We start from the raw sequence: 56,361 nt of genomic DNA, 5'->3' as shown, positions 1-56,361 counted from the left end.
CTGATGGCCGGCGTCGTCGAGATGCTGGTCTTCTCGATGGTCGATCCGGCCGACCTGCGCTGGATGGGCGGCCCGGTGGCCGAGGCCGACGCGACGACGATCTACTCGGTCGCCTTCCTGCTGTTCTGGGTGCTGATCGCGCTGGCCAGCGCGATGACGCAGCTGGTGATGGGCGAGGACAGCCCGACGGGCGATCGGCCTCCGGCGCCTTGAGTGCGTTGCCGGGCCGTCTGTGGCCCGGCGCAGCGGTCTCAGCAGTTCGCGGCGTTGACCACCCGCTGCAGCGCGTTCTGATCGAGGATGCGGATGTCGCGCTGCTTGACCTCCAGGATGCCTTCCTCCTGGAACTTCGAGAAGGTGCGGCTGACCGTCTCCAGCTTCAGGCCCAGGTAGCTGCCGATCTCCTCGCGGGTCATGCGCAGCACCAGCGCCGAGGCCGAGAAGCCGCGCGCCTGCAGTCGCTGTGTCAGGTTCAGCAGGAAGGCCGCCAGGCGTTCCTCGGCGCGCATCGACCCCAGCAGCAGCATCACGCCATGGTCGCGCACGATCTCGCGGCTCATGATCTTGTGGAACTGGTGCTGCAGCAGCGTGACTTCCCGCGAGAGCGTCTCGAGCTGGCTGTAGGGAATCATGCAGACCTGCGAGTCCTCCAGGGCGATGGCGTCGCAGGAGTGGTGGTCGGTGCTGATGCCGTCCAGGCCGATCAGCTCGCCGGCCATCTGGAAGCCGGTGACCTGCTCGCGGCCATCCACGGCCGACACGACGGTCTTGAAGAAGCCGGTGCGCACCGCATAGAGCGCGGTGAAGGCCTCGCCGGCATGGAACAGGCTCTCGCCGCGGCGCACGGTCCGGCGGGTGCCGATGATGTCGTCGATCGAGGACAGCTCTTCGTCCGACAGGCCGACCGGCAGGCACAGCTCGCGCAGATTGCAGGCGGAGCAGGCGACCTTGAGCGCGTCAAGGCGGGGGGACGTCGTGGTGTCGTGCATGGCGAAAAAGGCGTTGGGTGTCGATGCGGATCCGGACTCGCTTCCGCTCGAGCCCCATTCTGAGGCCGAAGGCTCTCGATCCGATCAATCGCAGCCGATTCTTGGGGATGTGTCCTGCAGCACGCTTGAGCTGCGTCAAGGTCCGCCGGGCCTCAGGCGGCACAGTGTGCGCCCATGGACCACCCGACTCTCCACCCGACCCGCGGCAGCGGCCTGCAGGCCGAGCCCGTTCTGACTGACGAACTGCTGCACCGGATGGACCGACCCGGTCCGCGCTACACCTCCTATCCGACCGCCGACCGCTTCGTCGAGGCCTTCACCGCCGAGCATTTCCTGCAGGCGCTGGCCCAGCGGCATGACATGGGCGGGGTTGGCGGGGCGGGCGCACCGCTGTCGCTCTACATCCATGTGCCGTTCTGCGAGTCGGTCTGCTACTACTGCGCCTGCAACAAGATCGTCACCCGCGACCACGGCCGGGCTGCAGCCTACCTGGATGCGCTCGAGCACGAGATGGCGCTGGCGGCCGACGCGCTGGGCGAGCGGGTGCAGGTCTCGCAGCTGCATTTCGGTGGCGGCACGCCGACCTTCCTGAGCGACGAGGAGCTGTCGCGGCTGATGGCGGCGATCCGCGTGCGCTTCGAGCTGCTGCCCAAGGGCGAGTTCTCGATCGAGATCGACCCGCGCACCGTCACCCGCCAGCGTCTGGAGCATCTGCGTGCGCTCGGGCTGAACCGCGTCTCCTTCGGCGTGCAGGACTTCGACGCCCAGGTCCAGCAGGCGGTGCACCGCATCCAGCCCTTCGAGCAGGTCGAGGCGCTGATGCGCGATGCGCGCGAGCTCGGCTTCGAATCGATCAATGTCGACCTGATCTACGGCCTGCCGCGCCAGACGCCCGAGAGCTTCGAGCGCACGGTGCGCCAGGTGGCGGGCCTGCGGCCGGATCGCATCGCGATGTACGGCTATGCGCACCTGCCGACCCGCTTCAAGCCGCAGCGCCGCATCGAGCCGGCCGAGCTGCCCAGCGGCGGCCAGCGCGTGGGCATGCTGGCGCAGGCGCTGGCCGGCTTCGTCAGCCACGGCTACCAGTACATCGGCATGGATCACTTCGCGCTGCCGGACGACCCGCTCGCCCAGGCCAAGCGCCAGGGACGGCTGCACCGCAACTTCCAGGGCTACAGCACGCAGCCCGACTGCGACCTGATCGGCCTGGGCGTGTCGGCGATCTCCCGGGTGGGGCCTTGCTACAGCCAGAACGCCAAGACGCTCGACGAGTATTACGATGCGCTGCGTTCCAACCAGCTTCCGGTGGTGCGCGGCCTGGCGCTGACGCGCGACGACCTGGTGCGGCGCGCGGTGATCATGTCGATCATGTGCCATGGCCGGCTCAGCTACGAGTCGGTCGCGCTGGCCCATCTGATCGACGTGCGCTCGTATTTCGCCGCCGAGATCGAGGCGCTCGAGGATCTGGCCCGTGACGGGCTGGTGATGCTGAGCGCGGACGGGCTGGAGGTCACGCCGCTGGGCTGGTACTTCGTCCGCTCGGTCGCGATGGTCTTCGATCGTCACCTGCGGGCCGACCGCAACCGGGAGCGCTTCTCCAAGGTGATCTGAATGACAGGTGCGCTGCTGCTGACGGCGGCACTGATGGGCCTGGCCGGCACGCCGCACTGCGCGGCGATGTGCGCGGCCGGATGTGCGGCGGTGGCACGGCGCTGCACGCCGCAGGCGCCAGTGCGCGGCTCGCTGGGGCTGCTGGCCGGGCGGCTGCTGGCCTATGCGCTGGCGGGTGCGGCGGCGGCCTCGATCGTCGGCGGGCTGCGCTGGCTGGCCGAGGTGGCGGGCTGGCTGCGACCGCTCTGGACCGGGCTGCAGCTGTTCATGGTGATGATCGGCCTGTGGCTGCTGCTGCGCGGGCGCTTGCCCGCCGCGCTGGAGGCCTGGATCGAGCAGCAGGGCGCGGCCCGGCCCGAACTGCCCGAAGGCACGCGGCGCATCGCGATGCCGGGCGAGCTCAAGGCCGCCGGGGTCGGCCTGCTGTGGCCGGCGCTGCCCTGCGGCCTGCTGCATGCGGCGCTGCTGCTGGCGGCGGTGGCGTCCTCGCCGCTGGAGGGCGCGGCGGTCATGGCCGTCTTCGCGCTGGCCAGCAGCGCGGCGCTGCTGCTGGGGCCGGCGCTGTGGCTGCGGCTGCTGCCGGCCGCGCTGCGGCGTTCCGGCGCGGCGAGCGGTCCGGGCGATCTGCGCGCGACCTTGCCGCTGCGCCTGTCCGGGCTGGCGGTCATGCTGCTGTCGGGCTGGTCGCTGTTCGGCCACGGTCCCTGGGCCGAGGCGTTGATCGCCTGGTGCAGCTGAGCATTGCCGCGGATGCGGCGCCGGGCCGGCATGCCTAGAATCACCGGGCGCACCGAGACCCGAAAATCTCACGCTTTCCGCCCCATTCCCTGTTCGAAACAAGCCACGAGACCGGACCCACCATGTACCAGCACATCCAGGTGCCTGCCGAGGGACAGAAGATCAGCGTCAACGAGGATTGCACGCTGAATGTCCCGAACCACCCGATCATCCCGTTCATCGAGGGCGACGGCGTCGGCGTCGATGTCACGCCGGTGATGATCAAGGTGATCGATGCCGCGGTGGCACGCTCCTACGGCGGCGAGCGCCGCATCCACTGGATGGAGATCTTCGCCGGCGAGAAGGCGACCCGCGTCTACGGCCCCGACGTCTGGCTGCCCGACGAGACGCTCGAGGTGGTGCGCGACTATCTGGTGTCGATCAAGGGCCCGCTGACCACGCCAGTCGGCGGCGGCATCCGCTCGCTCAACGTCGCGCTGCGCCAGGAGCTTGACCTCTATGTCTGCCTGCGCCCGGTGCGCTACTTCAAGGGCGTGCCCTCGCCGCTGAAGGAGCCCGAGAAGACCGACATGGTCATCTTCCGCGAGAACTCCGAGGACATCTACGCCGGCATCGAGTACCCGGCGGGCAGCGAGAAGGCCCAGAAGCTCATCCGCTTCCTGCAGGAAGAGATGGGCGTCACCAAGATCCGCTTCCCCGAGACCTCGGGCCTGGGCGTCAAGCCGGTGTCGATCGAAGGCACCGAGCGCCTGGTGCGCAAGGCCATCCAGTACGCGATCGACCATGACAAGCCCAGCGTGACCCTGGTCCACAAGGGCAACATCATGAAGTTCACGGAAGGCGGCTTCCGCGACTGGGGCTACGCGCTGGCGCAGAAGGAGTTCGGCGCCGAGCTGATCGACGGCGGTCCGTGGATGCGCCTGAAGAATCCGAAGACCGGCCGCGACATCCTGATCAAGGATGCGATCACCGACGCCTTCCTGCAGCAGGTGCTGCTGCGCCCGGCCGAGTATTCGGTGATCGCGACGCTGAACCTCAACGGCGACTACATCTCCGACGCGGTGGCGGCGCAGGTGGGCGGCATCGGCATCGCGCCGGGCGCCAACCTGTCGAACTCGGTGGCCATGTTCGAGGCCACCCACGGCACCGCGCCGCGCTATGCCGGCAAGGATTATGTGAATCCGGGTTCGCTGATCCTGTCTGCCGAGATGATGCTGCGCCACATCGGCTGGGCCGAGGCCGCCGATCTGGTGATCGAATCGATGGAGCGCGCCATCCAGACCGGCCGCGTCACCTATGACTTCGCCCGTCTGATGGAGGAGGCGACCCAGGTTTCCTGCTCCGGTTTCGGCCAGGTGATGATCGAGCAGATGTCCTGATGACGCCGCGCGCCCTGCGCGCGTTGCACCGAGAAAGAAGGCCCGCATTCGCGGGCCTTTTTCTGTCTGGCCTGAGGGCTCAGGCGGCGGCTGTGTTTTCCACCGCTGCCGGCTCTTCGGTGCGCGTGCTTGTCTGGCCCCGGCCGGGTGGCGGGTCGATCTGGCAGATGTTGTGGGCCAGGCGACCCTTGGGGCCGTCGACCAGATCGAAGCTGACCTGCGCGCCCTGCTTCAGGGTGCGAAAGCCCTCCATCTGGATGGCGGAAAAGTGCGCGAAGACATCTTCGCCACCTTCGGCGGGCTGGATGAAGCCAAAGCCCTTGACGTCATTGAACCACTTGACGAGTCCGGTAGCCACTAATTTTTCTCCTCTTTCCCAACAAAAAACCCAATAGTTTCAGTCGGATTCTGTAGATAGAGGTCTTATGTGTCAAGAATCTGTCAGCTCTGCCAGATCCGGCTTGCGGTGCGAAGCGTGAACCAATGGCGGTTTTCCCCAGGGGCGATGCCGGCCCGCGCCGGGCGGGCGACGGTGGCGCGGGTCGCAAATCCCGGATCTGCCCGGCAGTGCGAAGATCGGGTTGTCCGGGTCTTCAGCGCACATCCCCGCCGATCTATAGAATGTTTTCCATGGCCAGCAACACGCCTGACGGATCGAATCCCTTTCCCCCCGGCCCGCCCGATGACGGACAGGGCTCAGTTGTCGAGGAGCGCCTGCTCCAGCGCGTGGAGCCGCCACGTTCCTATCAAGTCGTCATGCTGAACGACGATTACACCCCGATGGAATTCGTGGTGATGGTCCTGCAGCAGCATTTCCACCATGACATCGATGCCGCCACCCAGATCATGCTGAAGATCCATCATGAGGGGCGGGCGGTCTGCGGGGTGTATACCCGCGATGTCGCCGCGACGAAGGTCGAATTGGTTCTGGCAGCGGCACGGAGGGCGGGGCACCCGCTCCAGTGCATTTTGGAGGTCGCATGATCGCGCAAGAGTTGGAAGTCAGTCTGCACATGGCGTTCGTCGAGGCGCGGCAGCAGCGGCACGAGTTCATCACGGTCGAGCATCTGCTGCTCGCCCTGCTGGACAACCCCTCGGCATCCGAGGTGCTGCGCGCCTGCGCGGCCAATCTCGATGATCTGCGCAAGAGCCTGACGCAGTTCATCAAGGAAAACACCCCCACGGTCGGCGGCACCGACGAGGTCGACACGCAGCCCACGCTGGGTTTCCAGCGCGTGATCCAGCGCGCGATCATGCATGTGCAGTCGACTGGCAACGGCAAGAAGGAAGTCACCGGCGCCAACGTGCTGGTGGCGATCTTCGGCGAGAAGGACTCGCACGCGGTCTACTACCTGCACCAGCAGGGCGTGACGCGCCTGGATGTCGTCAACTTCATTGCCCACGGCATCAAGAAGTCCGATCCGCCGGAGCCGACCCGCTCGTCGGGTGAATCCTCGTCTTCGTCGTCCTCCTCGTCCGAAGGCGAGAAGGAAGAGAGCGATGGCAAGGGCTCGCCGCTCGACCAGTACACCCAGAACCTGAACCAGCAGGCCCGCGAAGGCCGCATCGATCCGCTGATCGGCCGCGAGCACGAGGTCGAGCGGGTGATCCAGGTGCTGTGCCGCCGGCGCAAGAACAATCCGCTGCTGGTCGGCGAGGCCGGCGTCGGCAAGACCGCCATCGCCGAGGGCCTGGCCTGGCGCATCACCCAGGGCGACGTGCCCGAGGTGCTGTCCGAGGCCACCGTCTATTCGCTCGACATGGGCGCTCTGCTGGCTGGCACCAAGTACCGCGGCGACTTCGAGCAGCGCCTGAAGGCGGTGCTCAAGCAGCTCAAGGAGCAGCCGCATGCGGTGCTGTTCATCGACGAGATCCACACGCTGATCGGTGCCGGCGCAGCCTCGGGCGGCACGCTCGACGCCAGCAACCTGCTCAAGCCGGCGCTCAGCTCGGGCCAGATGAAGTGCATCGGCGCGACCACCTTCACCGAGTACCGCGGCATCTTCGAGAAGGACGCGGCGCTCTCCCGGCGCTTCCAGAAGGTCGACGTGGTCGAGCCGACCGTCGAGCAGACGATCGAGATCCTCAAGGGCCTGAAGTCGCGCTTCGAGGAGCACCACGGCGTCAAGTACGACGTCGGCGCGCTGCAGGCCGCCGCCGAGCTGTCTGCCAAGTACATCAACGACCGCCACCTGCCCGACAAGGCGATCGACGTGATCGACGAGGCCGGTGCTGCCCAGCGTGTGCTGCCGAAGAACAAGCAGCGCAAGAAGATCACCCGCGGCGAGGTCGAGGACATCGTCGCCAAGATCGCGCGCATTCCGCCGGCGAGCGTCTCCAGCGACGACCGCAGCAAGCTCAAGAGCCTGGACCGCGATCTGAAGAGCGTGGTCTATGGCCAGGATGCGGCCATCGACGCGCTCTCGGGCGCGATCAAGATGGCACGCTCGGGTCTGGGCAAGCCGGACAAGCCGATCGGTGCCTTCCTGTTCTCCGGCCCGACCGGGGTGGGCAAGACCGAGGTCGCCAAGCAGCTGGCCTACATCCTGGGCATCGACCTGATCCGCTTCGACATGTCGGAGTACATGGAGCGCCACGCCGTCAGCCGCCTGATCGGTGCGCCCCCGGGCTATGTCGGCTTCGACCAGGGCGGCCTGCTGACCGAGGCGGTCACGAAGAAGCCGCATTGCGTGCTGCTGCTCGACGAGATCGAGAAGGCGCACCCGGATGTCTTCAACGTGCTGCTGCAGGTCATGGACCACGGCACGCTGACCGACAACAACGGGCGCAAGGCCGACTTCCGCAACGCGATCATCATCATGACGACGAACGCGGGCGCGGAGACGATGCAGAAGGCGACGATCGGCTTCACCACGCAGCGCGAGAGCGGTGACGAGATGGGCGATCTCAAGCGCATGTTCACGCCCGAGTTCCGCAACCGCCTCGACTCGATCGTGTCCTTCCGCGCGCTCGACGAGGAGATCATCCTGCGGGTGGTGGACAAGTTCCTGCTGCAGCTCGAAGGCCAGCTCGGCGAGAAGAAGGTCGAGGTCACCTTCACCGATGCGCTGCGCAAGCACCTGGCCAAGCGCGGCTTCGATCCGCTGATGGGCGCGCGCCCGATGCAGCGCCTGATCCAGGACACGATCCGGCGCGCGCTGGCCGACGAGCTGCTGTTCGGCCGCCTGGTCGACGGCGGGCGCCTGACAGTCGATGTCAACGAGGCGGGCGAGGTGCAGCTCGACATCGAGCCGCGCAAGAGCGACAAGCCCAAGGCCGAGCCGGCCACCGCCTGAGTCCAGCGGTCTGGCCCGAACATGAAGAAGGGAGCCCGCGGGCTCCCTTTCTGCTTTCAGGCGTCGGTGCGGCGGAAATCTTCCTTGCTGGCGCCGCACTCCGGGCAGCACCAGTCTTCGGGCACGGCAGCCCAGGGCGTGCCCGGCTCGATGCCGTCCTCGGGGCGGCCGACCTCCTCGTCATAGACGAAATGGCACAGCGTGCAGAGATAGGTCGCGGTGGCGAGGCTGGTGTTCATCGAGGTCTCCGGGCAGACAGGTCGGACAGTGGACAGATCAGCGCGCGATTGTCGGCAGCGTGTCGCCGCGCCGGCTTGACCCATCGCAGTCCGAGGCCGTGACCCCGGGTCGCCGCACAGGTCAGCGTGCGTGAAGTCGCGGATCCTGGTGAAAGAAGTCACGCATCAGCGCGTAGACCTCGGGAAATTCCAGCGCCAGGCCGTGCGGTGCGACGAAGAAGGCCTCGGCCGCGACCGGGAAGAACTCCTCCAGCCCCTGCGCCGCATAAGGGTCGAGCCAGGTCGGCCGGTCGGCGTCGACCTCAGCGGCATGGCGGGCGAAGGCCTCGCCCATGACCGCCTGCCAGCGCTCGCGCTGCGCGCGCGTGGGCAGCGCCGGCATGCCGTCGACCGCGCCGTCGCGCATGTCGATGACATGGACAAACTCGTGGATGACGACGTTGTAGGCGAGATCCGCGTCGGTCCCGTCGTCGTGGCCCTCGCGGCCGCCCAGACGCACGTCCTGCCAGGACAGCATCAGCGGGCCGCCCTCGATCGCCTCGCCGGCCAGCACCTCGTCGCCGCTGTGCACCACGCCGTCCTCGTCGTGCCACTGGCGTGGCACCACCACCTCGGACGGGTGCAGCACGATGCCGACGAAGCCGTCGTACCAGTCGAGCTCGCCGGGCAGGTGCAGCACCGGCACGCAGGCCTGCGCGGCCACCGCGACCGCCATCGCGTCGTCGAGCACCAGGCCGCCGGCGGTGCTGAACTCCTTGCGGTCGAGCAGCAGCGAGGTCATCTCGCGCAGCTTCAGCAGGTCCTCGAGCGGGCGGTGGCGCAGGAAGGGCCAGCCGCGCAGCGTCTCCAGCCAGAGCGCGTCGGGAATCGCGCGCGCCTCGAGCGCGCGGCGGCGCCGCCAGTCGCGCCAGGCCTGCTGCCAGCGCCTCAGCATGGTCGTGCAGCGAGGCCGGACGGCGGTTGGCGGTGCAGGCCGCTGGCGTCCAGCCGCAGCACCTCGGCGCGGGCCGGGCCGTGCTGACCGTCGAGATCCCAGTCCGACAGCACATGGCGGCTCAGGCCGGGCCCGAGCCGCTCGTCGCCAGGGCGATGGGTGTGGCCGTGGATCAGGCGATCGGCGCCGGCGGCGGCCAGCAGCGACAGCATTTCGGCGCGGTCCAGATCGGCATAGCCGGCCAGGCCCTGCTCGCGCTTGCGCTGCTCGCTGCCGTCGCGCAGCGAGCGGGCGACCGCCATGCGCTCGGCCAGTGGCCGAGCCAGGAAGGCCTCGCGCCAGCCGGGCGTGCGCACCTGGGCGCGAAAGCGCTGGTAGTCGCGGTCGTCGAGGCATTCGGCGTCGCCGTGCACCAGCACATGGCGGTGGCCGAAGGCCTGCAGCACGCAGCGCTCGGGCAGCACCGTCCAGCCCAGGCGGCGCGCCGCCTCGGGGCCGAGCAGGAAATCGCGGTTGCCGGTGAGCATCGCCACCGGCCGGCGGCGCGCGGCCTCGGCCAGCGCCTGCAGCGCCTGCGCCATCGGGCGGGCCGGGTCGGCGGGTGCGTCGAGCTGTTCGTCGCCGATCCAGACCTCGAACAGGTCGCCCAGCAGCACGATCAGGTCGGCATCGCTGGCCGCCAGGTGCCCGGCCAGCGCGCACGCGGTGGCGGGCGTGTGCTCGCCCAGGTGCAGGTCGGACAGCAGCTCGATGCCGCGCCAGTGCGGCGCGGCATGGATCTCGCTGGCGGCCCCGAGCGGGCCGTCCAGCAGCGCGATCACTCGACGATCACCGCGCGGGTGATGACGACGTCCTCGACCGGCACGTCGTCGTGGAAGCCGCGCGAGCCGGTGCGGACCTTCTCGATCTGGTCGACGATGGCGGTGCCGTCGACGACGCGGCCGAAGACCGCGTAGCCCCAGCCCTGGGCCGATTCCGAACGGAAGTTCAGGAAGTCGTTGTTGGCGGTGTTGATGAAGAACTGCGCGGTGGCCGAGTGCGGCGCGTTGGTGCGCGCCATCGCCAGCGTGTACTTGTCGTTCTTCAGGCCGTTGTTGGCCTCGTTCTTGATCTCGCCCTTCGTGGGCTTCTGCTTCAGGCCCGGCTCCATGCCGCCGCCCTGGACCATGAAGCCCTTGATGACGCGGTGGAAGACGGTGCCGTCGTAGTGGCCGCTGCGCACGTAGTTGAGGAAGTTCTCGGCCGACAGCGGAGCGCGCTCGGCGTCGAGCTCGATGCGGATGGTGCCGAGGTTGGTCTGCAGTTCGACTTGCGGGGATGCCATGGTGTTCATTTCTCCAGGGAGGCTTTCTTGATCAGGACAGGTTCGGCCGGCACGTCGCGGTGCATGCCTGCCGAGCCGGTGCGCACGGCGCGGATCTTGTCGACCACGTCCATGCCTTCGACGACGCGGCCGAAGACCGCATAGCCGTTGCCATCCGGCGAGTTCGGCTGGTCCAGGAAGGGATTGTCCTTCACGTTGATGAAGAACTGGGACGTCGCGGAATCCGGCACGGATGTGCGGGCCATCGCCAGGGTGCCGCGGGTGTTGCTCAGGCCGTTGCGGCTCTCCAGCGGAATCGGCGCGCGGGTGGGCTTCTCCTTCATCGAGGGCTCCATGCCGCCGCCCTGGATCATGAAGTTGCCGATCACGCGGTGAAAGATGGTGCCGTCGTAGTGGCCGGCCTTCACGTACTCGACGAAGTTGGCGACGGTCCTGGGCGCCTTGGCGGCGTCCAGGTCGACGACGATGTCGCCCATCGACGTGGCCAGGCGCACCTTCTCGGCCTGGGCCGCGCCGGACAGCGCCAGGCCCAGGGCCAGCGCGGTCGCGATGCGGGCGAACGGGAATGCGGTCATCGGCTTCACTCCTTCAGTCCTTCGAAACGGTTTCGGAAAAGATCTTCCATTGTCCGTGCTCGCGCGCCCAGTACTGGCGGCGCAGCGGCCCCGGCGCATGTCCGCGCAGCACTTCGCGGAAGCTCGCCAGCAGCACCTCCTCGCGGTCCTGCCAGACGAACAGGCTCAAGTCTGCCAGCTGGCGATCGCGCCCGCCGCTGGCGGCCAATTCCCCGGCCAGCCGGGGGGCAGGGTCGCGTTCGTCGGGGCCCGCGTCGAAGCCGGCCGCGTACAGCGCCAGCAGCGCGGGCAGGTCGCCGCGCGCGCGGGCCAGCCGCCAGACCTCGACCAGATTGCGGGTGCGCAGTCGCGCCTGGGCCAGGCTGCGTGGCGTCACCCATTCGAGCCGCTCGGCCACCAGCACCGGGGTGCGCCGCGGCACCAGCTCGAACATCAGCCGCTGCAGGTCCTCGTCGGCCAGCACCAGGTGGCAGGAGGGCGGCGGCATCACGCCCGGCGGTCGCGGCGAGGGGCCGTGCAGCCAGAAGGGCTGGGCCGGGCGGCCGAGCCTTCGGTCATGCTCGTTCGGCGGGTCGAGCACCAGTGCGCCGGCGCCATGCTCCTCGCCGATCTGGCGCGGCGACAGGCGTGACTCGATCCGGTACAGACCCAGCGGCGTGCCAGGCCGCAGCGGTTCGCGCTCGTCGGCACGCGGGCCGACGAGCACCGGACACGTCGTCGCCACCCGCAGCTGTCCGGCACGCTGCTCGAGCACGAACAGCCGCGAGGTCGCGCATTCGATCGCCACCATCTGGCGCACCGAATCGGCCAGATGCACCACCTGCCGCGGCAGATGCTCGGGCGGCGGCGGGGTCTGCCAGGACTGCAGCCGCAGCGCGCTGGCCTGGCGCCAGCGCGCCAGCCGCTGCGCGTCCAGCCCGGCCGGCATGGGCTGCAGTCCGCCGGTCAGCACCAGCTGCAGGTCGGCGCAGGCCAGCCGGGCCAGCGGATAGCGCGGCGTCTGGCGCAGCAGGGCCTCGACCCGGCGCAGCGCCTCCTCGAGCTGGCCGTCGCCGATCAGCCGGTAGACCGCCAGCAGCTGCTCCTCGGCGCCCGGCAGGCGATGGGCCGGTGCACCGGCCAGCCGCGCTGCTGGCCGTGTTGCTGGCCGTGTTGCAGGTGGGGTTGCCGGAGGATCTGTCGCAGGAGTTGCTGGCGGCGCGGGCACGGTGGTCGCGAAGGCCGGTGCTGCGTCGACCAGGCTGACGAAGCTCTCTCGCGGTGTCAGCGTGAGGCTGGAGGCCTGTGTTTCCTGCGCTTCTTGCGTTCCCGGACGAGGCGGATGTGCAGGCGAGGGGGCTGCGGCCGGGCGCCGTCGCCGCATCCACAGCATGGCGCCGGCCGCGCCGCCCAGCAGCGTCAGCGTCAGCAGCGCCGCTCGCGCCGGCGGCTCGGGCGTGCCGGGCTCCGCCCAGGCCAGCGCGTCGGCCGGGGCCCGGGCCTGCAGCCGGTTCAGATTGTCATGGGCCAGCGCATGGGGCTGGCTGGTGCGCAGCGCCTGCTCGAAGGCGGCGCGGGCCTCGTCGACGCGGCCGTGGCGTGCCAGCAGCACACCGAGATTGACCAGCGGCTCGGGTCGCCCGGGCTGCTCGCGCACGAGCTGCTCGAACAGCCGCATCGCCTCGCCGTCCTGGCGGCGCTGTGCCAGCTCCAGCGCCTGCATGAAGCGCTGCTGCTCCGGCGTCGACATCTGCGCGGCGGCTGCAGCCGGTGCGCTCGCCATGCCGGCCGCCAGCGCCAGCACGAGCAGGCCGGTGGCCGGCCGGCGAGGGGCATCGGAGACGGTCGGTGGAATTCCGCAGCGTGGCACGGCTTCCTCGGCAGGCTGGATCATGCGCGGATTGTGCATAGTCCGGCGCGATCGCTCCCCGTCGGCGGGGGTGCCGGTCCCCGCTGAATGCCCGGCCGGCGGGGCTATACTGGCCGCCCGGTCGACATCCCGAGGTCCATTCGCGACCCTCCTGCCGACCGCCTTCCGCCACCGAATTTCTGCCGATCGATGACTCTCCGCATCCACAACAGCCTCACTCGCACGCTCGAAGACTTCCAGTCCATCGAACCCGGCCAGGTGCGGATGTACGTGTGCGGCATGACGATCTACGACCTGTGCCACATCGGCCACGCGCGGATGATGATGTCCTTCGACGTGGTGCAGCGCTGGCTGCGCGCCAGCGGCTACGCGGTCACGTACGTGCGCAACATCACCGACATCGACGACAAGATCATCCGCCGCGCGGTCGAGCGCGGCATCACCATCCGCCAGCTCACCGACGAGATGACCGCGGCGATGCACGCCGACATCGGCGCGCTGGGCATCGAGCCGCCGACCCACGAGCCGCGCGCCACCGAGTACGTGCCGCAGATGCTGTCGATGATCGGTCGGCTGCAGGAGAAGGGCCTGGCCTACCAGGCCGGCAACGGCGACGTGAACTACGCGGTGCGCCGCTTCCCCGGCTACGGCCGGCTCTCGGGCAAGTCGCTCGACGACCTGCGCGCCGGCGAGCGCGTCGCGGTGGCCGACGGCAAGGACGATCCGCTCGACTTCGTGCTGTGGAAATCGGCCAAGCCCGAGGAGCCCGAGGACGCCAAGTACCCGTCCGCCTACGGTCCTGGCCGCCCAGGCTGGCACATCGAGTGCTCGGCGATGAGCTGCGCGCTGCTGGGCGAGACCTTCGACATCCACGGCGGCGGCCTGGACCTGCAGTTCCCGCACCACGAGAACGAGATCGCCCAGAGCGAGGGCGCCACCGGCCAGCCCTTCGTGCGGACCTGGATGCACAACGGCTTCCTGAACGTCGACAACGAGAAGATGTCCAAGTCGCTGGGCAACTTCTTCACGATCCGCGACGTGCTGAAGTCCTACGACGGCGAGACGCTGCGCTTCTTCATGCTGCGCGTGCACTACCGCAGCCCGTTCAACTTCAGCGACGCGGGCCTGGACGACGCCCGCAGCGCGCTGCGCCGGCTCTACACCGCGCTGGACGCGGTCGAGGCCGCGCCTGTCGAGATCGACTGGGCGCATCCGGCCGCCGCGCGCTTCAAGGTGGCGATGGACGACGACTTCAACACGCCGATCGCGGTGGCGGTGCTGTTCGAGCTGGCCGGCGAGGTCAACCGCACCCGCTCGGCCGAGGTGGCCGGGCTGCTGAAGGCGCTGGCCGGCGTGCTGGGCCTGCTGCAGCAGGCGCCGCGTGCCTGGCTGCAGGGCGCCACCGGCTCGGAGGCCGGCGGTCTGGCCGAGGCCGAGATCCTCGTGCGCATCGAGGCGCGGGCTGCGGCCAAGAAGGCGCGCGACTTCGCCGAGGCCGACCGCATTCGCCAGGAGCTGCAGGCTGCCGGCATCGTCCTGAAGGACGGCCCGCAGGGCACCACCTGGGTGCGCGCCTGAGCCCCGCTGCCGAGCGTCTGACGCCTGACACGATGAGCGACGCTGCTGCAGCGATGGACGCCGGCGCGCCGGTCGCGCTGGTCACGCCGGACTACTGGGACGAGGCGTGCCGCTACCTGGCGCGCCGCGACCGGGTGATGAACAAGCTGATCCCGCGCTTTGGCACCGCGCGGCTGCGCAGCCGCGGCGACGCCTTCACCACGCTGGCGCGCTCGATCGTCGGTCAGCAGGTCTCGGTCAAGGCGGCGCAGTCGGTCTGGGAGAAGGTCGTCGGCCTGGGGCTGGGCCAGCGTCATCACATCGATCCGGTCGCGCTGTCGAGCCTGTCGGTCGAGTCGATGCGCGCCGCCGGCCTGTCGGTGCGCAAGGTCGAGTACCTGCGCGATCTGGCGCGCCACTTCGTCGAGGGCAGCGTGCACGAGACCGACTGGGGCTCGATGGGCGACGAGGCGATCATCGAGGAGCTGGTGGCGATTCGCGGCATCGGCCGCTGGACCGCCGAGATGTTCCTGATCTTCTACCTGATGCGTCCGAACGTGCTGCCGCTGGACGACGCCGGGCTGATCCGCGGCATCAGCCTGAACTATTTCAGCGGCGAGCCGGTCTCACGCGCCGAGGCACGCGAGGTCGGCGACGCCTGGGCGCCCTACCGGTCGGTCGCGACCTGGTATCTGTGGCGCAGTCTCGACCCGCAGCCGGCGGGCGGCTAAACTAAAGTACAGTCCGTGATCAATTCCCGACCCCAGTCCGTCCGACGGACGCGGGTCCCCGGGAGCCAACCAGGATCGATGCCCATGAGCAAGAAACACTTCCTCGACTTCGAACAGCCGATCGCCGAGCTCGAGACCAAGATCGAGGAACTGCGCTACGTGCAGAACGAGTCGGCGGTGGACATCTCGGAAGAGATCGAACGCCTGTCGAAGAAGAGCCAGCAGCTTGCCAAGGACATCTACTCGAGCCTGTCGCCCTGGCAGGTCACGCAGATCGCCCGCCACCCGCAGCGCCCCTACACGCTGGACTATGTCGGCGAGATCTTCACCGACTTCCAGGAACTGCACGGCGACCGCGCCTTCGCCGACGACCTGTCGATCGTGGGCGGCCTGGCCCGCTTCAACGGCCGCGCCTGCATGGTCATCGGCCACCAGAAGGGCCGCGACACCAAGGAGCGCGCCGCGCGCAACTTCGGCATGGCCCGCCCCGAGGGCTACCGCAAGGCGCTGCGCCTGATGAAGCTGGCCGAGAAGTTCGGCCTGCCGGTCTTCACCTTCGTCGACACGCCCGGCGCCTATCCGGGCATCGGTGCCGAGGAGCGCGGCCAGTCCGAGGCGATCGGCCGCAACATCTTCGAGATGGCGCAGCTCGAGGTGCCGATCATCACCACGATCATCGGCGAGGGCGGCTCCGGCGGCGCGCTGGCGATCTCGGTGGCCGACCAGGTGCTGATGCTGCAGTTCTCCGTCTATTCGGTGATCTCGCCGGAAGGCTGCGCCTCGATCCTGTGGAAGACCGCCGAGCGCGCCAGCGACGCCGCCGAGGCCCTGGGCATCACCGCGCACCGCCTGAAGGCGCTGGGGCTGGTCGACAAGATCGTCAGCGAGCCGGTCGGTGGCGCGCACCGCGACACCCGCCAGATGTGCGCCAACCTCAAGCGCGCGCTCAACGATGCGCTGCGCCAGGTCGGCGACCTGAAGGCCAAGGAGCTGCTCGACCAGCGCTACGAGCGCCTGCGCGCCTACGGCCGCTTCACCGACACCAAGGCCTGATCCGCCCCTGCGGTCCGCCTTCCTCGATCCCCTCGAGCCCGGTCCGGTCGCGGTCGCCTGCAGTGGCGGGCGCGACTCGATGGCGCTGCTGCACGCCACCTGGCGGGCCGCGCGCGATCTGGCCGGGCAGGGCGCGCCGGTCCTGCCGGTGCATGCGCTGCATGTGCACCACGGCCTGAGCCGCTTCGCCGATGACTGGCGCGACCACTGCGCACGCCAGTGCGAGCGCTGGCGCGCCGAGGGCGCCGACCTGCATTTCCACGTCCGTCATCTCGGGCTGCAGCCGCAGGCCGGCGAGAGCCTGGAGGCGCTGGCGCGCGAGGGCCGCTACCGTGCGTTGGCCGACATGGCGCGCGGTGCCGGCTGCCGCGTCGTGCTGCTGGCCCATCACCGCGACGACCAGGCCGAGACCTTCCTGCTGCAGGCGCTGCGCGGTGCCGGCGCGGCCGGTCTGGCGGCGATGCCGCGCGCGATCGAGCGCGAGGGCCTGCGCTGGCTGCGGCCCTGGCTGGCGCGGCCACGCGCCGAGATCGAGGCCTATGTCGCCGCGCACCGCATCGCGCATGTCGAGGACGACAGCAATGCCGATCCGCGCCATGCCCGCAACCGGCTGCGGCTGCAGGTGATGCCGGCCTTGCGCGAGGCCTTCCCTCAGGCGCCTTTGGCGCTGGCCGATGCGGCCGCGCGCATGCAGGACGCGGCCGAGTGCCTGGGCGCGCTGGCCGATCTGGATCTTGCGGCGGTGCGCGATCTGGACGGCCGGACGCTGCAGGCCGGGCCGCTGGCGGCCCTGTCGCCTGCACGCCGGCGCAATCTGCTGCGCCACTGGCTGGCGGGGCAGGGACTGGCGGTGCGTGCATCGCTGCTCGAGCGTCTGGCCGAGGAACTGCCTCAGGCGGGCTCGGGTGCGGTCTGGCCGCTGAATGTCGACTGCATGCTGCGTTTGCACCGCGGCCGGCTGGTGCCCGACGCGCCGGGGGCGCCGAGCGCGAATGTCCGGTCGGACGCGCCGCCGGACGAGATCGCGCTGGCGCCGTGGCTGCCGCCCGAGCTGTCTGCCGGACAGGTGCTGACGCTGGCGCTGCCGGGCTGGTCTGGCACCCTGCATCTCGAGCCGGTGAGGCAGGGCGGTCTGACATTGGAGGTGCTGTCGGCGCTGGTGGCGCGGCCGCGCCAGGGTGGGGAGCAGTTCCAGAGCCATGTGGCTGGTGTCCCTCGTGCGCTGAAGAAGCAGTTCCAGGCCGCAGGCGTGCCGGCCTGGCAGCGCGATGCGCCGCTGCTGTGGCGCGGCGGGCGGCTGGTCTGCGTGCCTGCGCTCGGGGTCGATGCCCGAGAGCAGGCGCCGCCGGGCGCGCTTCAGTGGCGTCCGCGCTGGGCTGGATGACGCTTCGATGTCACGCTTTCGGGAAATCCCCGTCGGAAAGTCGTTAAAATCGACGGTTTTCCGCTCCGGGCGGCCTGTCTTCAAGCCAGGAAACCCGGGGCGGCTGTCCTGCCACTCCACTGCGACTCGCCGTTTCCGCGCGAGCCACACACTCATGGCTTTGATCGTTCACAAGTACGGCGGCACGTCGATGGGCTCGACCGAGCGCATCCGCAACGTCGCCAAGCGCGTGGCCAAGTGGGCCCGCGCCGGCCACCAGATGGTGGTCGTTCCGTCGGCGATGAGCGGCGAGACCAATCGCCTGCTCGGCCTGGCCAAGGATGTCTCGCCTGCCGTCCAGACGCCCGCCGTCACCCGCGAGCTCGACATGATCGCCTGCACCGGCGAGCAGGTCTCGGTGGGCCTGCTGTCGCTGGCGCTGCAGGCCGAAGGCATGGAGGCTGTCAGCTACTCCGGCTGGCAGGTGCCGATCCGCACCGACTCGTCCTACACCAAGGCCCGCATCCAGAGCATCGACGACGCCCGCGTGCGCGCCGACCTGGAGGCCGGCCGCGTGGTCGTCATCACCGGCTTCCAGGGCGTCGACGAGGACATGAACATCACGACCCTGGGTCGTGGCGGTTCGGACACCTCGGCCGTCGCGGTCGCCGCGGCGATGAAGGCCGACGAGTGCCTGATCTACACCGACGTCGACGGTGTCTACACCACCGACCCGCGCGTCGTGCCGGAGGCCAAGCGCCTGAACACCGTCTCCTTCGAGGAGATGCTGGAGATGGCGTCGCTGGGCTCCAAGGTGCTGCAGATCCGGTCGGTCGAGTTCGCCGGCAAGTACCGCGTGCCGCTGCGCGTGCTCTCGAGCTTCACCCCGTGGGACATTGCCATCGAGGAAGAAGCCAAGTCGGGCACGCTGATCACTTTCGAGGAAGACGAGAAGATGGAACAAGCCGTTGTGTCGGGCATCGCGTTCAACCGCGACGAAGCCAAGCTGACCGTGATGGGCGTGCCGGACAAGCCGGGCATCGCCTATGGCATCCTGGGCAAGGTCGCCGAGGCCAACATCGATGTGGACGTGATCCTGCAGAACGTCTCGCACGACGGCAAGACCGACTTCTCGTTCACCGTCCACCGCAACGACTACCAGCGCACGCTGGACCTGCTGAAGTCGCAGGTCGTGCCGGCCATGGGCGCCGAGGCGGTCATCGGCGACACCAAGATCTGCAAGGTCTCGATCGTCGGCATCGGCATGCGCTCGCACGCCGGCGTGGCCTCGACGATGTTCCGCGCGCTCAGCGACGAAGGCATCAACATCCAGATGATCACCACCAGCGAGATCAAGACCTCGGTGGTCATCGACGAGAAGTACATGGAGCTGGCGGTGCGCGCGCTGCACAAGGCCTTCGGCCTGGATGCGGCCTGATTCGCCTGCCTGATGAAAATGCGCCTTCCGGCCTGAAAGGGGTTTACAGATCAGGCTGGAAAGCGCTATAGTCCAATTCTTCGCCGGAAACGTGACCGAGTGGCCGAAGGTGCTCCCCTGCTAAGGGAGTATGCGTCAAAAGCGCATCGAGGGTTCGAATCCCTCCGTTTCCGCCAGAAAGCAGACGCCCTGCAGTCGCAAGACTGCAGGGCGTTCCTGCTTTGGTTTTCCGGTGCGTCTCGACGGATTGCCGATCTGGGGTTCATCGCAGGCTAAGAACCGGGCCATCGACTGTCGATAGCCTCGGCACCTCACTGAACTGGCGGATCCGGCCGGCGCGGCCTGCGCTGACCGGCGCGCCGGCCTCCATGATGAATCAGAACGCCTGCCCCGAAAGAACCCACGAGATCGACCTGCTGCGCGGGGTGGCCTGTCTGGCCGTGGTCATGTTCCATTTTCTCTACCGAGGGCAGCTCGATGGCTGGGTGAGCGGCGAGGTGCCGGCCTGGCTGGCCTGGGTGTCGGCGCACGGCTATCTGGGCGTGCATCTGTTCTTCATGATCAGCGGCTACGTCATCTTCATGTCGGCGCAAGGCGCGACGCCGCGGGCCTTCGTGGCCTCACGGGTCGCGCGCCTGTATCCGGCCTATTGGGTGGCGGCCCTGCTGACTGCCGGCACGGCCTGGCTGCTGGCGTCCCCGACCTTTTCGGTGAGCTGGCAGACCCTGCTGGGCAATCTCACGATGCTCACGCACCTGATCTGGGTCGGGCAGGAGCCGCCTTATGTCGATGGCGCCTACTGGTCGCTGGCGATCGAGTTCCAGTTCTACCTGATCATGCTGGGCCTGATCGTGGCGAACCGGCTGGCCCGCATCGAGCGCTTCATGGCCGGCTGGCTGCTGCTGTCCTCGCTCGACTTTGTCCGGCCGGTCTACCTGGCGGAGCTGCTGCTGGTGCTGGAGTGGGCGCCGCTGTTCTGCGCCGGCATGCTGTTCTACCGCATCCGCGAGCGCGGCCTGGAACGGCAGACCTACATGATGCTGTGGTGGTGCCATTTCCTGGTGGTTGCGCGTGCCACCGCACCCCAGGCGCTGCGACCCGGGGAGGGCGCGCCGGGTGAGTGGAGCGTCGCGCTGCTGCTGACGGCCTTCTTCGTGATCTTCTGGCTGGTGGCCTCGCGGCGCTGGACGATGCGCGCGTCCGCGCTGACCGTCTGGGCGGGCCTGCTGACCTATCCGGTCTATCTGCTGCACCAGAACATCGGCTACATGCTGCTCGAGTGGCTGCGGCCGCTGGAGTCCTCGCTGCTGCTGCGCCTGCTGCCGGTGATGGCGCTGATCGTCGTGGCGTCGATCCTGCTGAACCGGGGCGTCGAGCGCCCGTGCGGTCGCTGGCTCCGTCGTCGGCTGGCGCCGCCGCAGCGGGTGCCGGCGCAGAGGCCCAGGCCTCAGGCTGTGGCGTCCTCGCATCGTCACCTTGAGCCTTCGCGCTGAACGAAGGCTGCATCGTCGATTGCCGACCGTGAGCGGGGTCGGCCTGGGGCAAGATCACGCCCCATGCGCTTCGATCTGGTCACGCTCAACCTGGTGCTCGCCATCGCGGAGACGCGCAGCATCACGCGCGGGGCCGAGCGCGAGCATCTGGCGCTGGCGGCCGCGAGCAAGCGGCTGAGCGATCTGGAGACGCGCCTGGGCGTGCAGCTGTTCGAGCGCCGCGCGCGTGGCGTCGAGCCGACCGCCGCCGGGCTGGCGCTGATCCGCCACATTCGCAGCCTGCATGCCTCGCTGCACGCGATGGAGGAGGAGGTCGCCGAGTTCTCGCGCGGCATCCGTGGCCATCTGCGCGTCGTCGCCAATGCCTCCGCGATCGCCGAATGCCTGCCGCCGGACCTGGCGGCCTTCTCGCGTGCGCATCCCGAGATCCGCATCAGCCTGGAGGACCAGACCAGCGCGGAGCTGCAGCGCTCGGTCGCCGAGGGTGCCGCCGATGTCGGCATCTTCGTGCCGCCGCTGCTGGAGCCGGCACGCCTGCAGACCTGGTCCTACCGCGACGGCACGCTGGTGCTGATCACCCCGGTCGGCCACGCGCTGGCGCAGCAGCCGGCGGTGCGCTTCGCCGATCTGCTCGAGCATGACTTCATCGGCCAGCACACGGGTGCGGCACTGCAGCAGATGCTGCTGGCGCAGGCCACCGAGCTGGGCCGGCCCTTGCGCGCGCGCATGCAGGTGCGCGGCTTCGACGCGATCGCGCAGCTGGTCGAGGCCGGGCTGGGCATCGCGTTGATGCCCTCGGCGGTCGCGCAGCGCCTGGCGCGGCTGTTCCGGCTCGAGATCGTCGCGCTGGACGAACCCTGGGCGCGGCGCGACTACCGGGTCGGCGTGCGCGCGCAGGAGGTGCTGCCGGCGGTCGTGCGCCGCTTCGTCGAGTTCCTCTGTCCGGCGGCCTTCGTGTCGGCGGACGAGCCGTCCTCGTCCCTGTTCCCATCACCCCATCCCTCATCCCCCACCGAGAACCCGTCATGACCGGACGTACCCTCTACGACAAGCTCTGGGACGAACACGTCGTCCACACCGAGGAAGACGGCACCGCCATCCTCTACATCGACCGCCATCTGGTGCACGAGGTGACCAGCCCGCAGGCCTTCGAGGGCCTGCGCCTGGCCGGGCGCAAGCTGTGGCGCGTGAGCTCGGTGGTCGCCACCGCCGACCACAACACCCCGACCGACGGCTGGGAGCTGGGCTACGACGGCATCAAGGACCCGATCTCGCGCCAGCAGATCGTCACGCTGGACGCCAACATCCAGGAATTCGGCTCGGCCGCCTATTTCCCCTTCATGGACAAGCGCCAGGGCATCGTGCACGTCATGGGCCCGGAGCAGGGTGCCACGCTGCCGGGCATGACGGTGGTCTGCGGCGACAGCCACACCTCGACGCACGGCGCCTTCGGCGCGCTGGCGCACGGCATCGGCACCTCCGAGGTCGAGCATGTCATGGCCACCCAGACGCTGCTGGCCAAGAAGGCGAAGAACATGCTGGTGAAGGTCGACGGTCAGGTCGCGCCCGGCATCACCGCCAAGGACATCGTGCTGGCCATCATCGGCCGCATCGGCACCGCTGGCGGCACCGGCTACACCATCGAGTTCGGCGGCTCGGCGATCCGCGCGCTGAGCGTCGAGGGCCGCATGACGGTCTGCAACATGGCGATCGAGGCGGGCGCACGCGCCGGCCTGGTCGCGGTCGACGACAAGACCATCGAGTACGTCAAGGGCCGCCCCTTCGCGCCGACCGGGCCGGAATGGGATCTGGCCGTGTCGCACTGGCGCACGCTGCATTCGGACGCCGACGCGGTGTTCGACGCGGTGGTCGAGCTCGACGCCGCGCAGATCGTGCCGCAGGTCACCTGGGGCACCAGCCCGGAGATGGTCACCGGCGTCGACGCGCGCGTGCCCGATCCCGAGAAGGAGCGCGATCCGGTCAAGCGCGACGCGATGGAGCGCGCGCTGAAGTACATGGCGCTCGAGCCCAACAAGGCGATGTCGGACATCCACGTCGACCAGGTCTTCATCGGTTCCTGCACCAACAGCCGCATCGAGGACATGCGCGAGGCCGCCGCCGTCGTGCGCCGCCTGGGCAAGCGCGTGGCCGCCAACGTCAAGCGCGCGCTGGTCGTGCCGGGCTCGGGCCTGGTCAAGGCGCAGGCCGAGGCCGAAGGGCTGGACCAGGTCTTCAAGGCCGCCGGCTTCGAGTGGCGCGAGCCGGGCTGCTCGATGTGCCTGGCGATGAACGCCGACCGCCTGGAGCCGGGCGAGCGCTGTGCCTCGACCAGCAACCGCAACTTCGAGGGCCGTCAGGGCGCCGGTGGCCGCACCCACCTGGTCAGCCCGGCGATGGCCGCCGCGGCCGCGCTGGAAGGCCGCTTCGTCGACATCCGCTCGATCGCCTGAGCCAGAAGCCTGAGGACACACGCACCATGCAAGCCTTCACCGTTCACAAGGGCCTGGTGGCCCCGATGGATCGCGACAACGTCGACACCGACGCGATCATCCCCAAGCAGTTCCTGAAGTCGATCCAGCGCAGCGGCTTCGGCCCGAACCTGTTCGACGAGTGGCGCTACCTCGACCAGCCGGGCCAGCCCGGCGTGCCCGAGTCGGCCCGCCAGCCCAACCCCGACTTCGTGCTGAACCAGCCGCGCTACGCCGGCGCCTCGGTGCTGCTGGCGCGCAAGAACTTCGGCTGCGGCTCCAGCCGCGAGCACGCGCCGTGGGCGCTGGAGCAGTACGGCTTCCGCGCCATCATCGCGCCGAGCTTCGCCGACATCTTCTTCAGCAACTGCTTCAAGAACGGCCTGCTGCCGATCCAGCTGCCCGAGGCGGTGGTCGCGCAGCTCTTCGACGAGGTCTTCGCCTTCCCCGGCTACCCGCTGACGGTCGACCTGCCGCGTCAGGTCATCGTCAAGCCCGACGGCGCCGAGATCGCCTTCGACGTGCAGCCCTTCCGGAAGTACTGCCTGGTCAACGGCTTCGACGACATCGGCCTGACGCTGCGCCAGAAGGACAAGATCCAGGCCTTCGAGGCCGAGCGTCTGGCCCGGATGCCGTGGCTGGCGCATCGCCAGGTCGGTTGAGCGCCCAGCCTGGTCCCGCATTTTCCTGTTCCCCAGATTTCGAGAATCGACATGACCCACAAGATTGCAGTCCTGCCCGGTGACGGCATCGGCACCGAGATCGTCGCCGAGGCGGTCAAGGTGCTGAACGTGCTCGAGCTGCCGCTCGAGATGGAAACCGCGCCGGTGGGCGGCGCCGCCTATGAGGTCGCCGGCCACCCGCTGCCCGAGGCGACGCTGAAGCTGGCGCAGGCCTCCGACGCCATCCTGTTCGGCGCCGTCGGCGACTGGAAGTACGACACGCTCGAGCGCCGCCTGCGCCCCGAGCAGGCCATCCTGGGCCTGCGCAAGGCGCTGGGCCTGTTCGCCAACTTCCGCCCGGCCATCTGCTACGAGCAGCTCGTCGGCGCCTCGAGCCTCAAGCCCGAGCTGATCGCGGGCCTGGACATCCTGATCATCCGCGAGCTCACCGGCGACATCTACTTCGGCCAGCCGCGCGGCCGCCGCGTGGCCACCGACGGCCACTTCCCCGGCGCCGAGGAAGCCTTCGACACGATGCGCTACAGCCGCCCGGAGATCGAGCGCATCGCGCACGTCGCCTTCCAGGCCGCACGCAAGCGCTCGAAGAAGGTCACTTCGGTGGACAAGGCCAACGTGCTGGAGACCTTCCAGTTCTGGAAGGACGTCGTCACCGAGGTGCACAAGGAGTACCCGGACGTGGCCCTGGAGCACATGTACGTCGACAACGCCGCGATGCAGCTGGTCAAGGCGCCGAAGAAGTTCGACGTGCTGTTCACCGGCAACATGTTCGGCGACATCCTGTCGGACGAGGCGGCGATGCTGACCGGCTCGATCGGCATGCTGCCCTCGGCGTCGCTCAATGCCAACGGTCAGGGCCTGTACGAGCCCAGCCATGGCAGCGCGCCCGACATCGCCGGCCAGGGCGTGGCCAATCCTCTGGCTACAATCCTGTCCGCTGCCATGATGCTTCGTTTCTCCCTCAACCAGCATGAAGCCGCCGACCGGATCGAGTCGGCGGTGCGCGCCGTCCTGGCCGCAGGCCTGCGCACGCCCGACATCTGGTCGGAGGGAACGACGCGGGTGGGCACGCGCGAGATGGGTGACGCCGTGGTCGCGGCGATCACCGGCAAAGGCATTACCAAGAGCTGATCAGCTCCGCCTCGTCTCGCCCGTTCCTCCCTCAACCCCGGCGAAGCGAGCCGGGGAGGGTCGGGACACCACTCGTCAAACGGCGCCAGGAAAGCGCCACGGAAAGGCAAGAAAATGAAACTCGTCGGATTGGTCGGATGGCGCGGCATGGTCGGCTCCGTCCTGATGGATCGCATGCAGGCCGAGGGCGACTTCGGCCTGATCGAGCCGCTGTTCTTCTCGACCTCGAACGCCGGCGGCGCCGCGCCGTCGATGGCCAGGAACGAGACGAAGCTGCAGGACGCCTACGACATCGAGGCCCTGAAGCGCTGCGAGATCATCATCACCGCGCAGGGCGGCGACTACACCACCGAGGTGTTCCCGAAGCTGCGCGCGGCCGGCTGGAACGGCCACTGGATCGACGCGGCCTCGACGCTGCGCATGAAGGATGACGCGGTCATCATCCTCGACCCGGTCAACATGCCGGTCATCAAGGACGCGCTGGCCAAGGGCGGCAAGAACTGGGTCGGCGGCAACTGCACCGTCAGCTGCATGCTGATGGGCGTGGGCGCGCTCTACAAGGCCGGTCTGGTCGAGTGGATGTCGACCCAGACCTACCAGGCGGCTTCGGGCGGCGGCGCGCAGCACATGCGCGAGCTGCTGACGCAGTACGGCACGCTGAATGCCGAAGTGCGTGCGCTGCTGGACGACCCGAAGAGCGCCATTCTCGAGATCGACCGCCAGATCATCGCCAAGCAGCGCGCGCTGACCGCGGCCGAGACCGCCAACTTCGGCGTCCCGCTGGGCGGCTCGCTGATCCCGTGGATCGACAAGGATCTGGGCAACGGTCAGTCCAAGGAAGAGTGGAAGGGCATGGCCGAGACCAACAAGATCCTGGGTCTGGGCGAGGGCTTCGGCTCGGCGCCGATTCCGGTGGACGGCTTCTGCGTGCGCATCGGCGCGATGCGCTGCCACTCGCAGGCCCTGACCTTCAAGCTCAAGAAGGACGTGCCGACCGCGGACATCGAGGCGATGATCGCCGCCGACAACGAGTGGGTGAAGGTGGTGCCGAACACCCGCGAGGCCACCATCCGTGACCTGACCCCGGTGGCCACGACCGGCACGCTGACCATTCCGGTCGGCCGCATCCGCAAGCTGGCGATGGGCCCCGAGTACGTCGGCGCCTTCACCATCGGCGACCAGCTGCTGTGGGGCGCCGCCGAGCCGCTGCGCCGCATGCTGCGCATCCTGCTCGACGCCTGATCCGTTATCCTGACCCCCGATCCGAAAAAGTGACGGAAGTCCGTTGCCCTCGGGCAACGGGCCTGCGCAGGGTCAATTGCACGTCAAGCGATCGTGCGAGAAGCTCCGAATGTCAGGCAGAGCATGAGCTTGTCTTTGTATCTGCTTGATGTTATTGTATTTTCGGATATTTGAGCGGGCAAAGCCCGTATTGACTGGTGCGAAAGACGGAGAGAATCCGGGGTTCGCAGCTTGGGAGACGCCTTGAAAACCGAGACGAAGCGCACCGGGCGTTTGGCTCTGAAACAGATTGCGGCCGCTGCCGCCATGATGGCGATCGTCGGCACGATGACGCCGGCTTCGGCGCTCAGCCTCGGACGGCTCAGCGTCCAGTCGGCATTGGGCGAGACCCTGAAGGCCGACATCGATGTCACCAGCCTGACGCCTGACGAGGCTGCCAACCTGCGGGTGAAGGTCGCGCCGCCGGATGCCTATCGCATCGCTGGCGTCGACTACAACCCGGTGCTGCCGTCGACCTCGGTCACGCTGCAGCGTCGAGCCGATGGCACGCCCTTCCTGCGCATCACCAGCGATCGTCCGGTCCAGGAACCGTTCGTCGACGTGATTCTCGAGCTGTCGTGGTCGAGCGGCCGCCTGCTGCGTGAGTACACGCTGCTGTTCGATCCGCCGTCGACCGCCAAGGCGCCGGCCCCGACCACCCCGGCGGCGACTGCCGCGGCGCCGGCCCCCGCACGCGCTTCGCGTGCCGAGCCGGCCCAGGCCGCCGCGCCTGCTGTCGCCGAAGCCGCTTCGCGGGCGGAAGCGCGTCGTGCTGCGGCGGCCTCCGCTGCAGCGGAAGCCGCCTCCAAGGCCGCTGCCCGTCGTGCCGCAGCGCCTGCGCCCACGCCCACGCCGGCCCCGGCTCCTTCGCGCGATTCCGCTCAGGCGGCCGAGGGCAGCCAGTACACCGTGCGCCCCGGCGACACCCTGTCGGGCATCGCGACCCGGCTGCAGGTGTCGGGCGTCTCGCTCGACCAGATGCTGGTCGGCCTGTACCAAGGCAACAGCGCGGCCTTCGCCGGCAACAACATGAACCGCCTGCGCTCCGGCGCGGTGCTGAACGTGCCGAGCCAGGAGAAGCTGGCCAGCATCGACGAGCGCCAGGCCCGTCGCACGATCCTGGCCCAGAGCGCGAATTTCAACGCCTATCGCCAGCGTCTGGCCTCGGCCGTGCCGGAGCAGACCCGCGCGCCGGAGTCCTCGCGCAAGGCCAGCGGCGATGTCAAGGGCGGTGTCGAAGTCCGCACCGGTACTGAAAATCAGCCGAAGGACGCGCTGAAGATCGTCCCCGGTGCTGCGACCAAGTCGCAGGCTGCGTCGGCAGTCGACGAGAAAGCGATCAGCGCTCGGGCCCGCCAGGAGGCCGAAACCCGCCGTGCCGAGGTGGAGCGCAATCGCATCGAGCTTGAAAAGATGCTGGCGGCGTCCGGCGTCAAGTCGGGTGGAGCCGGCAGCGTGCCGGGCGCTGTGCTGCCTGCGCCGGTCGTGAGCGCGTCTGCACCGGCCGTGAGCGCTTCTGCCCCGGCCGTCAAGGCGTCCGAGGCGATCGCCGCCGTCACCGCGCCGCCGTCACCGCGCCGCCGCAGGCCGCCTCCGAGCCGCTGATCGCGCCGCCGCCGGCCTCCGCGCCTGCCGTGGCCGCCAGCGTGCCCGAAGCGCCACCGGTCGCGGCCTCGCGTCCGCCGCTGCCGATGGATCCGGTCACCGCGGAAGAGCCCTCGCTGCTCGACTCGCTGTCCGAGAATCCGCTGCTGCTGCCGGGCGCCGGCCTGATCCTGGCGATCCTGGCCGGCCTGGGCTACTACCGCCTGCGCGGACGTGGCAAGGACGAGGCCGGCGTCACCTCCTTCCTCGAGAGCCGGATGCAGCCGGACTCCTTCTTCGGCGCCAGCGGTGGCCAGCGGGTCGACACGCGTGACGCGGCGGCCTCCGGCTCGCCGTCGTCGATGAGCTACTCGCTGAGCCAGATCGATGCGATCGGCGATGTCGATCCGGTCGCCGAGGCCGATGTCTACCTGGCCTACGGCCGCGACCTGCAGGCCGAGGAAATCCTGAAGGAGGCGATGCGCGCCAATCCGGAGCGCCTGGCCATTCGCACCAAGCTGCTCGAGGTCTACGCCAAGCGCCGCGACACCAAGGGCTACGAGATGCTCGCCGGCGAGCTCTACGGCCTGACTGGCGGTCAGGGCGAGGACTGGCTGCGTGCCCAGGAGCTCGGACGCTCGATCGATCCCGAGAATCCGCTGTACGAGCCGGGCGGTCAGCCGGGCGCCGATCTGGCTGGCAACCTGCCGCGCGAGCCACTCGGCGCCAGCACGATGCCGCAGTCGGTGGTGCCGTCGCCGTCGCGCTTCGGCACGGCGGCGGGGCTGGGCGCCGCAGGCGTGGCCGGCGCGGCCGCTGCAGCCTCGGTGCCGGATCTTGATCTGGATGCGATCGTCGACACGCCGGCGCCGTCCTTTGCCGCGCCCCGGGCGGCGGCACCGGCCGTCGACGAGGTCGATCTGGACATCTCGCTGCCGGCGCCGATGGACGATCTGCCCTCGGTGACGGGGGGCTATGTCAGCGCTGCCGACGCCAGCTTCGTCGACAGTCGCCAGCCTGACGCGGGTCCGGACTCGGGCAGCGGCATGATCGACTTCGAGCTGCACGACCTGCCCGACATCTCTGAGCCGACCCTGTCGGCCGCCGCCGCGACCAGCGCCTCGAAGGTCGACTTCGATGGCCTGTCGCTCGACTTCGACCTGAACCCGACGCAGTCGCCGGCGCCGGACTCGATCGTCGACGAGTACCCGGTGCTGCTGGACGGCACCGAGGATGACGGTGATCCGCTCGCCCGCAAGGTCGACCTCGCCAAGGAGTTCCTCGACTTCGGCGACAGGGAGTCGGCCCGCGACATGCTGCAGGATGTCATCGAGAAGACCGACAGCGCCGAGCTGAAGGCGCGCGCGCAGTCGATGCTCGACGGTCTGGCGTGATCGCTCGCTTTCTGTCCGCTGCTTCTCCCGTGCAGGGAACGACGCCTTGCGCATCGCGCTAGGCGTCACCTACCGTGGCAGCGCCTATCACGGCTGGCAGAGCCAGCCCGGCGGCGCCACGGTCCAGGATCATCTGGAATCGGCGCTGTCGCAGTTCGCGGCCGCGCCGATCCACACCGTCTGCGCCGGGCGCACCGACACCGGGGTGCACGGCCTGAATCAGGTGGTGCATTTCGACACCGATCGGGTCCGCGAATCCTTCTCCTGGCTGCGCGGCACCAACCGCTACCTGCCACCCGACATCGCGGTGCAGTGGTGTCGCGTCGTGCCCGACGACTTCCATGCCCGCAACCATGCACGCGGGCGGCGCTATGCCTACATCCTGCTCGAGTCGCCGATGCGGCCGTCGATCGATGCCGGCTCGGTGGGCTGGTCCTTCCGCCGGCTTGACGGCGAGGCGATGCGCGAGGCCGCGGCGCACCTGATCGGCGAGCACGACTTTTCGGCCTTCCGGTCCTCGGAATGCCAGGCGGCCTCGCCGGTCAAGCTGATGCGCGAGATCGGCGTGCGACGCTGCGGCGCCTACTGGCGCTTCGACTTCGAGGCGGTGGCTTTCCTGCACCACATGATCCGCAACATCATGGGCTGCATGGTCGCGGTGGGCAGCGGCAACCGGCCCAGCGGCTGGATGGCCGAGGTGCTGGCCTCGCGCGACCGCGACTGCGCCGCGCCGACCTTCTCCCCGGACGGGCTGTATTTCCTCGGTCCCCGCTACGATGCGCACCTCGGGCTGCCGATGCGCACCGCGGGCTTCGACGCACTGCCCGGCGCGGCCGACGACGGTCTGCCAGCGGCCTGAGTCCGCAGCCGGCGGCCTGTGCGGTCGGTCTGCAGCCTGTCCCGTTCCCGTTCCTGAGTCTTCCCGAATCTGCCGAGCTTTCGATGCCAGCCACTTTGTCCCGCGCCGCGCGCACGCGCATCAAGATCTGCGGTCTGACCCGCGAAGCCGATGTCGATGCCGCGGTCGAGGCGGGCGCGGACGCGATCGGCTTCGTGCTCTGGGCGGGCAGTGCGCGTCATGTGACGCTGGCGCGCGCGGCCGAACTGGCCCGGCGCCTGCCGCCTTTCGTGATGCCGGTCGGACTTTTTGTCAACGCCACGCAGCCGGAAATCGATGCGGCCTGCACCGCCATTCCGAATCTGCTGCTGCAGTTCCACGGAGATGAAACTCCCGCGCAGTGCGATGCCGCCAGCACCGGTCGGCGCCCCTACATGCGGGCGGCGCGGATGAAGCCCGGCTTCGATTTGTTAGACTTTGCACAGTCTTATCCCAATGCCCAGGCCATCCTGCTCGACGCCCATGTCGACGGGTATGGCGGAGGCGGAAAGGTCTTCGATTGGTCTCTCGTTCCGTCCGGCGTGCCCCGTCCGGTCGTTTTGTCTGGTGGGTTGAGTCCTGCCAACGTGATCGATGGCGTGCTTCGCGTGCGGCCCTGGGCCGTTGACGTGAGTTCCGGCGTGGAGGTCGGCAAGGGTCTGAAGGACCCCGAGCTGATGCGCCGGTTCTGCGAAGCCGTCCGCGAGGCCGATGCACGCCGTGCCGACGCCGACCGCGGCGAGTGATCTCCAAGGTCTTCCTGTCTTCACCGGATTCCCGACCATGTTCCAGTACGACCAGCCCGATGCCCGCGGGCATTTCGGCATCTACGGCGGCAGCTTCGTCGCCGAGACGCTGAGCCACGCCCTTGACGAGCTGCGCCAGGCCTACGACCGCTACCGCGACGACGCCGAGTTCCTGGCCGAATTCCGCCGCGAGCTGAAATACTTCGTCGGCCGCCCGAGCCCCGTCTACCACGCCGCGCGCATGAGCCGCGAGATGGGCGGCGCGCAGATCTTCCTCAAGCGCGAGGACCTCAACCACACCGGCGCGCACAAGATCAACAACGTCATCGGCCAGGCGCTGCTGGCCCGGCGCATGGGCAAGCCGCGTGTCATCGCCGAGACCGGCGCCGGCCAGCACGGCGTGGCCACCGCCACCATCTGCGCGCGCTACGGCCTGGAGTGCGTCGTCTACATGGGCGCCGAGGACGTCAAGCGCCAGAGCCCGAACGTCTACCGCATGCACCTGCTCGGCGCCAAGGTGATCCCGGTCGAGTCGGGCAGCAAGACGCTGAAGGACGCGCTGAACGAGGCGATGCGCGACTGGGTCACCAACGTCGAGAACACCTTCTACATCATCGGCACCGTGGCGGGTCCGCACCCGTACCCGGCGATGGTGCGCGACTTCCAGGCCATCATCGGCCAGGAATGCCTGACGCAGATGCCCGAGATGATCGCCGAGCTCGGCGGCGGCGCCGAGCGCCAGCCCGACGCGGTGGTCGCCTGCGTGGGCGGCGGCTCCAACGCCATGGGCATCTTCCATCCCTACATCCCGTTCGAGGGCACGCGCCTGATCGGCGTGGAGGCCGCCGGCGAGGGCATGGACACGGCCAAGCACTCGGCCTCGCTGCAGCTGGGCCGGCCGGGCGTGCTGCACGGCAACCGCACCTACATCCTGCAGGACGCCAACGGCCAGATCACCGAGACGCATTCGGTCTCGGCCGGTCTGGACTATCCCGGCGTCGGTCCGGAGCATGCCTATCTGAAGGACATCGGCCGGGCCGAGTACGTCGGCATCACCGACAAGGAGGCCCTGGAGGCCTTCCATTACCTCTGCCGCACCGAGGGCATCATCCCGGCGCTGGAGTCCAGCCACGCGGTCGCCTATGCGATGAAGCTGGCCAAGACGATGCGCCCGGACCAGCACATCCTGGTCAACCTCTCGGGCCGGGGCGACAAGGACATCGGCACGGTCGCCGATCTGTCGGGCGCGGAGTTCTACTGCCGCCCCTCGTGCCGCGGCCTGTCCGTCAAGGGAGGCGTGCTGTGAGCCGCATTCAAGCCACCTTCGCCCGCCTGGCCGCCGAAGGCCGCAAGGCCCTGATCCCCTACGTCACCGCCGGCGACCCCTACGCCGACGTGACGGTCGAGCTGATGCACGCGATGGTCGCCGCCGGCGCCGACGTCATCGAGCTGGGCGTGCCGTTTTCCGACCCGATGGCCGACGGCCCGGTGATCCAGCGCGCCAGCGAGCGCGCGCTGCTCAAGGCCATCTCCACCGCCGACGTGCTGGCGATGGTGCGTGCCTTCCGCCAGGACGACGCGGCCACGCCGGTCGTGCTGATGGGCTACGCCAATCCGGTCGAGTGCTTCGGGCCCGACCGCTTCGTCGACGAGGCGAAGGCCGCGGGCGTCGACGGCGTGCTGATCGTCGACTACCCGCCGCAGGAGTGCGAGGCCTTTGCCGCCCGCCTGCGCGCGGCCGACATGGACGCGATCTTCCTGCTGGCGCCGACCTCGACGGACGCGCGCATGCAGGAGGTCGGCCGCATCGCGACCGGCTATGTCTATTACGTGTCGCTCAAGGGCGTGACCGGTGCCGGTCACCTCGACACCGCGGCGGTGGCGGCGATGGTGCCGCGCATCCGTGCCGCGGTGAACGTGCCGGTCGGCGTCGGCTTCGGCATCCGCGATGCCGCCACGGCGGTGGCGGTCGCGCAGGTGTCCGACGCGGTCGTGATCGGCTCCCGTATCATCCAGCTGATCGAGAACGAGCCGCGCGAGCGGGTGCCGGGCGTCGCCGCCGGCTTCCTGCGCGAGATCCGCGCCGCTCTCGACACGCTGCAACTGCAAGCTTCATCCGCAGGAGAATCCGCATGAGTTGGCTCGACAAGCTGCTGCCCCCGAAGATCCAGCAGTCCCGGCCCAGCGAGCGCCGGGCCATGCCCGAAGGCCTCTGGGTCAAGTGCGACGCCTGCGAGACGGTCCTGTACAAGACCGATCTCGACGGCAATGTGAATGTCTGCCCGAAGTGCGGTCATCACCACCGCATCGGCGCGCGTGAGCGCCTGAACGCCTTCCTCGATGACGAGGGCCGCTACGAGGTCGCCCAGGAAGTGGTGCCGGTCGACGCGCTGAAGTTCAAGGACAGCAAGAAGTACCCCGATCGCATCAAGGAAGCGATGGAGGCCACCGGCGAGACCGATGCGCTTGTCGTGATGGGCGGCTCGGTGATGAGCATGCCGGTGGTGGCCGCGTGCTTCGAGTTCGACTTCATGGGCGGCTCGATGGGCTCGGTGGTCGGCGAGCGCTTCGCGCGCGGCGTCGAGACCGCGCTCGAGCAGAAGGTGCCCTTCATCTGCTTCACCGCCACGGGCGGTGCGCGCATGCAGGAAGGCCTGCTGTCGCTGATGCAGATGGCCAAGACCAACGCGGCGCTGACCCGCCTGGCCCGCGCCAAGCTGCCCTACATCAGCGTGCTGACCGACCCGACGATGGGCGGTGTGTCGGCCTCCTTCGCCTTCGTGGGCGACGTGGTCATCGCCGAGCCGAAGGCGCTGATCGGCTTTGCCGGCCCGCGCGTGATCGAGAACACCGTGCGCGAGAAGCTGCCCGAGGGCTTCCAGCGCTCCGAGTTCCTGCTGCAGAAGGGCGCGCTCGACATGATCGTCGACCGCCGCGAGCTGCGTCCGACCGTGGCCAAGCTGCTGGCGATGCTGCAGCGCCAGAGCGCCGACGCGGTGTCCTGACCGCCGCTGTCGTGGCCTGTCGTCCGGGGGCGTCCGCGAGGCGCCCTCGGCCTTTTCTGAGTCTGCCTTCGAGATGATGACCCTTTCCGACTGGCTCGCCCACTGCGAGCGGCTGCATCCGGCGACGATCGAGCTGGGCCTGGAGCGCGTGCAGCGCGTGCGCGAGCAGCTCGGCCTGCGCTTCGACGTGCCGGTGTTCACGGTGGCGGGCACCAACGGCAAGGGCTCGACCTGCGCGATGCTCGAATCCATCCTGATGCAGGCCGGCTACCGCACCGCGGTCTACGGCTCGCCGCATCTGGTGCGCTTCGAGGAGCGCATGCGCCTGAACGGCGAGGTGGTCGCGCCCGAGCTGCTGCAGCCGCATTTCGAGGCGGTCGAGGCCGCGCGCCTGGCCACCGGGCAGTCGCTGACCTATTTCGAGTTCACCACGCTGGCGATCCTGCGGGCGATGAGCGTTCAGCCGCTCGACGCGGTGATCCTGGAGGTGGGCTTGGGCGGCCGCCTCGATGCGGTCAACATCGTCGACACCGACTGCGCCATCATCACCAGCATCGATCTCGACCACATGGACTGGCTCGGGCCCGACCGCGAGGCCATCGGCCGCGAGAAGGCCGGCATCATGCGCCCGGGCCGGCCGGTGGTGGTGTCGGACCCGGTGCCGCCGCAGAGCGTGGTCGATCACGCCGAGGCGCTCGGCGCCGATCTCTGGCGCTTCGGCCGCGATTTCAATTACGCGGGCGACCGCCAGCAGTGGGGCTGGAGCGGGCGCGGGCGGCGCTGGAACGCGCTGGGCTATCCGGCGCTGCGCGGCGCCAACCAGCTGATCAATGCTGCCGGCGTGCTGGCGGCGCTGGAGGCGATGCGCTCGCGCCTGCCGGTGCCGGCGCAGGCCATCCGCAACGGGCTGGCGCTGGTCGAGCTGCCCGGGCGCTTCCAGGTCGTGCCGGGCCAGCCGACGCTGGTGCTCGACGTGGCCCACAACCCGCACGCGGCGGCGGTGCTGGCGCAGAACCTCGACCAGATGGGCTATTTCCCGCGCACCCACGCGGTGCTGGGCGCGATGGCCGACAAGGATCTGGCCGGGCTGGTCGCGCCGCTGCTGCCGCTGGTCGACACTTGGCATCTGTGCGCGCTCGACATCGGCCGGGCCGCTTCGCCCGAGCAGCTGCAGGCCGCGATCGAGACGGCGGTCGCCGCCCGGCCGGCGGATGCCGCGCCGCTGCCGCCCCATCGCATCGTGCTGCACGCCGATCCGGTCGCTGCCCTGGGGCAATCCCTGGAGTCGGCCGACCCCACTGATAGAATCGTCGTCTTCGGATCGTTCCACACCGTCGGTGGAGTGCTGCAGAAGGGACTGCCGAGACTGGGTGCGGCCCATGTCGGGCCGGCTGCGGGTGCCCCGACCAAAGCGGCCTGACGGCTGAACCAGATGGGTCTTCTCTCCTCTCTCAAGCGCAAGTCGTCCGAGCCTGCTCCACGTCGCCTGCCGCCGCAGGATCCGGCGCAGGTGGAGTTGTTGCGCACCCGGGCTCGTCGGCGCCTGATCGGCGTGGCGGTGCTGGTCGGGCTGGCGGTGGTGGCCCTGCCTTATGTGTTCGAGGCGACGCCGCGCCCGGCCCGGCCGGAGCTGGCCGTGCGCATGCCCGGCGAGCCCGCCGAGATCGTGATGCGCGAAGGCACGGCCGCCGGCCTGCAGTCCGGTGCCGATTCGGCCGGCGCCACGGCATCGCAGCCTGCGATGGCTGCCTCGGCGGCCGCCGCCGCAGCGTCCCAGGCCCCGGGCCTGAGCGCGACGCAGATGGCGATGGCTGGCGCCGGCGCGGCCGCGGTTGGTGCCGCCGCCGGCATGGCGGTGGCCAAAGGGCCCAAGGACGACATCATCACCGAGCCGCGCGACGCGCAGGCCGAGGCCCGCGAGCGCGAGCGCCAGAAGGCCGCGGCCGACAAGGCCGCCGCGGAAAAGGCCGAGCGTGCCGAGAAGGCCCGCCAGGAGCGCCTGCGCCTCGAGCGCGCCCGTGAAAAGGCGGAGAAGGAAAAGGCTGAAAAGGCTGAACGCGCCGAGAAGGCCGAGAAGGAGCGTCTGCGCCGCGAACGGGCCGAGAAGGCGGCGGCCGCAGAAAAGGCCGCCGCTGCCGAAAAGGCCCGCCGCGAGCGCGAGAAGGACAAGGAGCGCGACGAGCGGCGTTACGTCGTCCAGGTCGGCTCCTTCTCCGAGGCCCGCACGGTGCGCGAGACGCGCCAGCGCGTCGAGGGCCTGGGCCTGAAGTCCTTCGAGCAGCATGTCGAGACCTCCTCCGGTCGTCGCACCCGTGTGCGCCTGGGGCCGTTCTCGACCAAGGAGGAGGCCGCGCGCGCCGCCTCGAAGCTCAAGGCCGCCGGCGTCAGCGCCGCGGTGCTGCCGCTCTGAGCGCGCCGCTGGACCGGGCCGCGCGGGCATGATGCTGCTGGAGGATCTGGGATGGATCGACCTGTCGATGCTGGCGGTGCTGCTGATGTCGGTCGTGGCCGGCGTGCTGCGCGGCCTGGTCAGCGAGCTGATGTCGCTGGCGGGCTGGTTCGTCGCCTGGCTGCTGGCCCAGGCCTGGGGCAGCGACGTGGCGCTGATGCTGCAGCCTCAGGCCGCCGACAGTCCGCTGGCACGGCTGACCGGTCTGGTGGTCTGCTTCATCGTCACGCTGCTGGTCTGGCGCCTGCTGGCCTGGCTGCTGCAGCAGCTGATCCAGGCCTCGCCGCTGGCGCCGCTGGACCGCTTGCTGGGCGCCGGCTTCGGTCTGCTGCGCGGCGTGCTGGTGCTGTGGGCGCTGGCGATGATGCTGGCGCTCACGCCGCTGGCGCGCCAGGCGTCCTGGCAGGCCTCCAGCGGCATCGGCTGGATCGCGCAGGTCCACGGCTGGCTGGCGCCGTGGCTGCCGGGCGACTGGGGGCCGGCGGGCGTCACGCCGCCGGCTGAACCCGCCGCGCCGGCCTCCTGAAGCCCGGCGCCTGCAAGAATTCCCTCGGGAAGGGCGGTCGCGGCCGGCCTTCCCGGACCTGTTTGTTGCTGAAGATGGAGTGAACGATGTGTGGCATCGTCGGGGTGATTTCCAAGTCGCCCGTCAATCAACTGATCTATGACGCGCTGCTGCTGCTGCAGCACCGGGGGCAGGACGCCGCCGGCATCGTGACCGCGATGGGCACGAAGTTCTTCATGCACAAGGCCCGCGGCATGGTGCGCGACGTCTTCCGCACCCGCAACATGCGCGCGCTGCCGGGCACGCTGGGCCTGGGCCAGGTCCGCTATCCGACCGCGGGCAATGCCTACAGCGAGGAAGAGGCGCAGCCCTTCTACGTCAACGCGCCCTTCGGCGTGGTGCTGGTGCACAACGGCAACATCACCAACGCGCATGCGCTGAAGAAGGAGCTGTTCGACATCGACCGCCGCCACATCAACACCGAGAGCGACACCGAGGTGCTGATCAACGTGCTGGCGCACGAGCTCGAGCAGGCCGCGCGCGACCTGCCGCTGACGCACGAGGAGATCTTCAAGGCGGTCGCGGCGGTGCACCGCCGCGTCAAGGGCTCGTATGCGGTGATCGCGCTGATCGCCGGCTACGGCCTGCTGGCCTTCCGCGATCCGTTCGGCATCCGGCCGCTGTGCCTGGGCGCGAACGAGACCGCCGAGGGCACCGACTGGATGGTCGCCAGCGAATCGGTCACGCTCGAGGGCACCGGCCACCGCCTGGTGCGCGACGTCGAGCCCGGCGAGGCGGTCTTCATCGCGCTCGACGGCCAGATGCACACCCGCCAGTGCGCCGAGCGCCCGGTGCTCAACCCCTGCGTGTTCGAGTTCGTCTACCTGGCCCGCCCGGATTCGGTCATCGACGGCATCTCGGTCTACCACGCCCGCCTGAACATGGGCGAGACGCTGGCGCAGCGCGTCATCAACATGATGCCGCCCAGCGAGATCGACGTGGTCATCCCCATCCCCGAGTCCAGCCGCCCGGCGGCGATGCAGCTCGCGCAGAAGCTCGGCAAGCCCTACCGCGAGGGCTTCGTCAAGAACCGCTATGTCGGCCGCACCTTCATCATGCCGGGCCAGTCGGCGCGCAAGAAGAGCGTGCGCCAGAAGCTCAATGCCATCGGCATGGAGTTCAAGGGCCGCAACGTGCTGCTGGTCGATGACTCGATCGTGCGCGGCACCACCAGCCGCGAGATCGTGCAGATGGCCCGCGAGGCCGGCGCGAGCAAGGTCTTCATGGCCTCGGCGGCGCCCCCGGTGCGCTTCCCCAACGTCTACGGCATCGACATGCCGACCAAGACCGAGCTGATCGCGCACGGCCGCACGATGGACGAGATCCGCGACTACATCGGCTGCGACGCGCTGATCTACCAGGACGTCGACGCGATGAAGCGCGCGGTGCACGCGCTGCGCCCGGACCTCAAGGGCGTGGAGGCCTCGTGCTTCGACGGCCACTACATCACCGGCGACGTCTCGGCCGAGGACTTCGACGCCATTCAGACCCAGCGCGCCAGCCAGCCGCAGGACGAGGAGGGCGCCGAGCGCACCCGCCTGTCGCTGCAGAGCCCGTCGCAGTGAGCCTGCCCACCGCCTGACCCGGAGAGAACCGCATGACCGAGCCCAAGCGCCTGCCGCGCCTCGAGTTCGCCGACGATGTCCGACTGGAGACGCTGGCCGTGCGCCAGGGCCTGCCGGCCACGCCGTGGGGCGAGAACTCGGAGGCGCTGTTCCTGACCAGCAGCTTCGTCCATCCTGACGCGGCCACCGCCGCGGCGCGCTTCGCGCAGGAGGAGGAAGCCTTCGTCTACAGCCGCTTCACCAACCCCACGACGATGATGATGGAGCGCCGCCTGGCGGCGCTGGAGGGCACCGAGGCCTGCATCGCCACCTCCAGCGGCATGGCGGCGATCATGCTGCTGGTCATGGGCCTGCTCAAGGCCGGCGACCATGTCATCTGCTCGCGCAGCGTCTTCGGCTCGACCATCAAGCTGCTGCAGGGCGAGTTCGGCAAGTTCGGCGTGCAGACCACCTTCGTGTCGCAGACCGATCCCGAGGAGTGGCGTGCCGCGCTGCGCCCCGAGACGAAGCTGCTGTTCGCCGAGACGCCGAGCAACCCGCTCACCGAGGTCTGCGACATCCGCGCGCTGGCCGACATCGCGCACGGCGCGGGCGCGCTGCTGGCGGTCGACAACTGCTTCTGCTCGCCGGCGCTGCAGCAGCCGGCCAGGCTCGGCGCCGACCTGATCATCCATTCGGGCACCAAGTATCTGGACGGCCAGGGCCGTGTCATCGCAGGCGCCGTCTGCGGCCCGGCCGCGCTGATCGACGGGCCCTTCATGAGCGTGATGCGCTCGGCCGGCATGTGTCTGTCGCCGTTCAACGCCTGGGTGGTGCTGAAAGGTCTGGAGACGCTCTCGATCCGCATGGAGGCGCAGGGCGCGCGCGCGCTGGCGCTGGCCGAATGGCTGGAAGCGCAGCCGCAGATCGCCCGCGTCTACTACCCCGGCCTGAAGTCGCACCCGCAGCACGCGCTGGCGATGGCGCAGCAGAGCGGCAACGGCGGCTCGGTGGTCAGCTTCGTCACCCGCGGCGACACGCCCGAGGCGGCGCGCGCCAACGCCTTCGCGGTCATCGACGCGACGAAGATCTGCTCGATCACCTCGAACCTGGGCGACACCAAGACCACCATCACCCATCCGTCGAGCACCTCGCACGGCCGCCTGACCGAGGCGCAGCGCCTGGCCGCCGGCATCACGCAGGGCATGATCCGCGTGGCCGTGGGCCTGGAGCATGTCGACGACCTGAAGGCCGACATCGCGCGCGGCCTGGCCCTGATCTGAATTCCCCATGACCCAAGTCCGCACCCGTTTTGCCCCGTCGCCGACGGGCTTCATCCACCTCGGCAACATCCGCTCGGCCCTCTATCCCTGGGCCTGGGCGCGCTCGCAGCAGGGCACCCTGGTGCTGCGCATCGAGGACACCGACGTCGAGCGCTCCTCGCAGGAAGCCGTCGACGTCATCATCGAGAGCATGAAGTGGCTCGGCCTCGACCACGACGAGGGCCCGTTCTATCAGATGCAGCGCATGGACCGCTACAAGGCGGTCCTGGCGCAGCTGGTCGAGCAGGGCTGGGTCTATCCCTGCTACATGAGCACCACCGAGCTCGACGCGCTGCGCGAGCGCCAGATGGCCAACAAGGAAAAGCCGCGCTACGACGGCACCTGGCGCCCTGAAGAAGGCAAGGTGCTGCCGCCGGTGCCCGAAGGCGTCCAGCCGGTGCTGCGCTTCAGGACGCCCCAGGGTGGCTCGGTGGTCTGGGAAGACAAGGTCAAGGGCCGCATCGAGATCAGCAACGACGAGCTCGACGATCTGGTGATCGCGCGCCCCGACGGCACGCCGACCTACAACTTCTGCGTCGTGGTCGACGACATCGACATGGCCATCACCCACGTCATCCGTGGCGACGACCATGTCAACAACACGCCGCGCCAGATCCACGTCTTCCGCGCGCTCGGCCATGAGCCGCCGGTCTACGCCCACCTGCCCACCGTGCTCAACGAGCAGGGCGAGAAGATGAGCAAGCGCCGCGGCGCCAAGCCGGTGACGCAGTACCGCGACGAGGGCTATCTGGCCGAGGCGGTCGTCAACTACCTGGCCCGCCTGGGCTGGAGCCACGGCGACGACGAGATCTTCAGCCGCGCGCAGCTGGTCGAGTGGTTCAACCTCGATCACCTGGGCCGCAGCGCCAGCCAGTTCGACGAGACCAAGATGCGCTGGGTGAATGCCCAGCACATGAAGCTGTGCGACAACGCGGTGCTGGCCGGCCTGGTGGCCGAGCAGCTGGGCCGGCGCGGCATCACGGCGGTGGCCGACGAGCGCCTGGCCGCCATGTGCGCGCTGTTCAAGGATCGCTGCAGCACCACGGTCGAGCTGGCCGAGTGGCTGTCGATCTACTTCGCCGACGTGCAGCCGGCCGAGGCCGATCTGGCCCAGCACCTCAACGAGGTGTCGCGTCCGGCGCTGGTGCAGCTGCGCGAGCGGCTGGCCGCGCTCGAGACCTGGGACGCCGCGTCGATCAGCGCCGCCATCAAGGCGGTCATCGGCGAGCTGAAGATCAAGATGCCGCAGCTGGCCATTCCGCTGCGCGTTCTGGTGTGCGGCCGCGCCCAGACGCCGTCGGTCGATGCGGTCCTCGCACTGTTCGAAAAAAATATTGTGCTGAAACGCTTGCAAAGTCTCTGAGAACATCACATAATTGCATTCTCGCTTGAACGACGAGACGCCTGACAAAAGACGGCAAGCAATTGAAGTCTGAAGTCGACCAGAAATGGTTCCAAACGGGGGTATAGCTCAGCTGGGAGAGCGCTTGCATGGCATGCAAGAGGTCAGCGGTTCGATCCCGCTTACCTCCACCAAAGCAAAGCGTTTCGAGATTCAAGTCGCGAAGGACAAAGACCCCTTCGTCTAGAGGCCTAGGACACGACCCTTTCACGGTTGTAACAGGGGTTCGAATCCCCTAGGGGTCGCCAATCATGATCCAGCTTCATGAATGGCGATGCCGGCAGATCGATGTGGTGCAGTACAAGTTTCCATGACGCTTGGGACGAAAGTCCAAAGTCACGGGCCGACGCGGAGTGGTAGTTCAGTCGGTTAGAATACCGGCCTGTCACGCCGGGGGTCGCGGGTTCGAGTCCCGTCCACTCCGCCACAATTTGGGGGTATAGCTCAGCTGGGAGAGCGCTTGCATGGCATGCAAGAGGTCAGCGGTTCGATCCCGCTTACCTCCACCAAATTCTCTTTGACCCCTTCGTCTAGAGGCCTAGGACACGACCCTTTCACGGTTGTAACAGGGGTTCGAATCCCCTAGGGGTCGCCAAGTTTGACGATACTTGGCCTGAGCAATCAGGCGCTAAACGTCACCGACGCGGAGTGGTAGTTCAGTCGGTTAGAATACCGGCCTGTCACGCCGGGGGTCGCGGGTTCGAGTCCCGTCCACTCCGCCAACATGCAAAAGCCTGTTCACGAAAGTGAACAGGCTTTTTCGGTTTTGGGCAGTCGTCTCGTGTTTTCCGTGTTCCGGCGTGAAGCCTTCGGGCTTCTTCAGGGAAAACCTGGGGAACGGGGGTGGTGCCGGGCGGGGGGCTGCCTACAATGCGCGGGTTTTCTATCAACTCCGGGCATGCCCGCTATCTCCCATGCAAGTCACCGCATCCGCCTTCAAGGCCTATGACATCCGCGGCATCGTCGGCCAGGCCCTCGACGAGCAGTTCGCCGAGCACCTCGGCCGTGCCTTCGGCAGCGAGGCCGTCTCCCTCGGCGAGAAGGTGGTCGCGGTCGGCCGTGATGGCCGGGTGTCGGGCCCGTGGCTGAGCGCGGCGCTGATGCGCGGCCTGGCGGCGACCGGCCTGGACGTGATCGACCTCGGCGCGGTCACCACGCCAATGCTGTACTACGTCGCCGCCACCCGCGGCGAGATCGGCTGCCGCAGCGGCATCCAGGTCACCGGCAGCCACAATCCGAAGGACTACAACGGCTTCAAGATGGTGCTCGGCGGCGTGGCTATCCACGGCGAGTCGATCCAGCGCCTGCGCCAGCGCATGGAGGCCGAGAGCTACACGCTGGCTGCGCAGCCCGGCACGATCGCGGCCCACGACATCCTGCCCGAATACACCGCGCGCATCCTGGGCGACTGCAAGATCAGCCGGCCGCTGAAGATCGTCGTCGATTCGGGCAACGGCATTCCGGGCGCCTCGGCGCCGGGCATCCTGAAGGCGATGGGCTGCGAGGTCATCGACCTGTACAGCCGCGTCGACGGCGACTTCCCCAACCACCATCCCGATCCGTCCAAGCCGGAGAACCTGGCCGACCTGATCAAGGTGGTGCGCGCGACCGAGGCCGACCTCGGCCTGGCCTTCGACGGCGACGGCGATCGCCTGGGCCTGATCACCGCCGACGGCCAGAACATCTTCCCGGACCGCCAGATCATGCTCTACGCGCAGGACATCCTGTCGCGCAACCCCGGCGCCACCATCATCTACGACGTGAAGTGCTCGCAGCGCCTGCCGCAGGCGATCCGCGAGGCCGGTGGCGTGCCGCTGATGTGGAAGACGGGCCACTCGCTGGTCAAGGCCAAGCTGAAGGAGACGGGCGCGCCGATCGCCGGCGAGATGAGCGGCCACATCTTCTTCGGCGAGCGCTGGTACGGCTTCGACGACGCGATGTACACCGCCGCGCGTCTGCTGGAGATCCTGTCGCGCTTCGAGGATCCGAGCGCGGTGCTCAACGCGCTGCCGACCAGCTACTCGACGCCGGAGCTCAACGTGCCGGTGCCGGCGGGCAACCAGCATGAGGTGGTGGCGCAACTGGTGGCGCAGGCCGACTTCCCCGGCGCCGAAATCGGTACCATCGACGGTCTGCGCGGCGACTATCCGGACGGCTTCGGCCTGATCCGCGCCTCTAACACCACGCCGGTGCTGGTGCTGCGGTTCGAGGGTCACACGCCCGAGGCGCTGGAGCGCATCCAGCATGACTTCATGGCGGCGCTGCGCAAGGTGATGCCCGAGGCGGAGGTGCAGGCCGCGGCGCATTGATGCTCCCTGTTCGCCTGCGCCGTCGAAAGTTCGCCGTTGATGGCCCCTTTGCCTGATGAACCCCGCATCCTGATCGTCAAGCTGTCGTCCCTGGGCGACGTGATCCACGCGATGCCGGTGGTGGCGGACCTGCGTGCGCGCCATCCCGGCACGCGCATCGACTGGGTGGTGGAGCCCGGCTTCGCGCCGCTGCTGCGCCGGGTGGAGGGGATCGGCGAGGTCATCGAGTGCGCGCAGCGGCGCTGGCGCAAGCGCTGGTGGAGCGCCGAGGTCCGCCGCGAGAAGCAGAAGTTCCGCGAGCGGCTGCGCGCGCAGGCCTATGACGCGGTCATCGACCTGCAGGGCCTGACCAAGTCGGCGCTGGTCGTGCTGTCGGCGCGGCTGGCGCCGGGCGGTCTGCGCTACGCGCTGGGCAACCGCACCGAGGGCTCCGGCTGGGAGGCGCCGACCCGCTGGGTGGCCGACCGGCCGATCGAGATCGAGCCGCGCATCCATGTGGTGGACCGTTCGCGCCGGCTCTGCGCCGAGGCCTTCGGCACCGCGATCGACACGCCGCCGCGCTTCGGCCTGCAGGCCGCGACCCGGCCCGATCCGGCGCGGCCGCTGATGGTGCTGGTGCACGGCACCTCGCGCGACGACAAGCTCTGGCCCGAGGCGCACTGGATCGAGTTCGGCCGGCGCCGGGTCGGGGAGGGCTGGCATCTGGCGCTGCCCCAGGCCGATGCGGTCGAGGCCGAGCGGGCCGCGCGCATCGCCGCCGCGATCGGTGCCGAGCACTGCACGCTGTGGCCGAGGATGAGCCTGGACGCAATCGTCGATCGCTTCGGCGCGGCGCAGGCGGTGGTCGGGGTGGACAGCGGGCTGTCGCATCTGGCGGTGGCGCTCGACCGGGTGCATCTGCAGCTCTACAACTTCCCGACCTCCTGGCGCACCGGGCCGCAGCCGGCGCACGGTCATCATCACCAGCTCAGCGTCGAGGGCGCAGCGGCCGGCGAGCCGCCGACGCTCGAGCAGGTCGAGCAGGCCTGGCGGCAGGTGGCGCCGTGACTGCGACGCGACCGGATCCTGGGTTGTCGCTGCGCGAGCGCCTGGCCCTGACTGGTTATGGCCAGTTGATGCGCCTGCTGCTGCCGCTGCTGATGGGGCGGCTGCTGTGGCGCGCGCGCCAGGAGCCGTTGTACGGGGCCGCCTTGGGCGAGCGCCTGGGCCTGGGCGAGCCGGTGCGGCCGGGCGCGCTGTGGCTGCATGCGGTCTCGCTGGGCGAGACCCGCGCCGCCGAGCCGCTGATCCAGGCCCTGCGCCAGGCCTGTCCGGACTTGCGCCTGCTGCTGACGCACGGCACCGCCACCGGCCGCGAGGCCGGCGTCGCGCTGCTGCGCGAGGGCGACGCGCAGCGCTGGCTGCCGCTGGACACGCCCGGCGCGACCCGCCGCTTTCTGCGCCGGCATCGCCCGGCGCTCGGCGTGCTGATGGAGACCGAGGTCTGGCCGGCGCTGCTGCACGCGGCGCAGCAGTCCGGCGTGCCGGTCGTGCTGGCCAATGCGCGGTTGTCGGAAAAAAGCCTGCGCCAGTCGCTGCGCTTCGATGCCTTGCTGCGGCCGGCGGCGCGCTCCTTCACCGCGGTGCTGGCCCAGACGGCGGACGATGCCGTTCGGCTGCGCCGTGCGGGGGCGCTGGAGCCGGCGATCGAGGTCTGCGGCAACCTGAAATACGATCTGCAGCCGTCGCCTGCGCTGCTGGCCATGGGCTTGAGCTGGCGTGCGGGCCTGGCGCGACCGGTGGTGCTGGCCGCCAGCTGGCGCGAAGGCGAGGACGGGCCGCTGCTGGCGGCCTGGCGCGCGGCGCTGGCTCAGCGTGCGCCTTCGCAGCCCCGGCCGCTGCTGCTGCTGGTGCCCCGCCATCCGCAGCGCTTCGACGAGGTCGGCGCCAGCGTGATCTCCAGTGGCCTGACGCTGGCGCGGCGCAGCAGCTGGGTCGGCACCGGGCCGGGGGCGCTGGCTCGGGAGGCCGATGTCTGGCTGGGCGACTCGATGCGCGAGATGCCAGCCTATTACGCCTGCGCCGATGTGGCGCTGCTGGGGGGCAGCTTCGCGCCGCTGGGCGGGCAGAACCTGATCGAGGCGGCCGCCTGCGGCTGTCCGGTGCTCACCGGACCGCATGTCTTCAATTTCGCCCAGCCGGTGGCACGGGCGCTGGCGGCCGGCGCGGCTTTCCAGGCGCCGGATCTGGACCAGGCGGTGCGACAGGCTCTGGCGCTGGCGGGCGACTCCGCCGCGCAGGCCGCGGCGCGGCAGGCCGCGCTGGGCTCGGTGGCAGCCGACCAGGGGGCTGCGGCCCGCATGGCCGCGCGTCTGGCGGCGCTGCTGAACTGAGCCCGAAGCCGCCGGCCGAATTCAGCGGCTCGTGCCGAGCAGGGCGCTGACCGCGTCGATGTCGGCCGGATTCAGCGTGCCGGCGGCCTGGCGCAGCCGCAGGCTGTTGAGCAGCACCTCGTAGCGGGCCCGGGCCAGATCGCGCTGGGTCGAGTAGAGCTGGGTCTGGGCGTTGAGCACGTCCAGGTTGACCCGCACGCCGACCTTGTAGCCGAGCTTGGTCGCGTCGAGCGCCAGCCGCGACGAGGTTTCCGCCGCTTCCAGCGCCTTGACCTGGGCCGCACCCGACTGCACGCCGAAAAAGAGCTGCCGCGTGGCCTGGGCCACGCCACGGCGTGCCGCCTCCAGATCGTTGCGCGACTTCTCCTCCAGGGCCAGCGCCTCGCGGACCTGGTTCTGGATCGCGTCGCCGGTGTAGAGCGGCATCCTGACCGTGACGCCGATCGAGTTGCTGGTGGTGGTGCCGGCGCCGCCCGCCGACAGCGCACCCGAGCCGCGGTTGTTGGTGGTGGCCAGCTGGCCCTGCAGGTCGACCGTCGGCAGGTGGCCGGCCTGGGTGCGGCGGGTTTCCAGCTTGGCGATCTCGTGGGCCAGGCGGGCCTTGCGCACGCTCGGGCTCTGTTCGGTCTTCTCGACCCAGGATTCGATGCCCTCACCGGGCAGCGGCAGCGCGGCAGCCGGCTTCAGCCCCAGCGGCTTGACATCCGTCCGGCCGACCAGCTGCTCGAGCGCCAGGCGCTTGGTGCGCAGATCGTTGTCGGCGGCGATTTCCTGGGCGGTCGTCAGATCGAAGCGGGCCTGGGCCTCGCGGGTGTCGGTGATCGTCGCGGTGCCGACCTCGAAGTTGCGCTTGGCCGAGGCCAGCTGCTCGCCGATGGCGGTCTTGGAGGCGCGCGCGGTCGAGAGCGCGTCCTGCGCGATCAGCACATCGAAATAGGCCTGCGCCACCCGCAGCGTCAGGTCCTGCTCGGCGCTGTTCAGGTCGACCTCGGCCAGGTCGAGCGCGCGCCGGGCCTTGTCGATGGTCAGCGTGTTCTGGCGATTGAACAGCGTCTGCGTCGCCGACAGACCGACTGCAGCGGCGGTGTTGCTGCGCGCGTCGTACAGCGGCGTGTCCGAGCTGGAGCGGGTGTAGCTGCCCTGCAGCCCGACATTGGGGCGCTGCAGCGCCTCGGCCTGGGCGCTGCGGTGACGGGCGGATTCGGCGCCGGCCCGTGCGGCCAGGAAGGCTGCGTCATGGCCGCGCGCCAGCTCGTGCAGCTCCTTCAGGCTCTGCGCACCTGCCGTCGGCGTGGCCAGCGTGGCGGCCAGGGCGGTCAGCAGCAGCGGCAGACGCAGGGTCTTGAACAGGGCAGGGGGCGTCGGCAGGCTCATGGTTTCCTCGCAGGGGTCGGCAATCTCAGTACAGCGGCACGGCGGGATCGACCTGGCGTGACCAGGCGTCGATCCCTCCCGTGATGTTATACGTATAGGGGTATCCTTGCCGCTCGAGGAACAGCGCGACCTGCAGGCTGCGCATGCCGTGATGGCACAGCGCGAGCACCGGACGCTGCGGATCGATCTCCGCCAGACGGCCCGGGATCTGCTGCATCGGGATGTCCAGTCGCTGCACGCCCGGCAGCGACAGCGAGGCCGTCGCGATCTCCCAGGGCTCGCGCACGTCGAGCAGCAGCGGCGCGTGGCCTTCGGCGACGAGGGCCTGGATCTGTTCGGCCAGGCGGGTCACGGCAAGCTGCTGCATCGGGTGGACTCCGGGGAGAAGAGGGCGTGCAAGGATCAGAAGGCGAAGCGGCTCGGGCTGGCGAAGCCTTCCAGATGCGGCGCGACGGTGTCGAACAGCACCTCGGTGCGGAACTCGCGCTCGCTGATGCGGCGGATGCGCAGCGCGCGCATCACCGGCTCCGTGCCGACGATGGCCACCAGGCGGCCGCCGACCTTGAGCTGCTGTAGCAGCGCCTCGGGCACCTCGGCGACCGAGCCCGACAGCACGATCGCGTCCCAGGGGCCGCGGCCGGCGTCACCGTTCGAGCCATCGCCCTGGCGGACCTCGACGTTCATGATCGCGGCGTGGCGCAGGTTCTCGCGGGCCAGCGAGGCCAGCTCGGCGCGCTTCTCGTAGGTGACGACCGTCTGGGCCTTGTGGGCCATCAGCGCGGCCATGAAGCCCGAGCCGGTGCCCACTTCCAGCACCTTCTCGTGGCGCAGCAGGCCCAGCTCCTGCAGCAGGCGGGCCTCGACGCGCGGTGCGAGCATGACCTGACCGCCGGGCAGCGGCACTTCCAGGTCCATGAAGGCGACGGCGCGGTGCGCGGCCGGAACGAAGTCCTCGCGCTTGACGACGGCCAGCAGCGACAGCACGGACGGGTCGAGCACGTCCCACGGACGGATCTGCTGCTCGATCATGTTGAAACGGGCCTGTTCGACGTTCATCTTGGATTCCTCGCGAGAAAGAGCATGCGCAACAAAACCCGACATTCTAGGAGGCCGATCCGGTGCCGGATGTGGCATCGGGCCGACGATCCGCACCGAAGCGTCGCCTCGTCCACACGCTCAGGTCGTCGATCCAGCAATAGATCACCGGCACCACCACCAGCGTCAGCAGCGAGGAGGTGATGACGCCGCCGATGACGGCCTGGCCCATCGGCGCGCGCTGCTCGGCGCCTTCCGACAGTGCGAAGGCCAGCGGCACCATGCCGAAGACCATCGCCAGCGTGGTCATCAGGATCGGGCGCAGCCGCACCCGCGCGGCCAGCAGCAGCGCCTCCTCGCGCCCGAGCCGCCGGCCGGGCTGGCCGCCGTCATCGTCCAGATGCACCTCGCCGGCGCGGGCGCGGATCGCGAAGTCGATCAGCAGGATCGCGTTCTTCGTCACCAGCCCCATCAGCATCACCACGCCGATGATCGAGAACAGGTTCATCGTCGAGCCGAACAGCAGCAGCGCGCCCACCACCCCGATCAGCGTCAGCGGCAGCGAGCTCATCAGCGCCACCGGCTGCATGAAGCTGCGGAACTGCGAGGCCAGGATCATGTAGATGAAGATCACGCCCATGGCCAGCGCCGAGACGGCGTGGCCGAAGCTCTCGGCCATGTCCTTGGTCGAGCCGCCGAAGCGCCAGCGCAGGCCCGGCGGCAGCGGCTCGCTCTCGAGCACGCGGCGGATGTCGGCCGAGACCTCGCCGAGCGAGCGGCCCTGCACGTTGGCGGTGATCTCGACCTCGCGGGCCAGATCGCGGCGGTTGATCTGCTGGGGCGTGCGGTCCTCGCCCAGCTCGGCGATCTGGTCGAGCCGCACCAGCCGGGCGCTGCCGTCGGCGTTCTGGCCGGCCGGCATCATCAGCCGCGCGATGTCGGCCGTGCTGTCGCGGGCCTGCGGCGCCAGCCCGACCTTGACGTCGACATTGAGCTCGTCGCTGGCGCGCCAGTTGCCCACCGTCTGCCCGGCCACCAGCGCGCGCAGCGTGCCGGTCACGCCGGCCACGCCCAGGCCGAGGTCGGCGGCCGCCTCGCGGCGCAGCGTGACCGCCAGCGTCGGCTGGTCCGCGCGGGCACTGCTGTCCAGATCGACCAGGCCGGGAATCGTGCGCAGCCGCTCGAGCAGCCGCTCGGTCTGTCGCTGCAGCTCGCCCAGGTCGCTGCCCTGCAGCGACAGCATCAGCGGCTTGTTGCCGCCGACCGCGTCCAGCAGGCCGACATGGGTCACGGTGATGCCGGGCACCTGCAGCAGCTCCTGACGCAGCGGCGCGGCGAGCTGGTCCTGGCTGAGCTGGCGGTCCTTGCGGTCGACCAGCCGGATGTAGATCTGCGCGAAGATGCGGCCCTGCGCCTGGCCGGCATTGATCGTCGCCAGGGTGTATTTCACCTCCGGGCGGCGGCGGATCAGCGCCTCGACCTCGCGCACCTTGGCCTCGGTCACCTCCAGCGAGGAGCCGACCGGGGTGTGGAAGCTGACGAAGGTCTCGGAATAGTCGGCCTTGGGCACGAACTCGGTGCCGAGCGAGCGGGTCAGCACCAGCGCTGCCACCAGCGTGCCCAGCGCCAGCACCACCGTCAGCAGCCGGTGGCGCAGCGACCAGCCCAGCAGCGCCTGGTAGCCCTCGCCCAGCCGCAGCGAGCCGCGGTCGACCGCCTGGGTGATCCGCCCGAGCGTGCGCTCGTAGAGCGTGACCGGCCGCAAGGTCTGCCCTTCGGCCTGCACCGCCGGGTCATGCCAGACCGCGCTGAGCATCGGGTCGAGCGTGAAGCTGACGAACATCGAGATCAGCACCGCCGCGACGATGGTGATGCCGAACTCGTGGAAGAACTGGCCGATGATGCCGCCCATGAAGCCGATCGGCAGGAAGACGGCGACGATCGACAGCGTGGTGGCCAGCACCGCCAGGCCGATCTCGGCGGTGCCGTCGAGCGCGGCGCGCCGGGCGTCCTTGCCCATCTGCACATGGCGCACGATGTTCTCGCGCACGACGATGGCGTCGTCGATCAGCAGGCCCACGCACAGGGACAGCGCCATCAGCGTGATCATGTTGACCGAGAAGCCGAACCACTGCATGAACAGGAAGGTGCCGATCAGCGCGATCGGCAGCGTCAGGCCCGTGATGACGGTCGAGCGCCAGGAGTTCAGGAACAGGAAGACGATGGCGACCGTCAGCAGCGCGCCCTCGATCAGGGTCTGGCGCACATTGGCCACCGAGACGCGGATCGGGCGCGAGCTGTCGCGCACCCGGTCCAGCCGCAGGTCGGCGGGCAGCGCGCCGGCGGCCTGCAGCGCCGCCAGCTCGCGCTCCAGGCCGTCGACCACCTCGATGGTGTTCTGGCCCTGGGCCTTCTGCACCTCGAGCACCAGGCTGCGCTGGCCGTCGAGCAGGGCCAGCGAGTCGGTCTCCTGCGGGCCGTCGACCACCTGCGCGACCTCGCCCAGGCGCACCAGCGTGGCGCCGCGGCGCGCCACCACCAGCCGGGCGAAGTCGTCCGGGCGCTCGATGCGGCCGCGGATCTGCACCACCCGTTCCTGCTCGGCCGAGCGCAGCAGGCCGGCGGGCAGGTCCTGGTTCTCGCCGCGCACCGCGGCGATCACCTGTTCGGCGCTGACGCCGGCGGCCTCCATGCGCACCGGATCGAGCTGGATCTGGATCTCGCGCCGCACCGCGCCGACCAGCGCGACCGAGCCGACGCCGCGCACGTTCTCCAGCCGCTTCTTCAGCACCTGCTCGGCCCAGAGCGTGCGCCGCATCGCGCCGGCTGCATCGGCCTCATCCGGCCGAGCGTCGCCGGATGCGCGCACCGCCACGCTCCAGATCGGGCGGCTGGCCGGATCGAAGCGCTGCACCTTGGGCTCGCCGATCTCCTCGCGCAGCTGCGGCTTGAGGATGGCGAGCTTCTCGCGCACATCGTCGGCGGCGCGCCGGCCGTCCATCGTCAGGTCGAACTGGATGATGACCACCGAGGTGCCGGCATAGCTGCGCGAGGAGAGCTGGCTGATGCCGGCGATCGCGTTGACGCTTTCCTCGATCTTGCGGGTCAGCTCGGTCTCGACGATCTCGGCGGCGGCGCCGGGATACTCGGTGCTGACCACCACCGTCGGAAACTCGATGTCGGGAAACTGGTCGACCTTCAGGCGCTGGAAGGAGAACAGTCCGAGCACCACCAGCGCCAGCATCACCATGGTGGCCAGGACCGGATTGGCGATCGAGACGCGGGTGAACCACATGATGGACCTGAGGGCGCGAGGTTCAGCGCAGCACGGCCGGCGTGCCGTCGCGCACCGGGCCGAGCCGGCCGGCCAGCACCCGCGCGCCCTCGGCCAGGCCGTCGAGGATCTCGATCGACGCGGTGCCGTCGACCTCACCACGCGCACCGGTGCGCACCGGGCGCTGGCGCAGCAGGCCCGCGCCGGTGTCCAGCTCGATCACATGCGGCTGCGGCTGGTCGACGCGCACCGCCGACAGTGGCAGCACCCGCGTGCTGCGCCGGCCCAGCTCGATGTGGCCGCGCGCGAACAGGCCGGCACGCAGCCCCGGCGCCGGCTCGATGGCCAGATGCACCGGCACCGACCGGGTGCCGGCCTGCGCGGCCGGGCTGATGCGCAGCACCCGGGCCCGCACCGGCGCGTCCACGCCCTCGACCTGCAGCACCGCGCCGGCGCCGATGCGGGTGCGGGCCAGCTCGGCCGCCGGCACGGTCGCCTCCAGCTCGAGCCGGTCGAGATCGATGATCTCCAGGATGCGCGCGTCCAGCGCGACCCGCTCGCCCGGCTGGGCCAGGCGCTGCGCGATCTGGCCGCCGATCGGCGCCTTCAGCACCGTGTCGTCGAGCGCCCGCCGAGCCAGATCGGCGCCTGCACGGGCCGACTGCAGCGCGGCCTGCGCGGCGCGGTGGTTCGCGGCCGAGCTCTCCAGCGCGGTGGGCGAGATGAAGCCCTGTTCGACCAGTGCGCGGTTGTTGTCCAGCGTCCTGCCGGCGATGTCGAGCTGGGCCTGCGCCGACTCGATCTGCTGCTCGGCCTGGCGCAGCCGCAGCTGCGCATCGGCCGGGTCGATGCGCCCGACGATCTGGCCGGCGCGCACCGTGTCGCCCTCGCGCGGGCCCAGCTCCAGCAGCTCGCCGGCGCTGCGTGCCTTGACCAGCGCGCTGACCGCCGCCTTCAGGCTGCCGGTCAGCGCCACCGCATCGACCAGCTCGGCCCGGCGCAGCGTCACCAGGTCGCTGTCCTGAAGCTGCAGCGCGGCCGGGGTCGGCTGCAGCGGGGCGCTGGCCGAGGCCGCTGCGGCGGCGCTCGCCGTGCGGCTCGACAGCTTCCAGCCGGCCAGCCCCAGCAGGCCCAGCGCCAGGGCACCGGCGGCAAGCACGGTCGATCGCTTCATCGGCTTCAGGGTTCCGGGTGGGTGGAGATGCCGCGCAGCACCAGATCGATGTGGGCGCGGATGAAGGCCTGCGGCTCCAGGCTCATGCCCGGGCATTCGCAGGCGCCGAGCGAGTGCCGGTGCACGCACAGCATCACCAGCGGCATGACGATCGAGTAGACCACCGAGAGCACGTCGACCGGCCGGAATTCGCCCGAATCGATGCCGCGCTGCACCATGCCGCCGATCAGCTGCGAGCCGGGCTGCGAGACCTCGTTGAACCACAGCTCGGCGATCTCGGGGAAGTTGCGCACCTCGCTGACCACCAGCTTGAACACGCCGGAGGCGTCGCTCTCGAGCGTCTGCATCCACCAGTCGACCAGCAGCGTGCGCATCAGCTCGGTGGCGCTGCCCTGGTGGGCGGCGGCCTGGGCCAGGCCTTCGGCGATGCGGGTCGACACCCGCTGCGAGATCACCTCCCGGAGCAGGTCTTCCTTGCTGGTGTAATACAGGTAGAGCGTGCCCTTGGAGACGCCGGCCAGCCGGGCGATGTCCTCGGTCTTGGTCGCGGCAAAGCCCTTCTCGACGAAGAGCTGCAGCGCGGCGTCGAGCAGCTCGCTGGGTCGCTCGGCCTTGCGGCGCTGGTGCGATGCCGGCGGCGTCGCCGGCGTTCCTGCCATGGCGGGCAGGTCGGAGCGTTCGGACGGTTCGGCGGACAAGGCGGGTTTCCGGGGCATGATAATGACTAACCGGTCAGTAATGTAGTGGAGCAATGAAGTGAGCGCAATGACAGGGGCGGCGTCTGCACAGGGCGGTCGGCCGGCGGGCGGGCGTCGCGGGCTGCTGAGGATCGGCGCGATGGCGCTGGTCGGCGGGCTGTGGGGCTGTGCCTCGGTGGTGCCCAGGGAGTTCACCACCAGCGAGCGCGAGATGCAGGCGGCGCTGTCCTCGCGCTTCCCGCTGCAGCAGAAGGTGCTGGAGGTGTTCGAGGTGCGCATCAGCTCGCCGCGGGTGCTGCTGCAGCCGGGGGCGGGTCGCATGATGCTGGGCTTCGACATGGGCCTGCGCGAGACGGTGCTGAGCCGGCGCGACTTTCGCGGCAACATCATGTTCAGCAGCGCGCTGCGCTACGAACCGTCCGACGGCACGATCCGGCTGGACCGGGTGCGGCGCGAGAACATCGCGATCGACGGATTGCCGCCGCTGCTGGCCTCCGGCCTGAACCGCTGGGGCGGCTGGCTGGCCGAGTCGATGCTGGAAGGTCTGGAGATTCATCGCATCGACCGGCTGGCGCTGGAGCTGGCGGCCAAGGCCGGACTGCAGCCCGGGCCGATCGAGGTGCGCCCGGGGGGCGTCACGCTGCGGCTGGTGCCTGTGCCGGTGAGCGGCAACATGGCGCCGGCTCGATCCTGAGGCTCGGCTGAAGGCCGGTCGGCCGGCCCGCATGCTGGCACGTTGAGCTGCTGTTGCAACTCATTTCGGCCTTCATGGCCGTGTCATGACGATGAAAAGGTCGACATGGCGGCGCTCAGGCGCCGCGCTGCTGATGCTGGGCGGGCTGAGCGTGCTGTCCGGCTGCGTGGTGGTCCCGGTGCCGGGCCACGGCCACCACCGGGGTCATGGGCGCGAGGTGGTGGTGCTTCCTCAGGCTCAGCCGGCGCCGCGCGTGATCGTCATTCCGGAAGACCGGCGCGGGCACGGTGGCCGTGGTCACCACGACCGCCGGGGCGGTCGCTGGCAGGACGACTGAACGGTTCAGCGCGGGCCGTGGCCGCGGCCGCGCGGGGCCGGACGGCCGCCGCCGAAGCCGCCACGCGGGCCGCTGCGGTCGTCGAAGCGGCGCTCGCCGTCGAAGCGCGGAGCGCCGTCCTGGCGGCGCGGACCGTTGCCACGCGGACCATCATGCCGCGGCTCGCCACGGAATTCCGGGCGGCCTTCCTGACGCGGTGCCTCGAAGCGGGGCGCATCGAAACGCGGTGCCGAGTCGAAGCGCGGACCGTCGAAGCCACCGCGGCGCGGCGCGCCGTCGATCGGACGCGCGAAGCCGTAGCCGCCACGGTCACCGCCGCGGTTGTCCGGACGGCCGCCATAGCCGCCGGGGCCGCCATGACCGCGATGCGGCGGACGGCCGCCGTCACGGCGCGGAGCGCGGCTGAACATTTCCGGCGCCGGACGCTTCGGCTCCAGGCCGGCCAGCGTGCCCACCGGGATCGGCTGGGTGGTGAACTGCTGGATGCGGCGGATCATGCCGACATCGCGGCGTTCGGCCAGCGTGATCGCGCGGCCCGAGCGGCCGGCACGGCCGGTGCGGCCGATGCGGTGCACGTAGTCCTCGGCCTTCATCGGCAGGCCGAAGTTGATGACGTGGCTGATGGTCGGCACGTCGATGCCGCGCGCGGCGACGTCGGTGGCCACCAGGATGCGCAGCTCGCCGCGGCGCAGCGCCATCAGCGTGCGGTTGCGACGGCCCTGCGGCATGCCGCCGTGCAGCGGCGCGACCGCGTGGCCCATCTCGTACAGATGGGCGGCCAGCTCGTCGGCATCGCGCTGGGTGCTGGTGAAGATGACGGCCTGCTGCATCTCGGTGCTGGTCAGCAGGTTCTCGAGCAGGGCCGACTTGTGGTCCAGATCATCCGCCCACAGCAGCTGCTGCTCGATGTTGGCGTGGCTGTCGGTGTGGTTGGCGACCTCGATGCGCTGGGCATCGTCCTTCAGGATCTGGTCGGCCAGACGACCGACCTGACCAGCGAAGGTCGCACTGACCATGACGGTCTGACGGCCGACCGGCAGCGCTTCGGCGATGCGCTCGATGTCCTCGATGAAGCCCATGTCGAGCATGCGGTCGGCTTCGTCCAGGATCAGCATCTCGACCTGGCCCAGGATGGCCTTGCCGCTGTCGAGGTGGTCGATCAGGCGGCCGGGGGTGGCGATCAGCAGGTCGATCGGGCCACGCAGCGCGGCCAGCTGGGCGCCGTAGGGCACGCCGCCGACGACGGTGGCGACCTTCAGGTGCGGGATGTGGCTGCCGTAGGTCACTGCGGCCTTGGAGACCTGGATGGCCAGTTCGCGGGTCGGGGCCAGCACCAGCACGCGCGGACCTTGCGGCGGCTGGCCGCGCAGCGGGCGGCGGCTCGCGGCCGGGTTGGCTTCACGGGCGGCCAGCACGCGCTCGAGCGCCGGCAGCACGAAGGCGGCGGTCTTGCCGCTGCCGGTGTTGGAGCACACGCGCAGGTCCGCGCCGGTCATCGCGGCGGGAATGGTCTGCGCCTGCACGTCGGTCGGGTTCTCGTAGCCGGCAGCGGTGACGGCTTGCAGGATGGCCTCGTTCAGGCCCAGGGTCGAAAAGCTCATGTGAATACTCTCATCCGGCGCCACTCGGGCGCCATTCGGCAGGGGTTTCCGGCTCGCATCGGGCGAGGTGGAAACACGGGATGGCAGGCCGGCGAAGGCAAAGGCGCGTCATCCGCATGGCGCCAGGCATCGCGGTCGGTACAGGGGATTGGAATCAAGCCTGCCGGGGTCGAATAGCATCGCCGCCGACCGCGCCTGCAGCCCCGCAGTCGCCGATCCTGAAAAAGGATGCGGTCTGCCGGAGGATGAGGGAAAGAGGAAGGTCAGAGGGGATGTGCGAAAGGCTGAACGGTGCTGCCCGTGAAAAGCGGCTCCAACAGCAGACCCGGATTCTAGCGCATTCCCTGATGGACTGCACGTCTGTCGTCTGATCTCGCGCTGATCCCGAAGCGGAAGAATCCGGTCTGTAACCGCGCGCCGCTAGGATCGCCCGGACGAGAAATCCGGACAGCAAAGGATGAATGGATGACGGACTT

51 protein-coding genes and 7 tRNA genes (2 of these 58 only partly in view) are annotated in these 56,361 nt (G+C 69.5%); 43 read left to right on the top strand and 15 right to left on the bottom strand.

Annotated features, from left to right (window positions below; genetic code table 11):
* Positions 1 to 213, top strand: partial view of a hypothetical protein gene (locus tag BW996_RS08735; protein ID WP_241462030.1) — the 3' portion only. The gene continues 117 nt to the left of window position 1, outside the view; only the last 213 of its 330 coding nucleotides appear in the window; its start codon lies off the left edge, out of view; the stop codon is at positions 211 to 213.
* A gap of 38 nt (positions 214 to 251) precedes the next feature.
* On the opposite strand, the gene fnr is transcribed toward BW996_RS08735, so the two are convergent.
* Positions 252 to 989: a fumarate/nitrate reduction transcriptional regulator Fnr gene (gene fnr / locus BW996_RS08730; RefSeq protein WP_037484197.1), complete on the bottom strand. Its 738-nt coding sequence runs from the start codon at positions 987 to 989 to the stop codon at positions 252 to 254.
* Between the two features lie 174 nt (positions 990 to 1,163).
* Between fnr and hemN the strand changes: the two genes are divergently transcribed.
* The 3 genes from hemN to icd all read left to right on the top strand — a co-directional run bounded on the left by hemN (position 1,164) and on the right by icd (position 4,717).
* Positions 1,164 to 2,600, top strand: coding sequence for an oxygen-independent coproporphyrinogen III oxidase (gene hemN, locus BW996_RS08725; protein ID WP_051632147.1), 1,437 nt, complete (start codon positions 1,164 to 1,166; stop codon positions 2,598 to 2,600).
* Complete coding sequence (locus BW996_RS08720) at positions 2,601 to 3,338, top strand: urease accessory protein UreH domain-containing protein (RefSeq protein WP_037484193.1); 738 nt, start codon at positions 2,601 to 2,603, stop codon at positions 3,336 to 3,338. It abuts the gene before it with no gap.
* Between the two features lie 122 nt (positions 3,339 to 3,460).
* Entirely contained in the window at positions 3,461 to 4,717 is a 1,257-nt protein-coding gene (icd, locus tag BW996_RS08715; protein WP_037484191.1) for an NADP-dependent isocitrate dehydrogenase, read from the top strand.
* Between the two features lie 79 nt (positions 4,718 to 4,796).
* Here the strand turns inward: icd and BW996_RS08710 are convergent, their stop codons facing one another.
* Entirely contained in the window at positions 4,797 to 5,075 is a 279-nt protein-coding gene (locus tag BW996_RS08710) for a cold-shock protein (protein WP_051632146.1), read from the bottom strand.
* A gap of 263 nt (positions 5,076 to 5,338) precedes the next feature.
* Here BW996_RS08710 and clpS point away from each other — a divergent pair, with 263 nt between their 5' ends.
* Positions 5,339 to 5,701, top strand: a complete 363-nt coding sequence (gene clpS, locus BW996_RS08705; RefSeq protein WP_037484188.1) for an ATP-dependent Clp protease adapter ClpS — start codon at positions 5,339 to 5,341, stop codon at positions 5,699 to 5,701.
* A complete protein-coding gene (clpA, locus tag BW996_RS08700; RefSeq protein ID WP_037484185.1) occupies positions 5,698 to 8,013 on the top strand; it encodes an ATP-dependent Clp protease ATP-binding subunit ClpA in 2,316 nt (771 codons plus the stop codon). Before clpS ends, clpA begins: the two co-directional genes overlap by 4 nt.
* A 56-nt stretch (positions 8,014 to 8,069) precedes the next feature.
* Here clpA and BW996_RS08695 read toward each other — a convergent pair whose 3' ends face one another.
* From BW996_RS08695 to BW996_RS08670, 6 genes are all read right to left on the bottom strand, one after another.
* Positions 8,070 to 8,252 carry a rubredoxin gene (locus BW996_RS08695; RefSeq protein ID WP_037484182.1) on the bottom strand — a complete coding sequence of 61 codons (183 nt, stop codon included), beginning with the start codon at positions 8,250 to 8,252 and terminating at the stop codon, positions 8,070 to 8,072.
* Between the two features lie 121 nt (positions 8,253 to 8,373).
* Positions 8,374 to 9,186, bottom strand: coding sequence for a M90 family metallopeptidase (locus tag BW996_RS08690; RefSeq protein ID WP_037484180.1), 813 nt, complete (start codon positions 9,184 to 9,186; stop codon positions 8,374 to 8,376).
* Positions 9,180 to 10,007, bottom strand: coding sequence for a UDP-2,3-diacylglucosamine diphosphatase (locus BW996_RS08685; RefSeq protein ID WP_241462029.1), 828 nt, complete (start codon positions 10,005 to 10,007; stop codon positions 9,180 to 9,182). Before BW996_RS08685 ends, BW996_RS08690 begins: the two co-directional genes overlap by 7 nt.
* Positions 10,004 to 10,510, bottom strand: coding sequence for a peptidylprolyl isomerase (locus BW996_RS08680; protein WP_037484231.1), 507 nt, complete (start codon positions 10,508 to 10,510; stop codon positions 10,004 to 10,006). Before BW996_RS08680 ends, BW996_RS08685 begins: the two co-directional genes overlap by 4 nt.
* A 5-nt stretch (positions 10,511 to 10,515) precedes the next feature.
* On the bottom strand, positions 10,516 to 11,085 hold the full coding sequence (locus BW996_RS08675; RefSeq protein WP_037484178.1) for a peptidylprolyl isomerase: 570 nt from the start codon (positions 11,083 to 11,085) through the stop codon (positions 10,516 to 10,518).
* A gap of 13 nt (positions 11,086 to 11,098) precedes the next feature.
* Entirely contained in the window at positions 11,099 to 12,958 is a 1,860-nt protein-coding gene (locus BW996_RS08670; protein WP_139330807.1) for a tetratricopeptide repeat protein, read from the bottom strand.
* 165 nt (positions 12,959 to 13,123) lie between these two features.
* Here BW996_RS08670 and cysS point away from each other — a divergent pair, with 165 nt between their 5' ends.
* From cysS to BW996_RS08505, 34 genes are all read left to right on the top strand, one after another.
* Positions 13,124 to 14,512, top strand: coding sequence for a cysteine--tRNA ligase (gene cysS / locus BW996_RS08665; RefSeq protein ID WP_037484174.1), 1,389 nt, complete (start codon positions 13,124 to 13,126; stop codon positions 14,510 to 14,512).
* Positions 14,513 to 14,544: 32 nt separating this feature from the next.
* Entirely contained in the window at positions 14,545 to 15,222 is a 678-nt protein-coding gene (locus BW996_RS08660) for a DNA-3-methyladenine glycosylase family protein (RefSeq protein WP_241462028.1), read from the top strand.
* Positions 15,223 to 15,306: 84 nt separating this feature from the next.
* Positions 15,307 to 16,275 (top strand): acetyl-CoA carboxylase carboxyltransferase subunit alpha, encoded by a 969-nt coding sequence (locus tag BW996_RS08655; protein WP_037484171.1) that lies wholly within the window; start codon positions 15,307 to 15,309, stop codon positions 16,273 to 16,275.
* A gap of 7 nt (positions 16,276 to 16,282) precedes the next feature.
* A complete protein-coding gene (gene tilS, locus BW996_RS08650) occupies positions 16,283 to 17,659 on the top strand; it encodes a tRNA lysidine(34) synthetase TilS (RefSeq protein WP_076458845.1) in 1,377 nt (458 codons plus the stop codon).
* Positions 17,660 to 17,813: 154 nt separating this feature from the next.
* Positions 17,814 to 19,076: an aspartate kinase gene (locus BW996_RS08645; protein ID WP_037486147.1), complete on the top strand. Its 1,263-nt coding sequence runs from the start codon at positions 17,814 to 17,816 to the stop codon at positions 19,074 to 19,076.
* An 85-nt stretch (positions 19,077 to 19,161) separates the two neighbouring features.
* Positions 19,162 to 19,252 (top strand) — tRNA-Ser (locus BW996_RS08640).
* A gap of 192 nt (positions 19,253 to 19,444) precedes the next feature.
* Complete coding sequence (locus BW996_RS08635; protein WP_037486149.1) at positions 19,445 to 20,569, top strand: acyltransferase family protein; 1,125 nt, start codon at positions 19,445 to 19,447, stop codon at positions 20,567 to 20,569.
* Positions 20,570 to 20,632: 63 nt separating this feature from the next.
* The gene (locus tag BW996_RS08630) at positions 20,633 to 21,598 is read left to right on the top strand and encodes a LysR family transcriptional regulator (RefSeq protein WP_076458844.1); all 966 of its coding nucleotides are present in this window, start codon (positions 20,633 to 20,635) and stop codon (positions 21,596 to 21,598) included.
* A complete protein-coding gene (gene leuC, locus BW996_RS08625) occupies positions 21,595 to 23,019 on the top strand; it encodes a 3-isopropylmalate dehydratase large subunit (protein ID WP_037486151.1) in 1,425 nt (474 codons plus the stop codon). Before BW996_RS08630 ends, leuC begins: the two co-directional genes overlap by 4 nt.
* 26 nt (positions 23,020 to 23,045) lie before the next feature.
* Entirely contained in the window at positions 23,046 to 23,699 is a 654-nt protein-coding gene (gene leuD / locus BW996_RS08620) for a 3-isopropylmalate dehydratase small subunit (RefSeq protein WP_037486152.1), read from the top strand.
* 51 nt (positions 23,700 to 23,750) lie between these two features.
* Positions 23,751 to 24,848: a 3-isopropylmalate dehydrogenase gene (gene leuB / locus BW996_RS08615; RefSeq protein WP_037486155.1), complete on the top strand. Its 1,098-nt coding sequence runs from the start codon at positions 23,751 to 23,753 to the stop codon at positions 24,846 to 24,848.
* Positions 24,849 to 24,962: 114 nt separating this feature from the next.
* The gene (asd, locus tag BW996_RS08610) at positions 24,963 to 26,090 is read left to right on the top strand and encodes an aspartate-semialdehyde dehydrogenase (RefSeq protein ID WP_037486157.1); all 1,128 of its coding nucleotides are present in this window, start codon (positions 24,963 to 24,965) and stop codon (positions 26,088 to 26,090) included.
* 306 nt (positions 26,091 to 26,396) lie between these two features.
* A complete protein-coding gene (locus tag BW996_RS22115) occupies positions 26,397 to 27,734 on the top strand; it encodes a type IV pilus assembly protein FimV (protein WP_083701040.1) in 1,338 nt (445 codons plus the stop codon).
* A gap of 29 nt (positions 27,735 to 27,763) precedes the next feature.
* Positions 27,764 to 29,107 (top strand): FimV/HubP family polar landmark protein, encoded by a 1,344-nt coding sequence (locus tag BW996_RS22110; RefSeq protein WP_083701039.1) that lies wholly within the window; start codon positions 27,764 to 27,766, stop codon positions 29,105 to 29,107.
* 46 nt (positions 29,108 to 29,153) lie between these two features.
* Positions 29,154 to 29,966 (top strand): tRNA pseudouridine(38-40) synthase TruA, encoded by an 813-nt coding sequence (truA, locus tag BW996_RS08600; RefSeq protein WP_037486163.1) that lies wholly within the window; start codon positions 29,154 to 29,156, stop codon positions 29,964 to 29,966.
* Positions 29,967 to 30,049: 83 nt separating this feature from the next.
* A complete protein-coding gene (locus BW996_RS08595; protein WP_037486165.1) occupies positions 30,050 to 30,730 on the top strand; it encodes a phosphoribosylanthranilate isomerase in 681 nt (226 codons plus the stop codon).
* 37 nt (positions 30,731 to 30,767) lie between these two features.
* Positions 30,768 to 32,036, top strand: coding sequence for a tryptophan synthase subunit beta (gene trpB / locus BW996_RS08590; protein WP_037486168.1), 1,269 nt, complete (start codon positions 30,768 to 30,770; stop codon positions 32,034 to 32,036).
* Positions 32,033 to 32,866 carry a tryptophan synthase subunit alpha gene (gene trpA, locus BW996_RS08585; protein ID WP_037486170.1) on the top strand — a complete coding sequence of 278 codons (834 nt, stop codon included), beginning with the start codon at positions 32,033 to 32,035 and terminating at the stop codon, positions 32,864 to 32,866. The genes trpB and trpA overlap by 4 nt, the downstream gene beginning before the upstream one ends.
* Positions 32,863 to 33,735, top strand: a complete 873-nt coding sequence (gene accD, locus BW996_RS08580; RefSeq protein WP_037486172.1) for an acetyl-CoA carboxylase, carboxyltransferase subunit beta — start codon at positions 32,863 to 32,865, stop codon at positions 33,733 to 33,735. Before trpA ends, accD begins: the two co-directional genes overlap by 4 nt.
* A 73-nt stretch (positions 33,736 to 33,808) precedes the next feature.
* A complete protein-coding gene (gene folC, locus BW996_RS08575) occupies positions 33,809 to 35,155 on the top strand; it encodes a bifunctional tetrahydrofolate synthase/dihydrofolate synthase (protein WP_037486174.1) in 1,347 nt (448 codons plus the stop codon).
* Between the two features lie 12 nt (positions 35,156 to 35,167).
* Positions 35,168 to 36,145, top strand: coding sequence for an SPOR domain-containing protein (locus BW996_RS08570; RefSeq protein ID WP_083701038.1), 978 nt, complete (start codon positions 35,168 to 35,170; stop codon positions 36,143 to 36,145).
* A 28-nt stretch (positions 36,146 to 36,173) separates the two neighbouring features.
* Complete coding sequence (locus BW996_RS08565) at positions 36,174 to 36,710, top strand: CvpA family protein (RefSeq protein WP_083701037.1); 537 nt, start codon at positions 36,174 to 36,176, stop codon at positions 36,708 to 36,710.
* Between the two features lie 86 nt (positions 36,711 to 36,796).
* Positions 36,797 to 38,314, top strand: coding sequence for an amidophosphoribosyltransferase (purF, locus tag BW996_RS08560; RefSeq protein ID WP_076458842.1), 1,518 nt, complete (start codon positions 36,797 to 36,799; stop codon positions 38,312 to 38,314).
* Positions 38,315 to 38,346: 32 nt separating this feature from the next.
* Positions 38,347 to 39,576 (top strand): O-succinylhomoserine sulfhydrylase, encoded by a 1,230-nt coding sequence (locus tag BW996_RS08555; RefSeq protein WP_037486027.1) that lies wholly within the window; start codon positions 38,347 to 38,349, stop codon positions 39,574 to 39,576.
* A 7-nt stretch (positions 39,577 to 39,583) separates the two neighbouring features.
* Positions 39,584 to 40,978, top strand: a complete 1,395-nt coding sequence (gene gltX / locus BW996_RS08550; protein ID WP_037486030.1) for a glutamate--tRNA ligase — start codon at positions 39,584 to 39,586, stop codon at positions 40,976 to 40,978.
* 97 nt (positions 40,979 to 41,075) lie between these two features.
* Positions 41,076 to 41,151, top strand: a tRNA-Ala gene (locus BW996_RS08545).
* Between the two features lie 38 nt (positions 41,152 to 41,189).
* A tRNA-Glu gene (locus BW996_RS08540) sits at positions 41,190 to 41,265 on the top strand.
* Between the two features lie 102 nt (positions 41,266 to 41,367).
* Positions 41,368 to 41,444, top strand: a tRNA-Asp gene (locus tag BW996_RS08535).
* A gap of 6 nt (positions 41,445 to 41,450) precedes the next feature.
* Positions 41,451 to 41,526, top strand: a tRNA-Ala gene (locus tag BW996_RS08530).
* Between the two features lie 10 nt (positions 41,527 to 41,536).
* Positions 41,537 to 41,612, top strand: a tRNA-Glu gene (locus BW996_RS08525).
* Between the two features lie 50 nt (positions 41,613 to 41,662).
* Positions 41,663 to 41,739 (top strand) — tRNA-Asp (locus BW996_RS08520).
* A gap of 192 nt (positions 41,740 to 41,931) precedes the next feature.
* On the top strand, positions 41,932 to 43,326 hold the full coding sequence (locus tag BW996_RS08515) for a phosphomannomutase/phosphoglucomutase (protein ID WP_037477377.1): 1,395 nt from the start codon (positions 41,932 to 41,934) through the stop codon (positions 43,324 to 43,326).
* Between the two features lie 48 nt (positions 43,327 to 43,374).
* Positions 43,375 to 44,373: a lipopolysaccharide heptosyltransferase I gene (gene waaC / locus BW996_RS08510; protein ID WP_245801908.1), complete on the top strand. Its 999-nt coding sequence runs from the start codon at positions 43,375 to 43,377 to the stop codon at positions 44,371 to 44,373.
* Positions 44,370 to 45,698, top strand: a complete 1,329-nt coding sequence (locus BW996_RS08505) for a 3-deoxy-D-manno-octulosonic acid transferase (protein ID WP_310732028.1) — start codon at positions 44,370 to 44,372, stop codon at positions 45,696 to 45,698. Before waaC ends, BW996_RS08505 begins: the two co-directional genes overlap by 4 nt.
* A 21-nt stretch (positions 45,699 to 45,719) precedes the next feature.
* Here BW996_RS08505 and BW996_RS08500 read toward each other — a convergent pair whose 3' ends face one another.
* Genes BW996_RS08500 through BW996_RS08475 form a run of 6 tightly spaced genes read right to left on the bottom strand, consistent with a single transcriptional unit; the run spans position 45,720 to position 53,214 of the window.
* Positions 45,720 to 47,072, bottom strand: a complete 1,353-nt coding sequence (locus BW996_RS08500; protein WP_051631431.1) for a TolC family outer membrane protein — start codon at positions 47,070 to 47,072, stop codon at positions 45,720 to 45,722.
* Positions 47,073 to 47,097: 25 nt separating this feature from the next.
* Entirely contained in the window at positions 47,098 to 47,439 is a 342-nt protein-coding gene (locus tag BW996_RS08495; RefSeq protein WP_037477374.1) for a rhodanese-like domain-containing protein, read from the bottom strand.
* Between the two features lie 35 nt (positions 47,440 to 47,474).
* Complete coding sequence (locus BW996_RS08490) at positions 47,475 to 48,128, bottom strand: protein-L-isoaspartate O-methyltransferase family protein (protein WP_037477372.1); 654 nt, start codon at positions 48,126 to 48,128, stop codon at positions 47,475 to 47,477.
* A gap of 46 nt (positions 48,129 to 48,174) precedes the next feature.
* On the bottom strand, positions 48,175 to 51,402 hold the full coding sequence (locus BW996_RS08485; RefSeq protein WP_037477369.1) for an efflux RND transporter permease subunit: 3,228 nt from the start codon (positions 51,400 to 51,402) through the stop codon (positions 48,175 to 48,177).
* A 22-nt stretch (positions 51,403 to 51,424) separates the two neighbouring features.
* The gene (locus BW996_RS08480) at positions 51,425 to 52,555 is read right to left on the bottom strand and encodes an efflux RND transporter periplasmic adaptor subunit (protein WP_037477367.1); all 1,131 of its coding nucleotides are present in this window, start codon (positions 52,553 to 52,555) and stop codon (positions 51,425 to 51,427) included.
* A gap of 5 nt (positions 52,556 to 52,560) precedes the next feature.
* Positions 52,561 to 53,214, bottom strand: a complete 654-nt coding sequence (locus BW996_RS08475; protein ID WP_037477389.1) for a TetR/AcrR family transcriptional regulator — start codon at positions 53,212 to 53,214, stop codon at positions 52,561 to 52,563.
* A 97-nt stretch (positions 53,215 to 53,311) separates the two neighbouring features.
* Here BW996_RS08475 and BW996_RS08470 point away from each other — a divergent pair, with 97 nt between their 5' ends.
* Together BW996_RS08470 and BW996_RS21020 are read left to right on the top strand one after the other, a co-directional pair.
* Positions 53,312 to 53,947 (top strand): YceB family lipoprotein, encoded by a 636-nt coding sequence (locus BW996_RS08470; protein WP_139330805.1) that lies wholly within the window; start codon positions 53,312 to 53,314, stop codon positions 53,945 to 53,947.
* A gap of 91 nt (positions 53,948 to 54,038) precedes the next feature.
* On the top strand, positions 54,039 to 54,284 hold the full coding sequence (locus BW996_RS21020; protein ID WP_139330804.1) for a hypothetical protein: 246 nt from the start codon (positions 54,039 to 54,041) through the stop codon (positions 54,282 to 54,284).
* 5 nt (positions 54,285 to 54,289) lie between these two features.
* Here BW996_RS21020 and BW996_RS08460 read toward each other — a convergent pair whose 3' ends face one another.
* Complete coding sequence (locus BW996_RS08460; protein ID WP_081837898.1) at positions 54,290 to 55,885, bottom strand: DEAD/DEAH box helicase; 1,596 nt, start codon at positions 55,883 to 55,885, stop codon at positions 54,290 to 54,292.
* A gap of 465 nt (positions 55,886 to 56,350) precedes the next feature.
* On the opposite strand from BW996_RS08460, the gene BW996_RS08455 reads away from it, so the two are divergent.
* Positions 56,351 to 56,361 carry the start of a methylglyoxal synthase gene (locus BW996_RS08455; protein WP_051631430.1) on the top strand. Its footprint extends 406 nt past the window's final position, so 11 of the gene's 417 nt are visible here — the first part of the coding sequence; it begins with the start codon at positions 56,351 to 56,353; its stop codon lies beyond the right edge, outside the window.

The sequence above is a fragment of the Sphaerotilus natans genome (assembly GCF_900156335.1).
GTDB lineage: Bacteria > Pseudomonadota > Gammaproteobacteria > Burkholderiales > Burkholderiaceae_C > Sphaerotilus > Sphaerotilus natans.
Note: the sequence above shows the minus strand (reverse complement) of the source record. Positions and strands in the feature narration are given on the sequence as shown.

Bases quoted from the DNA above. Each gene is read 5' to 3' on its own strand.
- fnr (WP_037484197.1), bottom strand. From the start codon at position 989: ATGCACGACACCACGACGTCCCCCCGCCTTGACGCGCTCAAGGTCGCC.
- hemN (WP_051632147.1), top strand. From the start codon at position 1,164: ATGGACCACCCGACTCTCCACCCGACCCGCGGCAGCGGCCTGCAGGCC.
- BW996_RS08720 (WP_037484193.1), top strand. From the start codon at position 2,601: ATGACAGGTGCGCTGCTGCTGACGGCGGCACTGATGGGCCTGGCCGGC.
- icd (WP_037484191.1), top strand. From the start codon at position 3,461: ATGTACCAGCACATCCAGGTGCCTGCCGAGGGACAGAAGATCAGCGTC.
- clpS (WP_037484188.1), top strand. From the start codon at position 5,339: ATGTTTTCCATGGCCAGCAACACGCCTGACGGATCGAATCCCTTTCCC.
- clpA (WP_037484185.1), top strand. From the start codon at position 5,698: ATGATCGCGCAAGAGTTGGAAGTCAGTCTGCACATGGCGTTCGTCGAG.
- BW996_RS08695 (WP_037484182.1), bottom strand. From the start codon at position 8,252: ATGAACACCAGCCTCGCCACCGCGACCTATCTCTGCACGCTGTGCCAT.
- BW996_RS08690 (WP_037484180.1), bottom strand. From the start codon at position 9,186: ATGCTGAGGCGCTGGCAGCAGGCCTGGCGCGACTGGCGGCGCCGCCGC.
- BW996_RS08680 (WP_037484231.1), bottom strand. From the start codon at position 10,510: ATGGCATCCCCGCAAGTCGAACTGCAGACCAACCTCGGCACCATCCGC.
- BW996_RS08675 (WP_037484178.1), bottom strand. From the start codon at position 11,085: ATGACCGCATTCCCGTTCGCCCGCATCGCGACCGCGCTGGCCCTGGGC.
- BW996_RS08670 (WP_139330807.1), bottom strand. From the start codon at position 12,958: ATGATCCAGCCTGCCGAGGAAGCCGTGCCACGCTGCGGAATTCCACCG.
- cysS (WP_037484174.1), top strand. From the start codon at position 13,124: ATGACTCTCCGCATCCACAACAGCCTCACTCGCACGCTCGAAGACTTC.
- BW996_RS08660 (WP_241462028.1), top strand. From the start codon at position 14,545: ATGAGCGACGCTGCTGCAGCGATGGACGCCGGCGCGCCGGTCGCGCTG.
- BW996_RS08655 (WP_037484171.1), top strand. From the start codon at position 15,307: ATGAGCAAGAAACACTTCCTCGACTTCGAACAGCCGATCGCCGAGCTC.
- BW996_RS08645 (WP_037486147.1), top strand. From the start codon at position 17,814: ATGGCTTTGATCGTTCACAAGTACGGCGGCACGTCGATGGGCTCGACC.
- BW996_RS08635 (WP_037486149.1), top strand. From the start codon at position 19,445: ATGATGAATCAGAACGCCTGCCCCGAAAGAACCCACGAGATCGACCTG.
- BW996_RS08630 (WP_076458844.1), top strand. From the start codon at position 20,633: ATGCGCTTCGATCTGGTCACGCTCAACCTGGTGCTCGCCATCGCGGAG.
- leuC (WP_037486151.1), top strand. From the start codon at position 21,595: ATGACCGGACGTACCCTCTACGACAAGCTCTGGGACGAACACGTCGTC.
- leuD (WP_037486152.1), top strand. From the start codon at position 23,046: ATGCAAGCCTTCACCGTTCACAAGGGCCTGGTGGCCCCGATGGATCGC.
- leuB (WP_037486155.1), top strand. From the start codon at position 23,751: ATGACCCACAAGATTGCAGTCCTGCCCGGTGACGGCATCGGCACCGAG.
- asd (WP_037486157.1), top strand. From the start codon at position 24,963: ATGAAACTCGTCGGATTGGTCGGATGGCGCGGCATGGTCGGCTCCGTC.
- BW996_RS22115 (WP_083701040.1), top strand. From the start codon at position 26,397: ATGATGGCGATCGTCGGCACGATGACGCCGGCTTCGGCGCTCAGCCTC.
- BW996_RS08595 (WP_037486165.1), top strand. From the start codon at position 30,050: ATGCCAGCCACTTTGTCCCGCGCCGCGCGCACGCGCATCAAGATCTGC.
- trpB (WP_037486168.1), top strand. From the start codon at position 30,768: ATGTTCCAGTACGACCAGCCCGATGCCCGCGGGCATTTCGGCATCTAC.
- accD (WP_037486172.1), top strand. From the start codon at position 32,863: ATGAGTTGGCTCGACAAGCTGCTGCCCCCGAAGATCCAGCAGTCCCGG.
- folC (WP_037486174.1), top strand. From the start codon at position 33,809: ATGATGACCCTTTCCGACTGGCTCGCCCACTGCGAGCGGCTGCATCCG.
- BW996_RS08570 (WP_083701038.1), top strand. From the start codon at position 35,168: ATGGGTCTTCTCTCCTCTCTCAAGCGCAAGTCGTCCGAGCCTGCTCCA.
- BW996_RS08565 (WP_083701037.1), top strand. From the start codon at position 36,174: ATGATGCTGCTGGAGGATCTGGGATGGATCGACCTGTCGATGCTGGCG.
- purF (WP_076458842.1), top strand. From the start codon at position 36,797: ATGTGTGGCATCGTCGGGGTGATTTCCAAGTCGCCCGTCAATCAACTG.
- BW996_RS08555 (WP_037486027.1), top strand. From the start codon at position 38,347: ATGACCGAGCCCAAGCGCCTGCCGCGCCTCGAGTTCGCCGACGATGTC.
- gltX (WP_037486030.1), top strand. From the start codon at position 39,584: ATGACCCAAGTCCGCACCCGTTTTGCCCCGTCGCCGACGGGCTTCATC.
- BW996_RS08515 (WP_037477377.1), top strand. From the start codon at position 41,932: ATGCAAGTCACCGCATCCGCCTTCAAGGCCTATGACATCCGCGGCATC.
- BW996_RS08500 (WP_051631431.1), bottom strand. From the start codon at position 47,072: ATGAGCCTGCCGACGCCCCCTGCCCTGTTCAAGACCCTGCGTCTGCCG.
- BW996_RS08495 (WP_037477374.1), bottom strand. From the start codon at position 47,439: ATGCAGCAGCTTGCCGTGACCCGCCTGGCCGAACAGATCCAGGCCCTC.
- BW996_RS08490 (WP_037477372.1), bottom strand. From the start codon at position 48,128: ATGAACGTCGAACAGGCCCGTTTCAACATGATCGAGCAGCAGATCCGT.
- BW996_RS08485 (WP_037477369.1), bottom strand. From the start codon at position 51,402: ATGTGGTTCACCCGCGTCTCGATCGCCAATCCGGTCCTGGCCACCATG.
- BW996_RS08480 (WP_037477367.1), bottom strand. From the start codon at position 52,555: ATGAAGCGATCGACCGTGCTTGCCGCCGGTGCCCTGGCGCTGGGCCTG.
- BW996_RS08475 (WP_037477389.1), bottom strand. From the start codon at position 53,214: ATGGCAGGAACGCCGGCGACGCCGCCGGCATCGCACCAGCGCCGCAAG.
- BW996_RS21020 (WP_139330804.1), top strand. From the start codon at position 54,039: ATGAAAAGGTCGACATGGCGGCGCTCAGGCGCCGCGCTGCTGATGCTG.
- BW996_RS08460 (WP_081837898.1), bottom strand. From the start codon at position 55,885: ATGAGCTTTTCGACCCTGGGCCTGAACGAGGCCATCCTGCAAGCCGTC.